The sequence below is a fragment of the Streptomyces kanamyceticus genome (genome assembly GCF_008704495.1).
Classification (GTDB): Bacteria; Actinomycetota; Actinomycetes; order Streptomycetales; family Streptomycetaceae; genus Streptomyces; species Streptomyces kanamyceticus.
The window spans coordinates 2,120,907-2,178,577 of the sequence record NZ_CP023699.1 but is presented as its reverse complement, the minus strand read 5'-3'; the positions used below and the strand labels follow the sequence as shown (position 1 = coordinate 2,178,577).

At 69.5% G+C, this 57,671-nt stretch carries 48 protein-coding genes and 1 pseudogene (2 of these 49 cut by a window edge); 31 read left to right on the top strand and 18 right to left on the bottom strand.

The genetic code is table 11. From position 1 onward, the window contains the following. Both CP970_RS08700 and CP970_RS08695 read left to right on the top strand, forming a co-directional pair. On the top strand, positions 1–1,385 hold the 3' portion of the coding sequence (locus CP970_RS08700) for a bifunctional polysaccharide deacetylase/glycosyltransferase family 2 protein (protein WP_055545351.1). Its footprint begins 712 nt before the window's first position; only the last 1,385 of its 2,097 coding nucleotides appear in the window; its start codon lies off the left edge, out of view; the stop codon is at positions 1,383–1,385. Continuing rightward, entirely contained in the window at positions 1,382–2,491 is a 1,110-nt protein-coding gene (locus CP970_RS08695; RefSeq protein ID WP_079043336.1) for an LCP family protein, read from the top strand. Before CP970_RS08700 ends, CP970_RS08695 begins: the two co-directional genes overlap by 4 nt. A gap of 13 nt (positions 2,492–2,504) precedes the next feature. On the opposite strand, the gene CP970_RS08690 is transcribed toward CP970_RS08695, so the two are convergent. Next, the gene (locus CP970_RS08690) at positions 2,505–3,842 is read right to left on the bottom strand and encodes a phosphatase PAP2 family protein (RefSeq protein WP_055545360.1); all 1,338 of its coding nucleotides are present in this window, start codon (positions 3,840–3,842) and stop codon (positions 2,505–2,507) included. 224 nt (positions 3,843–4,066) lie between these two features. Here CP970_RS08690 and CP970_RS08685 point away from each other — a divergent pair, with 224 nt between their 5' ends. Further along, on the top strand, positions 4,067–5,719 hold the full coding sequence (locus CP970_RS08685) for a class I adenylate-forming enzyme family protein (protein ID WP_224058327.1): 1,653 nt from the start codon (positions 4,067–4,069) through the stop codon (positions 5,717–5,719). 26 nt (positions 5,720–5,745) lie between these two features. Here CP970_RS08685 and CP970_RS08680 read toward each other — a convergent pair whose 3' ends face one another. Beyond that, positions 5,746–7,434 (bottom strand): amidohydrolase, encoded by a 1,689-nt coding sequence (locus CP970_RS08680; RefSeq protein WP_055545349.1) that lies wholly within the window; start codon positions 7,432–7,434, stop codon positions 5,746–5,748. A 25-nt stretch (positions 7,435–7,459) separates the two neighbouring features. Beyond that, a complete protein-coding gene (locus CP970_RS08675) occupies positions 7,460–8,308 on the bottom strand; it encodes a mycofactocin-coupled SDR family oxidoreductase (RefSeq protein ID WP_055545348.1) in 849 nt (282 codons plus the stop codon). Positions 8,309–8,622: 314 nt separating this feature from the next. On the opposite strand from CP970_RS08675, the gene CP970_RS08670 reads away from it, so the two are divergent. The 6 genes from CP970_RS08670 to CP970_RS08645 all read left to right on the top strand — a co-directional run bounded on the left by CP970_RS08670 (position 8,623) and on the right by CP970_RS08645 (position 17,173). After that, complete coding sequence (locus tag CP970_RS08670; protein WP_055545347.1) at positions 8,623–9,495, top strand: aldo/keto reductase; 873 nt, start codon at positions 8,623–8,625, stop codon at positions 9,493–9,495. 122 nt (positions 9,496–9,617) lie between these two features. Then, a complete protein-coding gene (locus tag CP970_RS08665; RefSeq protein ID WP_055545346.1) occupies positions 9,618–12,389 on the top strand; it encodes a helix-turn-helix transcriptional regulator in 2,772 nt (923 codons plus the stop codon). 211 nt (positions 12,390–12,600) lie between these two features. Further along, positions 12,601–13,569, top strand: coding sequence for a cucumopine synthase-related protein (locus CP970_RS08660; RefSeq protein WP_055545345.1), 969 nt, complete (start codon positions 12,601–12,603; stop codon positions 13,567–13,569). Beyond that, positions 13,566–14,678, top strand: a complete 1,113-nt coding sequence (locus tag CP970_RS08655) for an NAD(P)/FAD-dependent oxidoreductase (protein WP_055545344.1) — start codon at positions 13,566–13,568, stop codon at positions 14,676–14,678. Before CP970_RS08660 ends, CP970_RS08655 begins: the two co-directional genes overlap by 4 nt. Before the next feature lie 75 nt (positions 14,679–14,753). Then, positions 14,754–15,812: an AMP-binding protein gene (locus CP970_RS08650; RefSeq protein ID WP_055545343.1), complete on the top strand. Its 1,059-nt coding sequence runs from the start codon at positions 14,754–14,756 to the stop codon at positions 15,810–15,812. Continuing rightward, the gene (locus CP970_RS08645; RefSeq protein ID WP_055545342.1) at positions 15,812–17,173 is read left to right on the top strand and encodes an aldehyde dehydrogenase family protein; all 1,362 of its coding nucleotides are present in this window, start codon (positions 15,812–15,814) and stop codon (positions 17,171–17,173) included. The genes CP970_RS08650 and CP970_RS08645 overlap by 1 nt, the downstream gene beginning before the upstream one ends. Positions 17,174–17,202: 29 nt before the next feature. On the opposite strand, the pseudogene CP970_RS08640 reads toward CP970_RS08645, so the two are convergent. Together CP970_RS08640 and CP970_RS08635 are read right to left on the bottom strand one after the other, a co-directional pair. Beyond that, positions 17,203–17,937 (bottom strand): annotated as a pseudogene (locus CP970_RS08640) (histidine phosphatase family protein); the annotation flags it as partial. Continuing rightward, positions 17,925–18,809: an LLM class F420-dependent oxidoreductase gene (locus tag CP970_RS08635; RefSeq protein WP_055545341.1), complete on the bottom strand. Its 885-nt coding sequence runs from the start codon at positions 18,807–18,809 to the stop codon at positions 17,925–17,927. The pseudogene CP970_RS08640 and the gene CP970_RS08635, both read right to left, overlap by 13 nt. 158 nt (positions 18,810–18,967) lie before the next feature. On the opposite strand from CP970_RS08635, the gene CP970_RS08630 reads away from it, so the two are divergent. The 4 genes from CP970_RS08630 (at position 18,968) to CP970_RS08615 (ending at position 23,436) form a co-directional block, all read left to right on the top strand. Next, positions 18,968–19,366, top strand: coding sequence for a polysaccharide deacetylase family protein (locus tag CP970_RS08630; RefSeq protein WP_150493127.1), 399 nt, complete (start codon positions 18,968–18,970; stop codon positions 19,364–19,366). A gap of 608 nt (positions 19,367–19,974) precedes the next feature. Then, the gene (locus CP970_RS08625) at positions 19,975–21,009 is read left to right on the top strand and encodes a hypothetical protein (RefSeq protein ID WP_055545339.1); all 1,035 of its coding nucleotides are present in this window, start codon (positions 19,975–19,977) and stop codon (positions 21,007–21,009) included. Positions 21,010–21,052: 43 nt separating this feature from the next. Continuing rightward, positions 21,053–22,579, top strand: coding sequence for an amino acid permease (locus tag CP970_RS08620; RefSeq protein ID WP_055545338.1), 1,527 nt, complete (start codon positions 21,053–21,055; stop codon positions 22,577–22,579). A 56-nt stretch (positions 22,580–22,635) separates the two neighbouring features. Then, the gene (locus CP970_RS08615; protein WP_055545337.1) at positions 22,636–23,436 is read left to right on the top strand and encodes a GNAT family N-acetyltransferase; all 801 of its coding nucleotides are present in this window, start codon (positions 22,636–22,638) and stop codon (positions 23,434–23,436) included. A gap of 18 nt (positions 23,437–23,454) precedes the next feature. Here CP970_RS08615 and CP970_RS08610 read toward each other — a convergent pair whose 3' ends face one another. Further along, positions 23,455–24,927, bottom strand: a complete 1,473-nt coding sequence (locus tag CP970_RS08610) for a DUF6056 family protein (RefSeq protein ID WP_224058326.1) — start codon at positions 24,925–24,927, stop codon at positions 23,455–23,457. A 186-nt stretch (positions 24,928–25,113) separates the two neighbouring features. Here CP970_RS08610 and CP970_RS08605 point away from each other — a divergent pair, with 186 nt between their 5' ends. The 6 genes from CP970_RS08605 (at position 25,114) to CP970_RS08580 (ending at position 32,105) form a co-directional block, all read left to right on the top strand. Then, entirely contained in the window at positions 25,114–26,592 is a 1,479-nt protein-coding gene (locus tag CP970_RS08605) for a glycosyltransferase (RefSeq protein ID WP_055545359.1), read from the top strand. Next, a complete protein-coding gene (locus tag CP970_RS08600; protein WP_055545335.1) occupies positions 26,589–28,697 on the top strand; it encodes a PIG-L family deacetylase in 2,109 nt (702 codons plus the stop codon). The genes CP970_RS08605 and CP970_RS08600 overlap by 4 nt, the downstream gene beginning before the upstream one ends. Before the next feature lie 100 nt (positions 28,698–28,797). Then, entirely contained in the window at positions 28,798–29,310 is a 513-nt protein-coding gene (locus CP970_RS44120; protein ID WP_055545334.1) for a hypothetical protein, read from the top strand. A 222-nt stretch (positions 29,311–29,532) separates the two neighbouring features. Then, positions 29,533–31,035 (top strand): MFS transporter, encoded by a 1,503-nt coding sequence (locus CP970_RS08590; protein WP_055545333.1) that lies wholly within the window; start codon positions 29,533–29,535, stop codon positions 31,033–31,035. Positions 31,036–31,141: 106 nt separating this feature from the next. Beyond that, the gene (locus tag CP970_RS08585; RefSeq protein ID WP_055545332.1) at positions 31,142–31,612 is read left to right on the top strand and encodes a MarR family winged helix-turn-helix transcriptional regulator; all 471 of its coding nucleotides are present in this window, start codon (positions 31,142–31,144) and stop codon (positions 31,610–31,612) included. 52 nt (positions 31,613–31,664) lie between these two features. Next, positions 31,665–32,105: a hypothetical protein gene (locus tag CP970_RS08580; RefSeq protein ID WP_055545331.1), complete on the top strand. Its 441-nt coding sequence runs from the start codon at positions 31,665–31,667 to the stop codon at positions 32,103–32,105. Positions 32,106–32,232: 127 nt separating this feature from the next. Here CP970_RS08580 and CP970_RS08575 read toward each other — a convergent pair whose 3' ends face one another. Next, positions 32,233–32,760, bottom strand: coding sequence for a 2'-5' RNA ligase family protein (locus CP970_RS08575; protein ID WP_055545330.1), 528 nt, complete (start codon positions 32,758–32,760; stop codon positions 32,233–32,235). Positions 32,761–33,308: 548 nt separating this feature from the next. Between CP970_RS08575 and CP970_RS08570 the strand changes: the two genes are divergently transcribed. Genes CP970_RS08570 through CP970_RS08545 form a run of 7 tightly spaced genes read left to right on the top strand, consistent with a single transcriptional unit; the run spans position 33,309 to position 38,489 of the window. Then, positions 33,309–33,488 (top strand): hypothetical protein, encoded by a 180-nt coding sequence (locus tag CP970_RS08570; RefSeq protein ID WP_055545329.1) that lies wholly within the window; start codon positions 33,309–33,311, stop codon positions 33,486–33,488. Between the two features lie 39 nt (positions 33,489–33,527). After that, complete coding sequence (locus tag CP970_RS08565; protein ID WP_055545328.1) at positions 33,528–34,325, top strand: SAM-dependent methyltransferase; 798 nt, start codon at positions 33,528–33,530, stop codon at positions 34,323–34,325. Between the two features lie 20 nt (positions 34,326–34,345). Next, entirely contained in the window at positions 34,346–35,107 is a 762-nt protein-coding gene (locus tag CP970_RS08560; protein WP_055545327.1) for a phosphoenolpyruvate carboxykinase (ATP), read from the top strand. Next, positions 35,104–35,970 carry a phosphoenolpyruvate carboxykinase (ATP) gene (locus CP970_RS44115; protein ID WP_055545326.1) on the top strand — a complete coding sequence of 289 codons (867 nt, stop codon included), beginning with the start codon at positions 35,104–35,106 and terminating at the stop codon, positions 35,968–35,970. Before CP970_RS08560 ends, CP970_RS44115 begins: the two co-directional genes overlap by 4 nt. Continuing rightward, complete coding sequence (locus CP970_RS44110) at positions 35,967–36,719, top strand: ABC transporter ATP-binding protein (protein ID WP_157877679.1); 753 nt, start codon at positions 35,967–35,969, stop codon at positions 36,717–36,719. The genes CP970_RS44115 and CP970_RS44110 overlap by 4 nt, the downstream gene beginning before the upstream one ends. Next, positions 36,716–37,510: an ABC transporter permease gene (locus CP970_RS08550; RefSeq protein ID WP_055545324.1), complete on the top strand. Its 795-nt coding sequence runs from the start codon at positions 36,716–36,718 to the stop codon at positions 37,508–37,510. Before CP970_RS44110 ends, CP970_RS08550 begins: the two co-directional genes overlap by 4 nt. A 10-nt stretch (positions 37,511–37,520) precedes the next feature. After that, the gene (locus CP970_RS08545; RefSeq protein ID WP_055545323.1) at positions 37,521–38,489 is read left to right on the top strand and encodes an MsnO8 family LLM class oxidoreductase; all 969 of its coding nucleotides are present in this window, start codon (positions 37,521–37,523) and stop codon (positions 38,487–38,489) included. Between the two features lie 68 nt (positions 38,490–38,557). On the opposite strand, the gene CP970_RS08540 is transcribed toward CP970_RS08545, so the two are convergent. The 8 genes from CP970_RS08540 to CP970_RS08505 all read right to left on the bottom strand — a co-directional run bounded on the left by CP970_RS08540 (position 38,558) and on the right by CP970_RS08505 (position 48,111). After that, positions 38,558–39,508, bottom strand: a complete 951-nt coding sequence (locus tag CP970_RS08540) for a hypothetical protein (protein ID WP_224058325.1) — start codon at positions 39,506–39,508, stop codon at positions 38,558–38,560. Between the two features lie 348 nt (positions 39,509–39,856). Then, positions 39,857–40,492, bottom strand: a complete 636-nt coding sequence (locus CP970_RS08535) for a hypothetical protein (RefSeq protein WP_055545321.1) — start codon at positions 40,490–40,492, stop codon at positions 39,857–39,859. A 663-nt stretch (positions 40,493–41,155) separates the two neighbouring features. Then, complete coding sequence (locus CP970_RS08530) at positions 41,156–41,530, bottom strand: hypothetical protein (RefSeq protein ID WP_055545319.1); 375 nt, start codon at positions 41,528–41,530, stop codon at positions 41,156–41,158. A 1,206-nt stretch (positions 41,531–42,736) separates the two neighbouring features. Further along, a complete protein-coding gene (locus CP970_RS08525; protein WP_055545317.1) occupies positions 42,737–43,150 on the bottom strand; it encodes a hypothetical protein in 414 nt (137 codons plus the stop codon). Between the two features lie 95 nt (positions 43,151–43,245). Continuing rightward, positions 43,246–44,850 (bottom strand): thiamine pyrophosphate-binding protein, encoded by a 1,605-nt coding sequence (locus tag CP970_RS08520; protein WP_055545316.1) that lies wholly within the window; start codon positions 44,848–44,850, stop codon positions 43,246–43,248. A gap of 93 nt (positions 44,851–44,943) precedes the next feature. Continuing rightward, positions 44,944–46,065, bottom strand: coding sequence for a chorismate mutase (locus CP970_RS08515; RefSeq protein ID WP_079043332.1), 1,122 nt, complete (start codon positions 46,063–46,065; stop codon positions 44,944–44,946). A 580-nt stretch (positions 46,066–46,645) separates the two neighbouring features. Next, positions 46,646–47,848 carry a beta-ketoacyl-[acyl-carrier-protein] synthase family protein gene (locus tag CP970_RS08510; protein WP_150493125.1) on the bottom strand — a complete coding sequence of 401 codons (1,203 nt, stop codon included), beginning with the start codon at positions 47,846–47,848 and terminating at the stop codon, positions 46,646–46,648. After that, positions 47,845–48,111 (bottom strand): acyl carrier protein, encoded by a 267-nt coding sequence (locus CP970_RS08505; RefSeq protein WP_191094888.1) that lies wholly within the window; start codon positions 48,109–48,111, stop codon positions 47,845–47,847. The genes CP970_RS08510 and CP970_RS08505 overlap by 4 nt, the downstream gene beginning before the upstream one ends. Before the next feature lie 166 nt (positions 48,112–48,277). Between CP970_RS08505 and CP970_RS08500 the strand changes: the two genes are divergently transcribed. Continuing rightward, positions 48,278–48,961 (top strand): lysophospholipid acyltransferase family protein, encoded by a 684-nt coding sequence (locus CP970_RS08500; RefSeq protein ID WP_191094887.1) that lies wholly within the window; start codon positions 48,278–48,280, stop codon positions 48,959–48,961. A 28-nt stretch (positions 48,962–48,989) separates the two neighbouring features. Here the strand turns inward: CP970_RS08500 and CP970_RS08495 are convergent, their stop codons facing one another. Both CP970_RS08495 and CP970_RS08490 read right to left on the bottom strand, forming a co-directional pair. After that, on the bottom strand, positions 48,990–50,411 hold the full coding sequence (locus CP970_RS08495; protein WP_150493119.1) for a cytochrome P450 family protein: 1,422 nt from the start codon (positions 50,409–50,411) through the stop codon (positions 48,990–48,992). 38 nt (positions 50,412–50,449) lie between these two features. Continuing rightward, positions 50,450–51,850: an alpha/beta hydrolase family protein gene (locus tag CP970_RS08490; protein ID WP_150493117.1), complete on the bottom strand. Its 1,401-nt coding sequence runs from the start codon at positions 51,848–51,850 to the stop codon at positions 50,450–50,452. A 180-nt stretch (positions 51,851–52,030) separates the two neighbouring features. Here CP970_RS08490 and CP970_RS08485 point away from each other — a divergent pair, with 180 nt between their 5' ends. The 4 genes from CP970_RS08485 (at position 52,031) to CP970_RS08470 (ending at position 56,467) form a co-directional block, all read left to right on the top strand. Beyond that, positions 52,031–53,245, top strand: coding sequence for a hypothetical protein (locus tag CP970_RS08485; RefSeq protein ID WP_150493115.1), 1,215 nt, complete (start codon positions 52,031–52,033; stop codon positions 53,243–53,245). A 30-nt stretch (positions 53,246–53,275) separates the two neighbouring features. Further along, complete coding sequence (locus tag CP970_RS08480) at positions 53,276–54,016, top strand: bestrophin-like domain (RefSeq protein WP_055546909.1); 741 nt, start codon at positions 53,276–53,278, stop codon at positions 54,014–54,016. Between the two features lie 188 nt (positions 54,017–54,204). Further along, positions 54,205–54,411, top strand: a complete 207-nt coding sequence (locus tag CP970_RS08475; protein ID WP_055546907.1) for a cold shock domain-containing protein — start codon at positions 54,205–54,207, stop codon at positions 54,409–54,411. Between the two features lie 151 nt (positions 54,412–54,562). Beyond that, positions 54,563–56,467, top strand: a complete 1,905-nt coding sequence (locus tag CP970_RS08470; protein WP_055546905.1) for a CASTOR/POLLUX-related putative ion channel — start codon at positions 54,563–54,565, stop codon at positions 56,465–56,467. A 40-nt stretch (positions 56,468–56,507) separates the two neighbouring features. On the opposite strand, the gene CP970_RS08465 is transcribed toward CP970_RS08470, so the two are convergent. Then, positions 56,508–57,671 carry the 3' portion of a flavin monoamine oxidase family protein gene (locus CP970_RS08465; protein ID WP_079043464.1) on the bottom strand. 783 nt of this gene lie beyond the right edge of the window, so 1,164 of the gene's 1,947 nt are visible here — the last part of the coding sequence; its start codon lies off the right edge, out of view — the gene reads right to left on this strand; it ends in the stop codon at positions 56,508–56,510.

Below are 57,671 nucleotides of genomic sequence, written 5' to 3'. Positions count from 1 at the left end.
GCGTACGCCGGTTCACGACCATCAGCGGCGGGCTCGGCACGCCCTCCTTCGTCGACAAGGTCCCGGTCGCCCAGGAGATCAAGGGGCAGGGCCTCATCTGGTCGCAGCGGCTCGGGCGTGCCTTCCTCACCGTGATGGTGTGGACGCTGACCCTCGCGGGCGTGCTCGGCGTCCTGCGCATGCTCCTGTTCGCGCTGTTCGCCCGGCTCCACGTGCGCAGACTGCGCAGGTTCAGGCCCGGCGCGCCGCGCCTGCGCGAGGTGCGGGACCCGGTGACGGTCCTGGTGCCCGCGTACAACGAGGAGGCGGGCATCGCCGCCACCGTGTACTCGCTGCTCGCCTCCACCTACCCGCACTTCCAGATCATCGTGATCGACGACGGCTCGACCGACGCCACCGCCGACATCGCCGAGGAGATCGACGACCCGCGGGTGACGGTGATCCGGCAGCCCAACGGCGGCAAGCCCAGCGCCCTCAACACCGGCCTGGCGCACGCCAGGCACGACATCGTCGTGATGGTCGACGCGGACACCATCTTCGAACCCGAGGCGCTCGCCCGGCTCGTCCAGCCGCTCGCCCACCCGGCGGTCGGCGCGGTCAGCGGCAACACCAAGGTCGGCAACCGGCGGCACCTGCTGGGCAAGTGGCAGCACCTGGAGTACGTACTCGGCTTCAATCTCGACCGGCGGATGTTCGAGGTCCTGGAGTGCATGCCGACGGTGCCGGGGGCGATCGGTGCCTTCCGCAGGGACGCGCTGATGGGCGTCGGCGGCGTCAGCGACGAGACCCTCGCCGAGGACACCGATCTCACGATGGCGCTCTGGCGGGCGGGCTGGCGCGTCGTCTACGAGGAGTCGGCGGTCGCCTGGACAGAGGTGCCCGTCAGCGTCCGGCAGCTGTGGCGCCAGCGCTACCGCTGGTGCTACGGCACGCTCCAGGCGATGTGGAAGCACCGGCACGCGGCGGTGGAGGTCGGCCCGGCGGGACGCTTCGGCCGCCGCGTCATGCTCTACGTCACGTTGTTCCAGATCGTGCTGCCGCTGTGCGCGCCGGTCGTGGACATGTTCGCCCTGTTCGGGGCGGTGTTCAGGGACCCCGTGGAGGCCGCCCTCGTCTGGTTCGGCTTCCTTTCCGTCCAGTTGATCACCGCCGCGTACGCGCTGCGGCTCGACCGCGAACGGCTGCGCGTGCTGTGGGTCCTTCCGCTCCAGCAGTTCGTCTACCGGCAGTTGATGTACCTGGTGGTCATCCACTCCGTGGCCACGGCGCTGCTCGGCACCCGCCTGAAGTGGCACAGCATGAAGCGCACGGGGACCGCGGACCCGTATCTGCTCGAAACGCCGCCCGACGAGGCGCGGCGGAGCCTGCAAGGGAGTCGACCATGACAGATCCGGTCCCGGAAGGCCCAGTTCCGGAAAGTCCGGTCCCGGAAGGTCCCGGCGCGCGTGAACGGTTCGCCGACTTCGCCGAACGCCCCAGCTCCCGCTATGGGCCCCGGCGCGCCCATGCCCGCCGGTCGAAGACGCGCAGGCGGCTGCGGCGGACGGTGCTCGCCGTCGCGGGCCTCGTGGTCCTCGCGGTGGGTGGCACGTACGGCTGGGCTGAGACCCGGCTCCAGCGTGATGTCGACCTCAGCGCGTACGAGGACCGTCCGCCCGCCGGAGCGGGCACCAACTACCTCATCGTGGGCTCCGACAGCCGCGACGGGCTCTCCGACGACGACGTGCAGGACCTGCACGCGGGCGGGGGCGGCGGGCGGCGCACCGACTCGATGATGCTGCTGCACACCGGCGCCCACGGCACCAGCCTGGTCAGCCTGCCGCGCGACTCCTGGGTCAAGGTGCCGGGACGCCTCGACACCTTGACGGGCAAGTTCAAGCGGACCGAGCGGGACAAGCTCAACGCCGCGTTCTCCTACGGCGGCCCCGAACTCCTCGTGCACACCGTGGAGAAGAACACCGGGCTGCGCATCGACCACTACGCGGAGATCGGCTTCGCCGGGTTCGTGAACATCGTCGATGCCGTCGGCGGCGTACGGATGTGTCTGGACCGGGACATCAAGGACAAGAAGTCGGGTGCCGACCTGCGCAAGGGCTGCCACCGCCTCAACGGCAAGCAGGCGCTCGCCTTCGTGCGCCAGCGCCACCAGGAGAAGGAGGGCGACCTGGGCAGGTCGAGGAACCAGCAGAAGTTCCTCTCGGCCCTCGCGCAGCAGGCCGCCGAGCCCGGCACGCTCCTGGACCCGACGGCGATCGGCCCGGCCGCGCAGGCCGGGCTCGACACGCTCATCGTCGACAAGGACATGAGCCTGCGCGACCTCAGCTCAATGTTCCGCGCGGTGCAGGGCGTCGCGGGCGGGAAGGGCAAACAGATCGGCGTGCCCGTGTCCGGCTTCGGCGTCCCGACCTCCAAGGGCAACGTCCTGAAGTGGGACGCCGAGAAATCGGCCCGGCTCTTCGACGACCTGCGGCACGACCGGCCGATGCGCTGATGCAGGTCCAGGCTCAGACCGGTTCGGGCTGCGGTTGCGGCCGGAGCGTCGGCGGCGCGGCGTTCGGCTCCCAGGCTCTGGTCGTGCGTACGTAGCCGTAGATCACCGAGGCCGTCGCGAGCAGGACGAGGGGGCCGAACACCCACGGGTGCGCGGCCATCGTCATCGGCAGGTAGCGGTACGAGAGAAGGAGCGCGGCGAAGACGACCGTGCCGTGGGCCACCAGACGGAGCCCCGAGCGCTCCCAGCCGCGGTCGTAGGTGCGCAGGGCCGCCTCGACGGTGAGCGCGAAGACCACGCCCGCGAGGAGGTCCACGCCGTAGTGGTAGCCGAAGCCGAGCGTCGCGCTGAGCGTGGCGACCAGCCAGAAGGTCCCCGCGTAGCGCACCAGCCTGGGGCCCTTGCGGGAGTGGATGAAGATCGCGACGGACCACGCCGTGTGCAGGCTCGGCATGCAGTTGCGCGGCGTGAGTCCGTCGTACGGCACCGGGTGCGGAACCCCGATCGACGGCAGCGTGTGCGGCCACACGTTGGCCACCGCCCACTCGACGCCGCCGGTGCCCGAGGTGCCGGGGCCGTACGCGAAGATCGGCCCGACCACCGGGAAGATCATGTAGAAGGCCGGTCCGACGAGGCCGATCACCAGGAAGGTGCGCACCAGGTGGTGGCGCGGGAAGCGCCGCTCGGTCGCCACGTTGCGCAGCTGGTAGAGGGCGGCGGCGACCGCGGCCACCGCGAGCTGGGCGTAGACCAGGTCGATGACGTGGGGGATGAACGGGCCGCTGGCGTCGAGGATCCGGCCCGCCAGCCACGAGGGATTGCCCAGCGCGTGATCGGCGGTCGCCACATACGGGTCGAGGACGGTCGGCCGGGTCTTCGCGGTGATGAGCAGCCAGGTATCACCGGTCTTGCGCCCGGCCACGAGCAGCAGCCCGAGCCCGACGCCCTTCAGGAGCAGGACGCGTTCCTCGCCGGTGCGGCGCGTGATCGCGAAGGCCGCGCAGCCCAGCATCGCCCACAGCGCGCCGTTGCCGAAGAACTGTCCCTCGGGCACGTCGGCGTCGGCCGCCCACCGCACCAGCACGAAGACGGCGTCGATGCCGACCGCGGCACCGGCCGCGATGAACCGCTGCCGCCAGGTGAGCACCACCATCATCAGCGCGAGACCGCCGTACAGCGGCCCCGGTTTGGGCGGGAATATCACCTCGCGCGCCTGATTGGTGATCGGTCCCGGTACGCCGCCGTAGTGCCGCGCGGCGACTTCCAGGCCGATGAGGAACGCGAGAGCCACCACGCCCGCCGCGGCCCAGAGGAGGACGCGCGGCTGACGCCACGGGGCGGTCTTGACTATGCGGTCTATCCGCGGACATTTCCGCGTAGGTACAGGTATCAAGTGTTCGGCCGATTGCTGGATGAGAGTTCTTCGAGAGCTCGATCATGCCATTGGGGGTCCGGGCGGCCGCGGGCGGTGGCGGCACTCACCGGTCCAGACCGGGGCATAGTACTCCGCCTGCCGATGGCCGAAGTTGCCCCCTGTGAGATCGCGCATTCCCTGCGGCATGTTTGCATGTGTTCATGATCATTAACGAAGCGGAGACATCCGTTCCACGGACGTACGTGGACCACGTCCTGGAGCACTGGAACAAGGACGAGGACGCCGAGGCGCTCGTCCAGGGGACGCGCCGCCTGACCCGGGGAGAGGCCAGGCGGCGGCTGTTCGGCCTGGGCCACGCGCTGCGCGAGCAGGGGCTCGGGCCCGGTGACGGAGTGGGACTGTTCCTGGCCAACCGCGTGGACTCCGTCCTGGTGCAGCTCGCGGTCCACCTCATCGGCTGCCGCGTCGTCTTCCTGCCGCCCGAGCCGGGCCCCGGCGAGCTCGCCGCGCTGGTCGAGCAGTCCGGCGCGCGCGCCGTGGTCACCGACCCGCTCTTCGCGGCGCGGGCCGCCGACGCGGCGGGCCGCAGCGTCCACGCGCCCGCGCTCCTCGGCCTCGGGCCCTGCGAGCAGCCGTGCGTGGACCTCCTCGCCGTGGCCGCCGAGTGCCCCGAGACGCGCCCCGAAGGCGTGCCCGCCCCGGCGGCCGACGAGGCCGTCACCGTCCTCTACACGGGCGGCACCCTGGGCCGCCCCAAGCTCGCCGCGCACAGCCACCGGCTCTACGACGTGCTGGTGGACCTCGTGGAGGACGAACCGCTGGACGACGGGGAGAGCGAGCCGAAGGAATCCAGCTCCACGGGATTCTTCCCGGCCATGACCCCGGGCACCGACCGCGTGCTCGTCTCCACGCTGCTCACGCACGGCAGCGGCCACCTCACCTCGATCCAGGCACTGGTGACGGGCTCCGCCCTCGTCGTGCTGCCCGAGTTCGAGGCGGGCGCGGCCCTCGCGGCGCTGCGCGACGAGCGGATCACCGCCACCATGTTCGTACCGCCCATGCTGTACGCCCTGCTCGACCACCCGGAGTGCGAGCCGGGCGCGCTCCCCGCGCTGCGGCGGATCGTCGTGGGCGGCGCGGCCACGTCGCCGAGCAGGCTCCAGCAGGCGGTCGAGGTCTTCGGGCCCGTGCTCGGCCAGGGCTACGGACAGTCGGAGGCGCTCGGCATCGCCGCGTTCGGCGCGGACGACCTCGCCTCGGAGGGCGCCAGGCGGCCCGAGCTCTGGCGCAGCTGCGGTCGCGCGATAGCCGACACCGAGATCGAGATCCGCGCCGAGGACAGCACGGCGGCGCTGCCCGCCGGGCAGGTCGGCGAGGTGTGCGTCCGGGGCGAGACGGTGATGCTCGGCTACTACGAGGACCCCGAGCGCACGGCGGCGGCGCTGCACGACGGCTGGCTGCGGACCGGGGACCTGGGCTACCTCGACGCCGAGGGGTACCTCTACCTCGTCGACCGCGCCAAGGACATCATCGTCACGGGCAGCACCAGCGACAACGTCTACTCCCGGGTCCTTGAGGACTTCCTGCTCACCCTCCCCGGCGTGCGCAACGCGGCGGCGCTGGGCGTGCCGGACGAGAACTACGGGGAGGCCGTCCACATCTTCCTGGCCACGGCCGAGGGCGTGGCCGTCGACCCGGCCGCGGTCGGCGTCGCGGTCACCGCCGAGCTGGGCGACCTGTATACGCCGCGCAGGACGGTCCTCCTCGACCGGCTGCCGACGACCAAGGTCGGCAAGGTCGACAAGAAGGCGCTGCGCGCGGCGTGGACGAGCACGGACCCGGACGTGCGGTAGGCCCATCGAGGGACGGGCGAAGGCGGTTACGCGGGACCTCCGGCCGCATCGGCGCGGGCATGGGCATGGGCATCGGCATCGGCGTCGTGGACCAGTTCACCTTCGACGAACGTCATCTTCACCTGGGTGGCGTGGACTTGGGTGATCGGCACCTCGAAGGGGTTCCGGTCGACGACGACGATGTCGGCGAGCATGCCGGGTTCGATGCTCCCGACGCGGTGCGCCATGCCTTCCTGGCGTGCGGAGTTGACCGTGAACAGGTCGAAGGCCTGGTCCAGCGTGATCGCTTGGGAGGGGCCGAAGGACTCCGCGCCGCCTCCAGGCCGCTGCCGGGTGACGAGCGTCTCGATGGCGGCCCACGGGCTCACCGAGGGCACGACGCACCAGTCGGAGCCCGGCACGACCAGCGTCCGGCCTTCGAGCATCTCCCGCACCGGCCACACGCGTTCGATCGCGGCGGGCCCGACGGCGGCCGCGATGTCGGAGCAGATGGGGGAGGGCTGCCACAGATAGGGCGAGACCTCGAAGGTCGCGCCGAGCCGCGCCGCCCGCTCGATGTCGGCCTTCGCCACGAACGTGCAGTGCCCTACGTTGTGCATGCACGGTCCTGGCCCGTTGGCCTCGCGCGCGGCCTCGACGGCGTCGAGGGCCGCCCTGACCGCCGCGTCACCGGCCGCGTGGAACTTGACGGTGATGCCCATCCGGTCGAAGCGCGTCACCGCCCGGTCGAGGACCGCGGGCGCGATCGCGAGCAGCCCGTGCCGCCGGGCCTCGTCGTCCCGGCCCGCCACGGTGTCCTCGTAGGGCTCGATCATCGCCGCCGTGTGACTGTCGGTCGGTACCCCGTCGAGGAAGATCTTCACGCAGTCGGGCGCGATGTGGTCGCTCGCGTACCGGTTCCGGTTCGCGATCACCTCTTCGCACAGAGGATCAACGGGGGACCACACGAGACAGAGCCGTACGCGTTGCCTGACCGCTCCGCGCGCGGCGAGCCGGGTGTAGGCGAGGAGTTCGGCGCGCGGACCCGCGGTGAACCCGACCGCGGCCTCGGTGAACGACGTGATCCCGTAGGAGAGCATTTCTCCGAGCGACCACTCCAGAGCCGCCTCCACCTCGGCATCGGCCGGTTTGGGCGCCGAGAGCGCGAGGAGATCGGCGGCGGTCTCGCGCTGCAGGCCGCTCGGATTCCCCGCGGCGTCCCGCTCGAAGATGCCACCCGGCGGATCGGGTGTGCCGGGGCCGATGCCCGCGACCCTGAGCGCCGCGCTGTTCGCCCACGAACTGTGCCCGCTGGTGTCCTCCAGGAGGACAGGACGGTCGGGGGCGACCGCGTCGAGCATGGTCCGGTCAGGGACGGCGCCGAGAGCGAAGGTGTCCCACTGCCCGCCGAGCACCCACGCGCCGGGAGCGGCCCGGGACGCGTGCGCGGCCACGATGCGGAGGGTGTCGGCCAGCGTCGATCCCTGCGGGATCTTGCAGCGGCGTTCGCGGACTCCGGCGTAGATCGGGTGCACGTGCACGTCGTGCAGGCCCGGCAGGACGGTGGCACCGGCCAGTTCGACCACGCGCGTGCCGGGGCCGCGCCGCCGCAGCGCCTCCTCGCGGCCGCCGGTCACTTCGATGACACCGCCGCGTACGGTGAGCGCGTCGGCCCAGCCGGACGACGTCTTGACGCGCCCGCCTGTCAGGATCGTGTCCGCGTACTGATCGGTCATGGAGCTCGACCTCCGGCTCGGTGGCTCAACGGCGGTTGATGAACCCCGCGTCCACGGGCAGCGTGACCCCCGTGACGTAACGCGCTTCGTCCGAGGCGAGCCACAGGACGGCGTTGGACACGTCGACCGCCTCGATGGTGTCCACCGGCAGGGCGTTCGGCGCCCCCTCGGACAGCATCGGGTCCTGGGCGACGAAGTCGACGACGGAGGGGTCGGTGACCATGCGGGTGGCCACTCCGGTGGGGTGCACGGAGTTCACTCTGATGCTGTGCGGGGCGAGGTTGTTGGCGTACGTGCGCATCAGCCCGACCACGCCGTGCTTGGAGGCGGCGTAGCCGAGCCCGCCGTTGCTCGCCCCGCCGATGCCGACAAGGCCCGCGGTGGAGCTGACGATCACGATCGAGCCGCCGCGCTCGGCGGCGACCATGGACGGGATGGCCACCTCGATGGTGTGGAACGTGCCGGTGAGGTTGATGTCGATGGCGTCGTGCCAGGCCTGCACCCTGTCCTCCACGAGGAGCGGTGCGATCCCGGCGTTGGCGACGACGACATCGATCTGCCCGAACTCGTCGAGCCCGGCGTCGTACGCCTCTTGGAGGGCGTCCCGGTCGCGCACGTCCGTCTGGCGCGCCACGACGCGACGGCCGAGGGCCCGCACCTCCTCGACCGCTTCGCTCAACTCCTCGGGCGTCGACTGCGGGTAGGGCACGGTGTCGACGGGGCGGCAGATGTCCACGACGACCAGGTCGGCGCCTTCCTCCGCCAACCGCCGTACGTGGCCGCGCCCGAGGCCGCCGGCGGCGCCGGTCACGAAGGCCACCTTGCCTTCGAGGCGCCCGCGCACTTCCTGGCTCCGGGTTTCCTCATCCGGCATGGCGTGGCTCCTCGCTCTGACTGGTGGCGAAGCGCGCGGGGGACTTCTCTGACGCTGACTTCTCCCTGAATAGCGTACGGAGAGAGTTTCTCCAATAGGGAGCGGAACCGCGACGACTCAACGTGACGGTAGGCACTCTGTGTTACTGGCAGCTATGTGAGGGCATCTTGTGGATCACGTGCCACCGTGTATAAAGGTCTTTCGTATGTGACGCGTGGTGTAGGTGACGTAATTATCCTCGATTGCCTATTCGTCAGAGCTGACCAGCAGTGTCGATATCGCTACACACTTCCCAAGTGAAAGAGATAGGGCATATGAACCACCGGAATACTTCCCGCATCGCAGACGCATCGGGCACCTTCGCGCTGGGCGGAGACCTGACAGTGAACCGTCTCGGCTACGGCGCCATGCAGCTCACGGGCCCCGGCGTCTGGGGCGAGCCCAAGGACCCGGCCGAGGCGATACGGGTGCTGCGCCGCGCCGTGGAGCTGGGCATCAACTTCATCGACACGGCCGACGCCTACGGCCCGTTCGTCAGCGAGCGGCTCATCCGCGAGGCCCTCCACCCTTACGTCGACGACCTGGTCATCGCCACCAAGGGCGGGGCGACCCGGCCCGGTCCCGACGACTGGCGCCCGGTGGGCCGCCCCGAGTACCTGCGTCAGCAGACCGAGTTGAGCCTGCGCCACCTCGGCGTCGAGCGCATCGACCTCTACCAGCTGCACCGCATCGATGAGCAGGTGCCGCTCGCCGACCAGTTGGGCGAGCTCGTCCTGCTCCAGCAGGAAGGCAAGATCCGTCACATCGGCGTCTCCCAAGTGACCGTCGAGCAGCTCAAGGAGGCCCGTACGATCGCGGAGATCGCCTCCGTGCAGAACCTCTACAACCTCGCCACCCGCGATGCCGAAGACGTCCTCGCGTACGCCGAGAGCGAGAACATCGCCTTCATCCCGTGGTTCCCCATGGCCACGGGCGAGCTCGCCCGCCCGGGCAGCCCGCTCGACGCCGCCGCCAAGGAGCACGGGGCCAGCCCCTCCCAACTCGCCCTCGCCTGGCTGCTGCACCGCTCCCCGGTCATGCTGCCCATCCCCGGCACCTCTCAGGTCGCGCACCTGGAGGAGAACACCGAGGCCGCCCGCATCACCCTCACCGACGGTGAGTACGACGCCCTGGCTGCCGCGGTCTGACCCACCGGCAAGGCGTCAGCGGTTCGTGACGGGGGCACCTTGGTGGTGCCCCCGTCGGCTGAGTCGAATTCATCAAGTCCAGGCGAGGTTGGCCAGGTGGCTCTGTAGCAGAGGGGGATTCAGTGATATTGGTCGAACGACACATTGAGCTGCACATTCTGAAGCGGATGCTGGACGACTGCACGCTGACCGGCCGAAAGGTTGCCCTGATCGCGGGCCCCGGCGGCGTCGGGAAAACGACGCTCCTGACGGGCTTCTCCGAATACGCCAAAGACATGGGCGCATTGGTGCTGAGTGCGTCCGGAGCCCGTTCCGAGCAAACACACGGTCTGGGCGTGCTCAGGCAGATATTCCGTTCCTTTGAGTTGAGCGCCGATTACCGGGAACGTCTTGAGTTCACCCTGGCGATGCAGGAGGTCGAATCCCAGGATCCCCTGCTGAGCACTTATGCCGTGGACGAGTTGACGGACGTCCTCCTCGCGGCCGCCGAAGGGCGTCCTCTGGTGCTGGCCCTCGATGACATGCAGTACGCGGATTCGGCCAGCCTCCAGACGCTCCTCCTGATGCTGCGTCGGTTTGCGTCACGTCCTGTCATCGCCGTATTCGCCGAGTGGCGGATATCCAACTCCACGCGCCCGGGCGCGCTTTCCGAGTGCATCAAGCAGCCGTACTGCCGTTACTTGAATTTGAGCCCGTTCTCCCTCGACGGCGTGATCGACCGGCTGCGTCAGCAAGGTCTCGGTGAGGCGCGTGCGCGGCGCATCGCCCCTTCTTTCCTGGCGGCGACGGGAGGCAGCCCGCTGCTCCTTCAGGCGCTGTGCCAGGACCGGTTATCCGGGCCCGCCGCGCCCGATTCCGAAGACGCCGATGGTGTTCTCGCGGACGACGCGGAGATCGGGGTCTCCGTAGGGGCCCACTTCCAGGTCGCCATCGAGGCCTGCCTGCACCGCTGGGACCCTCAACTACTGGAAGTGGCCCGCGGCCTGGCCGCTCTCGGTGGCCCGGCGTCCGCCGCCGTACTGGTGCGGCTGCTGGGCGGCGAACGCCGCACCGTGGCGGAGACGCTGAGCGCTCTCACCGACACCGGACTGCTTCGCTCCGGGTGGTTCTGCCATGCCGCCGTCCCGGCCGCCGCGTTGAGCGGGCTCGACGGGGACACGCTCGCCGCGCTGTACGGGCGCACCGCCCTGCTGCTCCACCAGGACGGCGCGGTGCCGTCGAAGGTCGCCGAGCGCCTCGTCGCCGCCGGAGGCACCCCGCAGCAGTGGTCCGTGGGCGTCCTGCGCGAGGCGGCCCGGCAGGCGATGCGGGAGGGGGAGCCGGGCCGTGCGGCCGAGTTCCTCGAAGCGGCTCATGGAGCCTGTGGCGACGCCCGGGAGCGGGCCGAGATCCTGGAGGCCCTGGCGCGGGTCCTGTGGCTGGTCAAACCGTCAGCGGTGACCTCACTGCTGGTGCCGCTGCGCTCGGCGCTCGACGACGGTAGCCTGAGCGGCCGCGGCATCCTGCTGCTCAGCAGCTCCCTCGCCTGGCAGGGCGGGGCGGAAGACGCGGCAGCGGTGCTCGGGCACGTGGACGCGCGACAGTACGAGTGCGACCTGATCGGCACCGCCGAGCTGATGCTCGTACGCCAGTGGCTTCGCTGGGTGTCGCCTCTCAAGCCGCCTCTCACCGGGAAGGGCCGCGCCGATGGAGCGGCGTGGGTGGGCGGTTCCGGTGGGGACGAGGCGGACGACTGCGAGTCGTGGAGCGATCTGGTCAAGAGCGCCGAACAGGTCCTGCAGTCCTGCCGACTCGCCGACGCGCTCCCGGTCGTCGTGCTGTCCGCCCTGCTCACGCTGGCGTACGACAACAGACTGGACGACGCCCAGCGTTGGTGCGCCATGCTCAAGCCGGAGGCGGAGGCGCATCGGGCCGAGGCCTGGGTGGCCCTGCTCGCGGTGGTCGAGTCACTGGTGGCCTTGCGCAGGGGCCACCTGGTCGACGCCGAGCGGCACGCGCGCCGGGCCCTGACCGTGCTGCCGCCGCACAACTGGGGTGCGGCGGTCGGACTGCCGCTCTCCTGTCTCGTCCACGCCACCACGGCGATGGGGAGGACGGGCGAAGCGGAGGTGCTCATCAAAGAGGCACTCCCCGAGGCTCACCAGAATGCGTTCTGGCTGCATTTCCTGCACGCGCGCGGTCGCTTCTACGTAGCGATCAACCGGCCGTACGCGGCGCTGGGGGATCTCCAGGAGTGCGGCAGTCTGCTCGCGAACTCTCATCTGGACTGCCCCAGTTTCCTCCCCTGGCGGAGCGACCTCGCCGAGGCCTGGCTGCTGCTCCAGGACCCGGTCAGCGCCAGGGCCGCCCTGGAGGAGCAGTTGATGCTGGCGTGCGTCGAGGACGCGCGCGTGCACGGTCGCTCCCTGCGCATCATGGCCGCCACCTTGGACCTGCCGGACCGGGCCGCCACGCTGCGGGACGCGGTGGCGGCGCTCTTCAAGTCAGGGGATCAGCTGGAGCTGGCCATCGCACTTGCCGATGCGAGTGATGTCGAACTGGAGTGCGGTCGGTTCTCCGAATTCAGGATCAGCGCGCTGCAAGCCAAAAGAATGGCCCAGTTCTGTGGTGCCGAACCGCTGTACTGGCGACTGCGGAAAGCCGATGCTCCGGAGAAGCGGGACGACGCTCCGGGGAATCGGCGGAATCCCCCTGGATTCACCGCGCTCAGCGAGGCCGAGCGAAAGGTCGCGGCCCTCGCGGCGCAGGGGCGGAGCAATCGAGACATCAGCCGAACGCTCTTCATCACGGTGAGCACCGTGGAGCAGCACCTCACCAAGGTCTACCGGAAACTCCGGGTGAGCAGCCGCTCCAGCCTGCCCGCGGAGCTGTATCTGGTGGGCTCGCCGGAGTAGCCGCCGACCCGCCGACGAGGCTCCCGCACCCGCGCGGGAGCCTCGTGCGTTGTCGTCATGCCTGGTCAGAGCCGGTCGCGGGCGCCGCGCTGGGGTAGGACGACGGTCACGATAGGGGGCAGATTAGGGGTGGGGCGGCGCTTGATCGCCGGTACGTTGAGGCTTGATCGCAGGGAGTTCCATTCAGGTCAACTGAACCGAGGGGGAAACCTTGTCCGAAAAGCCTTCCGGCCGGAATCTCGAAATAGCCTGGCCCGACCTGGGTATCACCGTGACCGCGGAGCTCGACGGCCGCAATACCGAACTCGCCGACGCGCTCTGGGATTCGCTGCCTTATCAGAGCCTCCAGGGACACGCGCTGGTCGCGGGAGAGCACCTCTATCACGCGGCACCGATCCCCTCGCTGCTGCATCTGACCCCGGACATGCGGATCCCGGACCGCCGCGACGCGCCCAACGGGACCGTATTCTGCTCCGGTCTGCAGCATTTGGGCATCAAATACGGCACGTTGACCGAACCGATGCCCGCTGCCCCGGTGGGCCGGATCCGGCAGGAGGACATGCCCGGACTCCTCGAAGCCGGGCAGGCGATCTGGGATTCGGTCTATTCGACGAAGAAGCCGATCCTGGCCGAGGTCCGCAAGGCGGGCACCGAAGGCGGCCACCGCATCCCGGAGTTGGCCGCCGCGAACGCCGACGCGAAGAGCCTCATCCACGACGTCCACACCGCGACCGAGCGGGTCTGGCTGGCAGGGCCGCAGGAGCTCATCGACCTCCACGAGGGAGTGATCCCCTCCGGAGCGGGCAGTTTCGAGACGGTGCTGCCCACGCTGCTGTTCGTCAACGGCGAGACCCGCCCGCTGGGTTACGCCTCCTACGGCGGTCTGGTCCGGGCCGCGGTCCAGGACATGCCGATGGACTCGCTGCGTCACATGACGCGCCTGCTCGTCGGCGTTCCCGCCGAGTTCCTCGGCTACTGCGGTCTGGAGCAGCTCTGGAGCTTCACCCAGCGCTTCCTGGCCTGCCTCGACCAGCTCGACCGCGAGGACTTCCTGAGCGTGGTGGGCCAACTGGCCCTCTACATCAACTGTCTCGGCGGCTGGAACCTGCACCTGTACCCCTGGGAGACCGGCGCCGACCTGCGCCAACTGCGCCCCGACGCACCGGTCCTCCAGTCGTGAGCCGCCTTCCCGAGCGCACGGACGCCCTCGTCATCGGTGGCGGCGTCATCGGCACCTCGATCGCGTGCCAGCTCGCCGAGGCCGGGGTCGGCACCGTCCTGCTGGAGCGCGGCGAGCTCGGCTCGGGGGCCTCCGGGACCACCGCGGGCGTGGTGCGCACCTACTTCCCCGGCAACGCCCTCATCAGCAACCTCGCCGTACGAAGCCTGGCGGCCTACCACGCCCTCGCCGAACGGACCGGAACCGACCTGGGCTTGGCGCGCATCGGCCTGCTGGTCCTCTTCACCGAGGAGCAGCAGGTACGGGACTTCCAGGACACCCGCGCCGCCCAGCAGGCGGCCGGCGTGGACGTCGAACTCGTGACCCCGGCCGAAGCGGCGCGGCTCAACCCGCTGGTCGACGAGCGGACCGTCCTGGCGGCGGCCTGGGCGCCCGAGGCCTATGCCTGCGACCCCGCGGCGATCGTGCGCGGCTACGCCACGGCCGCTGAGCGGGCCGGTGCCCTCCTGCGCACGGGAACACCCGTCACCGGCATCGACCCGGACGGTCTCGTCGACACGCCTGCGGGCAGCATCCGCGCCGACACCGTCGTCTGCGCGGCAGGCCCCTGGGCGGGCGAGGTCGCCGCCCTGGCCGACGTACGCATCCCGGTGACCACGTACCCCGTGGAAATGCTGCTGACCGACACTCCTGACACCTCTGACAGCAGTGCCCTGCCGATGACCATCCACCCGTCCAGCCTGCGGATTCGCAGCTGGGGGGACCGCATCCTCGTCGGGATGGGCCGTCCCGCTCCTGACGAGACCCGGGAGGCCTGGCTGGCACGGGTGTCGCACCACCTCGGCACGGCCTGCCCGGCCCTCGCGGGCAACGGCATCGACAGCGGCTGGACCGGAGACCTCGATGTCAGTCCGGACGGGATGGCCTTCATCGGCCGCGAAGGATCCCGTCCGTTCGTCTACGCGGCGGGCTTCTCCGGCCAGGGACTGTGCCAAGCGCCTGCCGCCGGAGAGATCGTCCGGGACCTCGTGCTCGGCAAGAGCTCCTGGATCGACACGTCAGGGCTCTCCACCGCCCGCTGCCTCAGCGGCGCGGCCGAGGCCGGGTAAGCACGTTCCGGCCGAGGCCGGGTAAGCACTTCAGCGGTTGCCGGGCATTGTCCAATTCTTTCGAGAGGGAAATCCATGGTCGAGCGCACTGGCGGAGAGTTCGTTCGGGAGATGATGCGGTGGCACTTCAGTCCGGAGACCGGCTCGCCGTTCTGGCTGAAACGGGCCGGGTCACTCGGCTTCGATCCGCTCACCGACGTACGGGACTTCGATGATCTCGGTCTGTTCCCCAACGTGGTGGACGAGCTGCGCGACGTCGGCGTCCGTGAGCTGATTCCCCGTGGCTACGGCGACGAGCACCGGGCGTCCGTCTACGAGAGCGGCGGCACCACGGGGCAGCCCAAGCGCGTGATGTACTCCGCGGAGTGGCATCGGGGCAGCGTCGAGTGGTTCAGCGAGCGACTGGACGCGCACGGCGTGCCGCGCGACGTCGACTGGCTCAGCGCCGTGCCCACCGGGCCGCACAACGTCGGCGCGATGGCGGTCGACACCGCGATGCTCCGCGGAGGCCTGAACTTCAGCATCGACCTGGACCCGAGATGGGTGAAGAAGGTGATCGCCGAGGGCCGGATGGACATGGCCGAGGCCTACACCGATCACCTCATCGAACAGGTCGGCTACATCCTGGCCAGCCAGGACGTGGGCGTCCTGTTCGCCACACCGCCGATGCTGGAGCGCCTCGCGCAGCGCGACGACCTGGTCGAGCTGGTGGACCGGAAGGTCCGCGCGATCGTCTGGGGCGGTACGCACCTGGACGCCGACACCCGCGATCTGCTGCGCGACGAGGTGTTCAAGAACGCCACGTTCGTCGGCGGGTACGGCGGCACGATGATGCTGGGGACCTCGGTGGAGCGGCCCGGCCTCGGCGCGGACGAGCCGTGCGTCTTCGACTCCTTCGCTCCGTACACCACGTTCCGGGTGATCGACCCCGACACCGGCCAGGTCGTTCCGTACGGCGAGCGCGGGCAGATCGTCGTGCATCACATGAGCCGAAGTGCCCTCCTGGTGAACAACATCGAGCGGGACTTCGCGACCCGGATCGCCCCGGTGGACGGCGGCTTCGGTGACGCGGTCGCGGACGTCACACCCGTGGCGTCCTTCGGCGACACGGCCGTGGTCGAGGGTGTGTACTGATGCTGCCCCTGGACGTTCTCGGCCCCGGCGGCCCCTATCGGTCCCGGCGCCAGGAGACCATTCACGACCTGCCGGGAAACCCGGTCGCGAACCTGAGCCTGGCCCCTTCGCTGTACGTCACCCGCGCGCTCAAGGCGATGCGCCGAGCGTCGGCGCTGCCCTTCGACGCGCGGATCGCGGCGCTCGCCCGGGCGGGCCGGGCCTTCGCCACGGAGACGATCGCGGGACTGACGCCGCGGGAGTACCAGCACACGGTCAGCGCGGTCACCGGAATACCGATCTCCGTGGTGCGCGATGCCACCGCCGACATCGCACTGGCCGCGGAGCGCATCCATCGCACCGTGGAGAACGCGCGACCGGCCGGTGCGGTCGACTCGTGGCGCGATCCCCGGGCCAAGGACGGTACGGCGGTGTGGACCCCGCGCGGTGCGGTGTTCGCCGTGCACGCGGCGGGCAACCACCCGGCTGTGCACCAGGGTTGGTTCGACGCCCTCGCGCTCGGCTACCGCGTCGCCGTGCGCCCTTCCCGCCGCGAGCCGTTCACTCCGCACCGGCTGATCACCGCCCTGCGCGAGGCCGGATTCGGCGACGAGGGAATCGCGTTGCTGCCCACCGACCACAACGTGGCCGACGACATCCTCCGGCACGCCGACCTCGGCATGGTGTACGGCGGCGCGGACGTCGTGGCCAAATACGCGGGCGATCCACGGATCCTGCCGCAGGGCCCCGGACGCTCCAAGGTGCTCATCACCGCCGAGACCGACTGGGAGCCGATCGTCGACACCCTCGTGGAGTCGATCAGCGGCGGCGGGGGAGTCGGCTGCGTCAACGCCACCGGCGTACTGGTCGAGGGCGACCCCTCACCCGTGGCCGCGGCGCTCGCCGAACGCCTCGCCGCGCTGCCCAGCCTGCCCGCGACGGACGAGCGCGCGGTCCTGCCCGTGATGCCCATCGATCCCGCCCGCCGGTGGGACACGCATCTGCGGCAGCGGGCCGCGGGCACCAAGGCGTGGCTCGGCGGTGACGGGATCGTCGGCGACCTCGGCGACGGTTCGGCGGCGCTCCGGCCCGCGGTGCACCAGCTCGACAGCCCGTTCGCCGAGCAGCTCGGGATGGAACTGGGCTTCCCCTGCGCGTGGGTGGCGCCGTGGGACCGCGACGCCGGGATCCGGCCGCTGCGCGACACGCTCGTCCTCACCGCCGTCACCACCGACGCGGACCTGATCGACGAGTTGGTGGCCGAACCGACCATCTCCAACGTCTATATCGGTGACCATCCGACGCCGTGGATGCGGCACGGGCTGCCGCACGACGGGTACCTCGCCGAATTCCTCATGCGCACCAAGACGATTCGGCGCTGACCGACGGGGTGCTCGGCAGCGCGTGGTGGTCAGTGATGGTCCGCCAGATGCGACGTGTCGTTCAGCGATCGCAGCGACGCGCTCCCGCCCCCGTCCCGGTCATAGGTCACGGTCGACAGCGAGGCCGCCGAGAGCTCCATCCGGAACAGGGTCTCGGGCGGTGCGCCGAGCGCCAGCCGGATCAGCGTGCGCAACACCCCGACGTGCGAGACGACCAGCACCGTCCGTCCCTCGTACCGCGTCAGGATCCGGTCACGCGCGAGCGCGGCCCGGCGCGCGACCGAGGCGAAGGTCTCACCGGTGCCGCCCGGCACCGCCTCCGGGGAGGCGAGCCACGCCGCCATCTCGTCCGGGTGGCGCTCGCGCACCTCGGCGAACGTCAGTCCCTCCCAGGTACCGAAGTCCGCTTCGATGAGCCCTTCGTCGACTTCGACGTCCAGACCGAGGCGTCGTGCCGCTGCCTCGGCCGTCTGCCGGGCCCGGCGCATGGGGGAGGACACCACGGCCCGCACCGAACCGCGTGCCACGAGTGTCCTTCCCGCGGCCTCGGCCTGCCGCTGCCCCGTCTCCGACAATGCCGGGTCGGAGCCGCCGCTTCCGGATATTCGCTTTTCCGGTGTCAACGCCGTCTCGCCGTGGCGCAGCAGCATAAGGGTCGTACGGGTGTCCTGGTCGGCGAGCACGGAAATCGGGTCACCTCTTCTGGTTCTTTCGGCTCTTTCGGCTCTTTCGGTTCTATCGGTCAAAGGGCTCAGCGCAGTGCGGCGATGACCGGCGCGAAGTTCTCCATGTTGTATTCCATGACCGTGAAGTAGGTGAAGCCATAGCGCTCGCGACGTTCCTTGATTTGCTGCGCCATCTCCGTCGGAGTTCCGATCAGTACGGAGGGCAGTTCCTCGGGGATTTCCGCGGTGTCGTCCGGCAGCAGCGGATCGAACCTGTCGGGAACCGAGGCGCGTTCGGCGGGCGGAATCACCTGCTGCACCATGATATTCAGCTCCACGGCGTCGGCGCGGTCACCGAGCAGGCCGCGCACATAAGCGATCCGTTCTTCCGTCTGTGCGACTCCGGCCAGGTGGAGTTCATCACCGGTGGCATTGGCCCAGCCCCCGGTGAGGGCGATGATGTCGGCGTGCGTGGCGGCGAGCCGCAGCAGCCGGTCGCCCCAGCCCCCGATCAGCAGCGGGGGCCCGGACGGCTGGGCGGGCCGCGGCTTGTACTCCGTGTCCGCGAACAGGGAACGCAACGTGGTGACGGTCCGCTCCACCTGCTCGACCCGCTTCCCACCGCTGAGGAACGGTATCCCAGCGGTGTCGAACTCGGCCTTCACATAGCCCGCGCCGAGCCCGAGCTCCATGCGTCCGTCGATGAATTGATCGGTGCTCGCGACATCACGGGCGAGGAGGACGGGGTTGTAGAACGGCGTATTCAGTACAAACGTAGTCAGCCGCACTCGTTCGGTCGCTTCAGCCGCTAACACCATTGCTGGAAACGGTGCGGGAAACTCCAGATGGTCGGCGACTCCGACCACATCGAAACCGAGTTCCTCGGCCCTGCGACACTTCGTGCTCCACTCGCGTCGCGAACCGGGAACGAACATGTTGACACCGAAACGGAAAGGGCGTTGCGAAGACATTGTGCTTGTATATCACGCGACGATTTTCTCGTCATCCCTTCGATTAGGGAGAAATCGCCCAGGAATAGGCGCGCTACGAGGCGGTGTTGGGCGGGAGCGCGACGACCTGGTGCACGCCCGGGCACACGCTGATCACGTTCCCCGACAGCATCCGGTCGGTGCTCGACCACGGGCACGAGATCGTCGGTCGGCGCCCCCGTGGCTACCGTTCGCCGTCCTGGGACTTCTCCGACGCCACGCTCGGCATCCTCGAGGAGTTCGAGTTCGCCTGGGACAGCTCGTTGATGGGCCGCGACTTCACCCCCTACCGGCCGCGCCCCGTCGTGGTCCACCGCGAGGAGCCGAACGAGTTCGGGCCGCCGAGCCCGGTGCTCGAACTCCCCGTGTCCTGGTACATGGACGACGTCCCCGCGCTCGACCACGTCCCCGGACTGCTCGCCGGGCTCATGTCGACCGAGGGGGTCTTCGCGCGGTGGCGTGACACCTTCGACTACGCGTACGAGAACGAGCCCAGCGGCAACATCCGCTCACAGTCAGTGACCACCGCACCGAACTAGCCGAATGATTTCGTGTCCGGAAGACCGATTTCGGGCCACCTGTGCACGCCTGAACGCAGTGTTCCGCACGGCGCCCCCCATCATCAATGCGCCTCAACTCACGCGTCCCGCAATCGAGTTGACGATGCGTCTCCCTGGGGGAAGATCGAGTCAAGGCGGCTCGCCGAGGCGACGGCACCGATGACGAGATCTCGCCCTCGACCGGGGGTTCCCGCCGGTGGCGAGGCAGTGCTGCCCGGTCGGTCCCGGTGGGTCCGCGACGATCTGGGAGCGGGAGTTCCCCGCACCCCAGAAGGCCCGCCCGCTTCCCCTCGGGGCGGCGGGCGACAGGTCCGGTCACGGATGGCGACGTCCGCCCGAAGCGTGGCCGAAACCCGCGTCCGAGCAACCTAACAATCTTGGATTCTCTGGTCACGCGCCCCTCCAGGCACTTAAGTACCTGTCAGGCACTGATCGGCCACACCGCTGCCCGCTGCCCATCGACCGCCGCCCGTCGCACGACCGTGCCACCCCGTCCCAACTGCCCCGAGGGTCCTTCTGCTTATGGCCGCCAGTGCGCACCGCTTGGTGTCATGCCCACACCACCAGGCTGGCCGAGTGGGGCGTTGATGGAGAGTTCGAACCCGCCGGGCCGGGCGAACCCGGTCGGCCGAGACGCCGACCTCTACGCGGCGGTGCAGGACATCCAGGCCGGTTACTGGATGCAGATGCGGCAGGTCCTCGCCCAGACGGGCAACTGGCCGCAGTGGACATCGCGTACGCAGGTCCTCGGCGTCGTCGCAGCTCAGGCCAACGTCGTGGAGTTATGGCTGAAAGAGGAACCGGAGAGCCTCGCCGCCCGGGTGATGTACGCCCGAGTCGCCACCGAACGGGTGCTGCAGGCCTACCGGAAGAACTGGGCGCGCGACTATCAACGCGTGGGGGACCTGGAGAAGCTGGTGGCCCGGGCCCGGGAGGCGTGCCGCAAGGCGGGCGAGGGGAATCCCGACGACTCGGTGCCCTGGATCTGCCGCCTGGCCCTGGCCGAAACGGACACGACAGGCCGCTACCCGGAGCACCACGTGGCTCCGCCGCCCCATGAGTATCTGCTGCCCGGTGGGCCGTGGGGCCTCCTTGGGGAAGTGCACCGACGCGATCCGTTCAACCGCGAGGCATGGCACCGCATGTCCCAGGCGCTCCAGGCCCGCCCGGGTCCCGCGGGCCGCCAGGCGGTCGCGACGGACTTCGCCCGCTGGACGGTCTCCTTCGCGCCGCCCGACTCGCCACTGCTCCTGCTGCCCCTCTACGCCCGTGTGCAGGAGCACCGCGAGCGAAGGGACAGCGGCGCCGAGGTCATGCTGAACCTCCTGTGGACCAGGGAGGACACCACCCGGGCCGTCACGCGGGCATTCGAGGGCTGGTTCCGCAAGTGCGATCCGGCCACCAGCTCCCAGCTGGATCTGAACCACCTCGCCTACGCCTCGGCGAGGGGCGGCTTCGCCCAGTGGGCCACCGAAGTGTTCGCCGCCATCGGCGACTTCGCCACTCCCGCCCCGTGGCAGTACGACGCCCGGTACCCCGAGGACCAGTGGCGCAAGGCATTCGAGGAGGACCGCGTCGCCTGCCTGAGATCCCACCCGCGGCAGCCGGGAAACCACCCATGACCGCTGACCTGCCCCTACTTCAGCTTTCCTGTGCGGAGAACCCATGACTTCGGTAAGAGCACCGCGCCAGCAGCAGAACCCGGTCGACGACGACGGCGAGGACGCGCGCATCCTCCAGTCGCTGGGCTACACCCAGCAACTGCACCGCCGGATGGGCGCGTTCGGCAACTTCTCGGCCTCCCTGTCGGTCATCTCGATCATGTCGGGGACCTTGCTGCTGTTCGGCTACGGCCTGAACTCGGGCGGCCCCGCGGTGATCACGTGGGGCTGGCTCGCCGTCGGGCCGCTGGTGCTGTGCCTGGCCGCGGCCCTGGCGGAGATCACCTCGCGCTACCCGACCAGCGGCGGCCTCTACTACATGGCCCGCCAGCTCGGCGGCGAGCGGTGGAGCTGGTACACCGGCTGGCTCAACCTCCTGGGCCTGCTCGGCGGGATAGCCGCCCAGGACTTCGGCATCGCGACGTTCACCGCCGCGTGGCTGAACCTGCAGTTCGACTACACGGCGAGCTCGGGCTCCTTGCTGGCCATCTACGCGGTCATCCTCGCGCTGCACGCGCTCCTGAACCTCTTCGGCACCCGGCTGATGAACATCCTGACGTCCGTGAGCGCGTGGTGGCACCTGGCAGGGGCCGTCGTCATCATCGGCTCCCTGGCGCTCGTGCCCTCCCACCACCAGTCGGCCGGTTTCGTGTTCTCCGAGTTCACCAACAACACGGGCTGGAGCGCCCCGGTCTACGTGATCCTCCTCGGCATGCTGCTGCCGGTCTTCGCCCTGGCGGGTTACGACACCTCGGCGCACCTGAGCGAGGAGACCAACCACGCCTCCGTCGCCGCGGCGCGCGGCGTCTTCCGCTCGGTGGCGGTGTCCTGGATCGCCGGTGGCATCCTGCTGACCACGCTGCTGTTCGCCATCCAGGACTACGCCACGACCCTGTCGGGCCCGACCGGCGTACCCGTGGCGCAGATCCTGCTCGACGCGCTGGGCATGGCGGCGGCCAAGGCCCTGCTGCTCGTGATCATCGTGGCCCAGTTCCTGTGCGGCTACACCGTGACCGCCAGCGCCAGCCGGATGATCTACGCCTTCGCCCGGGACGGCGCCCTGCCCGGATCGTCGCGCTGGAAGAAGCTCAGCCGCCGCACCGCCATCCCCGCCAACGCGGTCTGGCTCGCGGTCGTCGTGGCCTTCGTGCTCGCGCTGCCGTCCTTGTACTCCAGCACGGCGTTCTCTGCGGTGACCGCCATCTCGGTCGTGGGATTCACCTCCGCCTACGCCATCCCGGTGCTGCTGCGACTGATCCACCGCGACCGATTCACCCCGGGGCCCTGGAACTTGGGCCGCTGGAGCCGGCCGATCGGCTGGGTCGCGGTGGTGTGGGCGGCCGCGGTCACGGTGCTGTTCCTGCTGCCGCAGAGCAGCCCGGTCACCGCCACCACCTTCAACTACACGCCCGTCGCCGTCGTGGTGGCCTTCCTCATCGCCGCCCTGTGGCGGCGCTTCGGACGCGACTCCTACCACGTGCCCCGCTCCAGTTCTCCCACCGAGGACAAGCAGTACGAGGGCATCATCTGATGGGGGCGACACCACATGCCGCCCTCTCGACGACCTCAACGCCCCATGGGAGTACGGTGACCGACCTCACGGAGTCCATCGAATCGGCGCAGCAACTCACCGTGGCCTGGCGCGCCTTGGTACTCGACCGCGCCGCGGACGCGGACGTGCGCGACCTCCCCGGCATCTCCGTCCGCTGGGCCGACTGCCGATTCTCGTTCTACAACTGCATCACCCTGACCGAGCCGGGAGCGGGAGCCGATCTCGTCGCACGGCGCCTGGGCCAGGCGGCGGACATCATGCGCGCGAAGAAGCACCCGGGCCTCCTGTGGCTCTTCGAGGACCTCCTCGACGAGGAGGCGCGCACCGCGCTGGCCCCGGCAGCCGAACAGGCGGGCCTGCGGCACGCCTTCCCCGGCACGGGCATGGCCGGAGACCTGCTGCCCGTCCCCGACCCGGTCCACCCCGACCTGACGTTCGTGCGCGTGAGCACCGACGAGCACCTGCGGGCCTACGCGGACCTCCAGTCACATGCCTACGGGCTCCCCTTGGAGGAAGGCCGCGACGGCCTGGTCGGATCCGCGTACTGGAAGAACGAGATGCACGCCTACCTGGCCATGCGGGGCGACGTCCCGGTGGCGTGCGCCGCCACGGTCGAAGCGGCGGGCCGCCTCTTCGTCGCCTTCGTCGCCACGGACCCGCGGTGGCAGCGCAAGGGCTACGGCGAGGCGGTCACGCGCAAGGCCCTGCACGAGGGCGCCCGAGCCACCGGGCTGACCCGCGCCACGTTGCACGCGACCGTCGCCGGGGCCCCCGTCTACCCGCGCATCGGCTTCACGCCGAACTCACCCATGCACTTCTACGGCTTGGCGGAGTGAGCGGACTCGTCCCGCGGGTCAGGGCAGCTCGGAAGCCTGAGTGATGCGCCGCACCTGGTAGTAGTCGGCGATGCAGGAGGCGGGCCACGTGGCGCGGCCGCCGTGGCGGAACGGCTCGGTCATCTTGCTGAGCGGCAGCCGTTCGTACGGCAGGACCTGCCTGCCGGTCGCGGCCTGGCTCCGCATCCAGCGATTCTGAAGGTCCCAGCCGTGGGCGCGGGTGATCATGCCGGATTCGAGGCCCCCGAGCGACACGGTGAGGGCGACGCAGACGGCGGCGCACACCACCGAACCGGCGGCCAGGACCGGCCCGTTGCGCCGGACCCGGCCCCGCAGGGCGCGACCGGTGAGGGTACCGGCGTACACGAGGAGCAGGATGTAGAGCAGCAGGTAGTCGTTCCACAGCCGTGTCGACGTCACCACCTGTTCCCCGAAGACGGGGTAGGTGATCACCGTGCAGAGATAGCCGGAGACGAGCAGCGCGCCGATGCCCGCCCCGGCCACCAGTGCGTCCGTGCGGCCGCGAGCGGGACGGCCCGGGGGGACGCGGTTCACCAGGCCGAGGACGACCCCCACCGCGATGGCTCCCAAGTACGGCCAGGACGTCAGGAGTTGGGAGATGATCTCGCCGAATCCGCGCAGTGAGGCGAGGAGTGAGTCGGCGGTGAGCATCGTCGACGCGTGCTTGCGCTCCCGCCGGTGCAGCGCGCCCGGGGACGTATAGAGGATCAGACTGCCGATGACGATGCCCGCGATCCCGGCGGCGCAGCACGCGCGGAGGAAGCGACGGCGTGCGCGCGGGAAGGCGCGGCCGCTCACCAGCAGCGCGCACGTCAGGGTGACCGAGGCGACGACGGAGGTCTCCTCCGAGAGGAGACCCAGGCACGCGCCTGTGACGGCGACGATCAGCAGGGCCAGGGCCTTCGCCCGCCGGGACGCCGCGCGCAGGACGGGGACGGCCGCCGCGCAGGCGAACACCGGGGGCAGGGTGTGCGAGACGGAGGCGGCAGGCCAGTAGAACGTCTTGTACGTGTTGGGCGAGCCGAACAGGAACAAGGCCGTCACCATGGACGCCACCAGGAGCGGGACGCCCCGCGGGGGCGTGCCGTGCGCCGCGCGCAGCGCGGCGGCGACGAGGGCCCACAGGAGCGCGAGGACGAGCACGCCGCTGACGGGGGCGAACCACTGCTGGCCCGCTTCGCCGAACCGCGCGTAGGGCCACACCAGCACGGCGTTGACGATGCGTCCGTTGTCCTGGAGGTAGAACTTCCGCACCATCGCGGAGAGTCCGCCGTCGCGCACCACCGGCAGGAAGCACCAGTCGTCCCCGCCGGGGCGCACCCACCGGGCGTTCCACACCGCGAAGGCGAACACGGCGAGCGGCAGGAGCGAGAGGAGCCCCGGCCACGCGGGGGCCCGCCGCCACATCGCACGGGTATCCGGAACGCCTCCGGTGCGCTGGCTCTGGACAGCCTTTTCCGGCGCTTGCACCACAGGCTGCTCCTCCTTCTCCATCGGTCCGATGAAAGAAGAGCCTCTCTCCTCGCGTCCTCGAGCGTACAGATCTCACGTCGACGCACGGCATTTTCTTACCTTCTCCTTGAAGACACCTTAAGGAAATGGGGAATCGTGGTGGCCGCGGTCGGCAAGGTCGCACTCACACCCGCTGGGGGGCGAATGGAAGAGTGCCAGATCTCGGTCGTTGTGCCGTGTTTCAACGAGGAAGAGGTGATCAATACCTTTCACTGTGCGCTGATGTGGGTGCTCGGCGAGACGCGGCGATCTTTCGAGATCTGTTACGTCGACGACGGAAGCCGCGATTCGACCCGTGCCCAGCTGCGCGCCCTCGCCGCCGCGGACCAGCGCGTGCGCTACCTGTCCTTCAGCCGGAACTTCGGCAAGGAGGCGGCCATGCTCGCGGGACTGCGCATGTCACGCGGCGCCGCCGTGGCCCTCATGGACGCCGACCTGCAGCATCCGCCCGGGCTTCTGCACCGCATGCTGGAACTGCGGCACCACGGGTACGACCAGGTGGTCGCCCGCCGGGACCGCTCGGGCGAGGGGGTGCTGCGCAGGGCCGCCAGTTCGGCGTACTACCGCGCCATGGGCCGGTGCATGGATGTCGATGTCGTCGACGGGGAGGGCGACTTCAGGCTCCTGTCGCGCCGGGCCGTCGACGCGGTGCTCGCACTGCCGGAGGCCAACCGGTTCTCCAAGGGGATCTTCTCCTGGATCGGCTTCGACACGGTCAGTTTCAGCTATCACAACGTCAGCCGCGCCGCCGGGCGTTCGAAATGGGGCGGCCGACGCCTCCTCAACTACGGTATCGACGGCCTCATCTCGTTCAACAGCCGCCCGCTGCGGCTGGTCATCTACGTCGGACTCGCCCTCGCCTTCGCGGCGTTCGCGTACGCGCTGTGGATCGCCGCGGTGGTCGTCGCGCACGGGGCGGAAGTGCCGGGATTCGCCACCCTGTTGATCGCCATCGTGGCCCTGGGGGGCATCCAGCTCGCGACGCTCGGCGTCATCGGCGAATACGTCGGCCGCATCTACGGAGAGACGAAACGCCGCCCGCTCTACGTGGTGCGCGAGACCGACGAGAGCGCGCACCGGGCGGGCGCCGTCCCCGCCGCGGGAAGCAGCCCGCCGCCCCTGATGGGCCCGGCCGCCGTGCGGCCGAAGGTCCCCGTTCCCGGACGCGCCGGACTGCGCACGCTGCGGCAGTTCCTCGTCTTCGGGGCGATCGGAATCGTCAACACGGCCGTATACATGGGCGTGTACGTCTCGCTCAACCGCTGGATCCCCTATCTTTTCGCGCATGTCATCGGATTCGCGGTAAGTGTCGTCGGTTCCTTCCTCCTGAACACCTATCTCACCTGCCGTATGCGGCCGACCTGGCAGGCTTTCTTCCGTTTCCCGCTTTCGAGCCTCGTCAATATGGTGTTCAGCGGTGCGCTCCTCTTCCTCGGCGTGCACTCGTTGGGGACGGGGAAGAACATCACGGCGCTGGTCGCAGGCGTACTCGCCACACCGTTCTCGTTCCTGATCGCACGCTGGGCCATCCATTCGGGAAATGCGCGCGCCCGGCAGCGGAATGCCGACAGGATTCCTGTATCCATGCCCGAGAGGCCCGAAGACTTCTTGAGCAAAGGGTGAGTCCGCCGTACGCGGCGACACGTCGCCAGGTGCTCGCGGGCGCCCTCGGCGTCCTCGCCGGTGTCACGGTCGCGGGGTGCGACCTCGGCGGGCGTCCCGGTGGCCCGAAGGCGCCGGTCCACGCCGTCGATCCGTACGCGACCGGTCCCTTCGCCGCGGCGGGGAAGGGCCTGCTGCTGCAAGTCATCGCCCACCCCGACGACGACCTGTTCTTCATGAACCCCCAGTGCCACCAACTCCTTTCCGCGGGCGTGCCGGTGGTCACCGTCGTGGTCACGGCGGGGGAGGCCGGGGGCCGCAACCGCGTGCCCCACCAGCTCGCCCCGGTGGTCACCGACAAGCCGGGCTACTCCGGCGCCCGGCAACAAGGCATGCGGCAGGCGTACGCGGAGATGCTCGGCCTGGACCGCTTCACCCCCTGGCAGCGCACGGTCCTGGCCCTGTCGCACGGCGCGAGGGCGGAGACGGACGAGCTCGCGGCGGGCGACCGCAGGGCGCGGCTGGTCTTCCTCAACATCGCCATGCGCGGTGCCGGGGGTGTGCGCCTGCCCGCCCTGTGGGACACCCCGGGCACGGTCATGCGCACCGTGGAGGCGACCGACTCCCCGGACTCCCTGGCGTACACCTACGACCACCGGACCCTGGTCGACGTGCTCGCCGGGCTGATGGCCGCCTTCCGGCCCACCGTCGTCCACACCATGGACCCCGATCCCGACTACCAGGCGCACGACGCGCGCCACCCGAGGGGCAACGACCAGCCGCGGTTCTCCGATCACCGCGACCACACCCCGACGGCCCTGTTCACCTGGAAGGCGCTGTCCCAGTGGGTGGCCGAGTGCGACCGGCGCGACGGGCACGCCCCGCGCTTCACCACGATGGCCTTCCGCGGCTACTACAACCAGCGTTGGCCGTACAACCTGCCACCCGCCGTCCTCGCGCGGAAAGCTCGCTACATCGCGGCGTACGGGGGCGCCCCGGGGTGGGAGTGCCACGACTACGCGGGCTGCGGCGACTACAGCCAGGGCGGCACCCACGCCCTCACCAGCCGCAAGGGCTGGGCGCGCAGCACGCATCCGCGCTACCCGGGACCGCTGCCCGTGTCGGCCACCGACCGCGCGGGCCGGACCGTCGCCTACGGAGTGCTCGGCACCCAGGCCGTCCGCTGGCGGGAAACTGTCCCCGGTAGCGCACGCTTCGGGACCCCGCGCAACCTCGGGGGCGGACCGCTGGCGCCGGTCCTGTCCGCCGTGGTCGACGCGGCCGCGCGCCACCTGCTCTTCGGGCTCCGCTTCGCCGCCCTCGACGGCCAAGGCCGCGCCGACACGCGGGAGATCGTCGTCCTGGAGCAACGCGAACCCGACGGGCCCTTCGGACCCTGGCGGCGGCTCGGCACGCCGGACGCCGGTGCCGAGCGGGGACGGCGGGTCGGCTGCCCGGTGGCCGTGGCCACCCCGGACCACCGCGTCCACCTCTTCGCCCGCACGGCCGCCCAGGACCTGGCCACACGCGTCCGAGAGGCCTCGGGCCGATGGGGCCCCTGGCACCACCTGGGCGGCGGACAGGTCCAGGACGGACTGACCGTCGTGCTCGATACGACGGGACGGATACATGTCTACGCCGCGGGACACGACGCCGTGCACCACTGGTCCCAGGCCCGGCCGGGCGGACCGGTCACCGTCCGCCCACCGGTGGGCGGACGGGCCCCGGCCGGGGCGCCCGCCGCGGTGCTCGAACCGGACGGACACATCGCCCTGATCTACCGCACCCAGGCCGCGGCGACGCCGTACGCGTACGGCCCCTCGGCCGATCTGGCCGGTACTCCGCTGCCGCACTTCACCGGCTACGCGCCCGTCACCGCGCAGCTGGCCACGGAACCCGGCGGCGGAAAGGCCGTGCCGGTACTGCTCGGCCTGGACGACGACGGCCAGGCACAGCTCCAGTTCGGAACGGCCGCCGCGGCCCGCCCCCTGACCGCCCCGGGCCCCGAGGCCACCGTGGGCACACCCTCGCTCCTGACCCCGCGCGGACGCCCCTTGTCGGTGGTGGGAATGTCGCCCGACACCACGCCATGGATCTGGCGACCGCAGACGGCTCCGCAGGCGTGAGGAGCCTCCGCGACGGGGATGCGGGACCAGGTCCGGTCCGGTACGGCCCGACTGTCGTCAACCCGCCGACTGAACAGGCTGGTTGTGCAGATCGACCAGCGTGCGTACGAGAGGCGGCAGCCAGACGTCGCCCGACGGCGGCGTGGCAGAGCACCATGCCGAAGGCGTAGAGGTCGGTGGCGAAGGTGACCGGCGCTCCGGTGAGCTGCTCGGGCGCGAGGAAGCCCCGGGTGCCCACGACGTGATCGGTACGGGTGATGGCGGTGCCGTCGAGGGCTTCGGCGATGCCGATGGCCAGGGTCTGGACGGTCTTGGCGGGCAGGGCGCCGTGCAGCGACGGGCCGGGAATGTACTCGGTGACCAGCCAGGGCGGGTCACCTTGAGCGTCGGCGGCGACCACGGCGGCGGTGGAGAACCCGCTGACCTCGCTCGCGGCGACGATCTCGCGGGCGAATCGTCGACGGAACTCGGGATCGGCGGCCAACTCCCGCTGGATGACCTTGACGGCGACCGAGCGCCCGCCGGGAGTCCTGCCGAGATGGACCGTGCCCTCCCGCAACGGCTTGTGCACGGGCGGGACATCACTGGTCGACTGCGCTTGCTCTTCCGGTAGCGGCCGAAGCGCTCGACGACGACGGCGCTGCCCTGTCGGACTCCCCAGGCACGCGACCTGGACCGCGCCTGGCGACGCCCGACCGAACGCGCCGGAGTCGCACAGTGAGGCGCTGCGATGCCGCAGGTGCGCCGCTCGGTTTCGGAGTGCGGTTGACATCCACGGGGTGCTGGTTACTCTCAATATCGCTAAGAATATTGGTAACCAACAATCTGAGGTAAAATGAGTAGCGACGACCCGACCAGGACCACCGAGCCGTACCGGTGGCGATGGCTGATCCTGGTGGTGATGATCGTCGCGGAGGTCATGGATCTCCTGGACGCGTCGATCGTCAACGTCGCGGGTCCCGCGCTGGAGAAGTCCCTCGGTGCCAGTTCCGTAGGTCTGCAGTGGGTGATCGGCGGCTATGCCCTCACCCTGGGCGCGGGCCTGGTTCTGGGCGGTCGGCTCGGTGACCGCTACGGGCGGCGCCGGATGTTCCTGACCGGCCTCGCGGCCTTCACGCTGAGCTCACTGCTGTGCGCGCTGTCGCCGAACATCGAGTCGTTGATCGCCTTCCGGCTGCTCCAGGGCACCGCGGGGGCGATGCTGCTCCCGCAGGGCCTGGGCCTGCTGCGCGAGAACTTCTCCGGACCCGAGCTCACCAAGGTCTTCGCGATCTTCGGCCCCGTGCTCGGCCTGGGCGGCATCATCGGCCCTGTCCTGGGCGGCTTCCTCATCGAGGGCGACTTCTTCGGCCTCGGGTGGCGCTCGGTGTTCCTGATCAACCTGCCCATCGGCCTCGCGGCCCTGGCCATCGCGGCGAGGTTCGTCCCGAAGAGGCGGGGCGACCGCACCGTGCGGGTCGACATGGTCGGCGCGGGCCTGATCGTGGCGTCCTGCGCCCTGCTGGTGCTGCCGCTGAACCAGGGCCAGGAGGACGGCTGGCCGCTGTGGACCTGGCTGTGCATGGCCGCCTCGGTCGTCGGGTTCGGCCTGTTCACCCTCCAGCAGCGCCGCACCGCCGCGGCGGGCCGCGAGCCCCTGGTGACCCCGGGCCTGCTGCGCAAGCCCGCCTTCACCATCGGGCTCGGCGGCATCGCCCTGTTCTTCGGCGGGCTGATCGGCACCCAGCTCGTACTCACGCTGTTCCTGCAGATCGGCCAGCACTTCAGCGCCGGGGACGCGGGCCTCGGCAACCTGCCGCTCGCGGTGGGCACGGCGATCGGCGGCGCGGTCAGCGGCGCCTTCCTCGCCGACAAGATCGGCCGCAGGGTCCTCCAGGCCGGGCCGCTGATCCAGCTCGCCGGTGCGGTGCTGCTCTGGTTCGAGCTCGACGGTCTGAGCGCCGGTTCGTTCTCGATCTGGGACATCGCCCCTGGTGTGGCGGTGGCCGGTATCGGTGCGGGCATGGTGATCGCCGCCCTGTTCAGCTTCATCCTCGCCGCGGTCGACGACGACGAGATCGGCTCCGCCTCCGGCGTACTGTCCGCCGTACAGGCCATCGGCGGCTCCATCGGCGTGGCGGTCTTCGGCTCGGTGTTCTTCGCACAGGCCAAGACGGGCGACTTCACCACGGGCTTCCACCACGCGCTGATCGTCCAGGCGTGTCTGCTGGTGGTGTTCTTGGCCATCACCTTCTTGCTGCCGAAGCAGGGGCGGCCCGAGGAGGAGCAGCACGGGGTCAACGCCGCTGCCGCTGACGGTGGTTCCGCCCCTGGTGCGGAGCAAGGCGTCGCGGTGTGACACCCGTTCTCGCCGAGCGGGCCGAGAACCTGCCCCCCTACGGCCTGAAGATCTCACGCATCATGGTTGCCAACGCCTTTAGCGATCCAGGAGCAGCTTCCACGCCATGACTGTCGACCAGCCCACCGATCCCCGGTCCGCGACCGCGCCGGAGAGCCCCATCCGGGAGCAACTGAGGAACCTGATCCGCTGCCAGCAGCGGTTCGAGCGGTACCAGGGCAGGCAGATGCACGTCGATCCCGCCGGGCTCGCGGTGATGGACCACCTCGTCAGCGCCGGACCGGTGACGCCGAGCGAACTGGCACGCGAACTCAGTACGTCGACGGCGGCGATGACGCTGGTGATCGACCGCCTGGTCGACGGCGGGCACGTGAGCCGTCGGCCCCACCCCAGCGACCGGCGCAAGGTGCTGGTGACACCGACGGAGCACTGGGAGGAGTCCGCCTTCGAACACGTCGAGCCCCTTGTCGCGGGCATCGGCGAGATCACCGAGTCCATGACGGCTCAGGAGCAGGCCACGGTGGCGACGTTCCTCGAACGGGCGGTAGCCGCGTACGACCGGGCGACCAAGGTGTAGGAGTCCTGACCCTGGGTGCGCGGGTGGCGGCAGGGCAGGCTAATTTGCCCGGATGAGTCTTCTTGATGATGTGGCCGAGCGCGACGGCTGGCGGTGCTGGGTGTGTGACGAACCGGTCGACCCCGACGAGTCGGTGAACGACCCGCGGGGGCCCAGCGTCGACAGCCGGACCACCGACCGTAAGGCCAAGGTCGCCGAGCGGCTCGCGCACCGCGGGTGCAATAGCCGCAAGGGCGCGGTCAAGGTGGTCATCGCCTGGCCGGACCGCCTGTACGTGGTCGAACCCGCGCCGCTGATCGCCGTTGCCGACAGGCTGGCGCGCAAGGGGGGCCGCGAGATGGTGGGCCGTTGTCCGACCAGGAAGGACGCCCAAGAGGCGGCGGATTGGCTGGTGGACCGGTTCTCCCGGCTGCTGCCGGGAGTGCCGGTGACCGCCGGAATCGAGGCGGGCGGCGGCCAGTTCCTCGTCGTCCTGGCCACCGGCCGCCGCTGAGCGGGGAGCACTCCTCACCCGACCTCACCCTCACCCGAAGTCGGCCGACGTTTTCCGGGTCCAGTCCTGCCCGTGCCCGCCCTCGGGTTGCGTTCGTGGTCAGGGGCGAGGGGCTGGCGGGCGGTGTCTACGGCCCGTCCGGGACGCCGAGCGGCACGGTGAGCCGGGGCTGCCAGCCTTCCTCCGTCAGCACCACCAGCTGGACCGCCGTCGCACGGGTGCGCAGCGGCAGCAGGCTGCCGATCGCGGCGCGGACATGGGCGGCAGCTGTCGGGTTGTCCGCACCCATGGCGACCGTGACATGGGCGGCGGGCTGCGCCCCGAAACGGCCCTTGTACGGGCGCGACCCGGGCCACCGGGTGCGGAACGCGTCGACGATCGTCTGGAGTCCCGGAACGGCGACGGCGACGAAGCCGGGCGCCGTCACGACCTCCTCCAAGAGCAGATCAGCTGCCGGAAAACTCGCAGCCAGGGCGCGCACGCCCCTCTCGTCCTGATCCGTCAGCGCCGATTCCGGCACGAACGGGTAGAGGAGCGAGACGTGCGCCGGCACCCCACGACGCACCAGAGCCGGGTCGATACGCCACGCCGCATCGAGGAGCGGGGCGGCATCGGGCAGGACAATGACGACGGCAGTGGTCCCTGGTTCTGGCACGCTGCCATCATCGCAGGCCGGTCCGCTACCGCGCGTGTCGCACCGGGAGGTGGGCGAGGGCGACGAGTTGGGCGTGACCGAGGCGGTCGCGGCCTCTGCCGCTAGATGGTCCAGACGGCAACGCTGGAGCGGTCGGTGGACATCCGCAGTCACACCTCCTCGCCGCCGGGCACCAGCGCCACCTCCAGCTCAGGCACCGCTGCCGCGTGATACGGGCCGGAATCCCGGGACAGCAGAATCCTCTCCGGTGTGAGATGTGCGTCACGTGAGGAAAACGTGGAGGGGAGAGAGGGTCCGGTGGACGGCTCCGATCGCGAAGGCGTCTCAAGTCGGTTGCGCATTAAGGCGATTGGCCGGGGAAGTAGGCAGAGGCACCCCCTGCGATCCCGCGGAATTATGTAGTGAGCCTTTCTCTGTTATGTATGGAATGTTTCACTCCCATTTCTGGGCGGCTGGGCCCTGTTTTACGGCATTGATCAAGGTGGGGGCAGCGTCTACGGTCGTACCGTCTCGACCTGCGGGACACTTTGATTGGAAAGCAGGAGCGAATGTCCGTTCTCTCGGATCTCATCGTCAACACGAATCCCGTGCCCGATGTCGACGCCCTTGAGAAGGAGAAGGGGAAGGAGAAGGAGCTTTTGATCCCGACGTACATTCCCACGATCGAGGAGACCGTCACTGCCAGCGGTGCTCACCGCCAGGGCTGCACGGGCTTCGTCAGTTGCTGAGTCTCTGAAAATCGATAGCAAGGGATTCATCGGGTGCGTGTGAGACGCGAAGATCTTCGCGTCCCCGATGCTCAGGCCGACCTCTATCTGGTCGGTCTGGGCATCGGTGGACTTGAGCGCAGGACCGTGGAAGCGGACGAGGTCCTGCAGAGCGCGGGTGTGATTCTCCATCACACTGCCTTCGATGCCGATTTGCGGCATATGTACCGTGCGGCAGTGGTGGATCTGGAATCAGTCTACGGAGCCGACTCCAACCCGACGCAGGCCTACCACGAGATGGCGGCTCAGGCGCTTCAGGCGGTCAGGGAGCGGGACGGGGGCCCTGTCTGCTTCCTGACGTACGGGCACCCCATGTATCTCGTCGACTCGGCCTGGATCCTCATGGAGGCGGCCAAGGCCGAAGGCATCTCGGTCAAGGCGCTCCCCTCGACGTCGTTCCTGGATACGGTCCTGGTGGATCTCGGGGCACGATTCGACAGGGCCGTCCAGGCCTATGACGCGGACCTGTTTTATCTGCATGACGTCAGGCCCGACATCCGGTTCCCCGTTCTCCTGGCGCAATTCGGCAGCTTTGACAGTCATCAGCTTCGGCGGTCGGGAGATCTTTACGGGCGGCTTTCCCCGCTCACTCGCAGGCTCCAGGAGATCTATCCGTCCGACCGTGCCGTTGCGGCGGTTCTTTCTTCATGGCGGCCGGACATGGCCCCCCAGATCAGTCATACGACGATCCGGGACATCGACTCCCTGATTTCCAGCAGCCACAGCGGGACGACGCTGTTCATCGGGGGGAGCGAACCGTGGGCGAACGCCCAACCGGATTGGATGAAGCTCAGGTAATTCCGTTCGATTTTTGGGGTGTGGCGGTCGATGTCCATCTCCGGCATCCCGAGGACCGTGACCATGTCCGCTACTACTTTCAGGACTACCTGCGGCCTCCGGGTGGCGCGCGTGCTGACATTTCGCTCGCCCTCCTGCCCACCGAGGGGCGATTCATCGGTGGGGCCACCGATGTCCGCAAGGACATCCATGTCCGGACGGCCGGTAACTCCTGGCAGCTCTACGAGAGTTACGCGGGGCAGCCGGACCGGGCGACACCGCTGCCGCCGTTCCTGCTGCCCCCCTTGAACTCCCTGGTCCGCCCCGTGCACGCAAGCGCGGTGGCCTCGCCGCGGGACCCCTCCCGGGCCGTCCTGCTGCACGGCCCCTCGAAGGCCGGCAAGTCGTCCGTCCTACTCGAACTGACCCGACTGGGCTGGCACTTCGTCTGTGACGACACCGCCCTGCTGCACAACGAGCGCACGATCTTCTCCTACACCCGGCCCATCGGCGTCAGGGAGTCGACGCTACGGACCCACCCCTGGCTGCAGGCGCACATCGCGCACGCCCCCAGCTTCACCACGCCGACCGGAACCACCTGGGCCGTCCACGCGAACCTCCTGCCGGCCAAGCGCTCCCCGGCCGCGACCGCCTGGGCCTGGACGGTCACTCTGCGCCCGTCCCGCACCTACCGTGTCACCCGCCTCACCGAGAACCACTGGGAGATCGCACTGGATTCAGGACGGGACATCCGACGAGCCGCTGCGGACATCGTCACGGAACTCACCGGAGACCCTTCATGATCCAGAACCTGTACTTCGACTTCTACGGGGTGACCACCCGGCTGCGGGTCGTCCCGGCCGACGTCGACGAGGCCCTGTTCTACTTTCAGGGTCAGCAGCTCTCGCAGCCTCCCGCGGGTGAACCCGATGTGGTGGTGACCCTGAGCTGCACCGAATGGCCCGAGCGCGGCTTCTTCACCAGCCTGCTCCGCAAGGACAACTTGGCCAAGCGCATCGAGATCGACCGACGCACCGACGGCTCCTGGGCCCGGGTGGTCGATCACGCCTTCACGGGCTGGTCCGAGATACCCTCCCCGCTCCCGCCCTTCCGCTACTCCGACCTGTGGATGACCACCGCGGTCGGCCCGGGAACCTGCCTGAGGATGCCCGACGGTCAGGGACTGCTCATCACCGGGGCCAACTACGTCGGCAAGACCTCGACCTCGCTGGTGCTGTGTCAACGCGGAGCACGTCTGGTGAGCGACAGCCTCGCCGTGCTCGACCTGACCACCGGTCTGTTCCGCCGGCACGACAGCCCCCTCGGCTTTCGCAGGGGAAGCCGCCGACACCACCTGGACAAGATCACAAGCGGTGTGCACCGCGAAACCGTGTCCCCGGACACCGGCCTCGTGCTCCTGGTGCCTCCCGCGGAATTCCTGGGCGTCCCCAACCTCCCCGAGGCCAAGGTCGACCGGATCGTGCACCTCGAACGCCACGCTTCGCCCGCGGAGCCCTTCACCACCGACTCAGACCTGTCTTCTTGGTTCTCCGGCGCCGACCGGCACGAGATCGCTCAGCACCTTCCCGAGGTGACCACTGTCGTGCCCGTGCCGGAGGAAGTTTCGCCCCGTCAGATCGCAGACCTTCTCGAAAGCGCCCTATGAGTGACCTACTGATGGCCGAGGCCGTCTCCAAGACCTACGCCGACGCCCCCACCCCGGCCCTGTCCGACGTCTCCTTCCGCATCGGGGAAGGAGAAGTCGTCGCTCTGCTCGGACACAACGGGGCAGGGAAATCGACCCTGTTCGAGATCGTGTGCGGTCTCCAGCGGGCCGACTCGGGCACAGTGCAGCGTTCGGTGGGCCCGGCCGAGTTCGGCTGGTGCCCACAGCGAGAGATCATCGACTGGTCATTGACCGTCCGTCAGAACGTCGAGATGGGACTGGCGTTCCGCCGCGGAACCCTGCGCGGCGTACGTGCCCTGGCGGAAGAGGTCTGCGAGGTCGTCGGCCTCGAACGGTTCCTCGACCGGCAGGCCGAAACGCTCTCCGGCGGGGAACTGCGCCGCTGCCAGATCGCCCGCGCCATCGCGGGCCGACCTCGGCTGATGGTCCTCGACGAGCCGACCACCGGCCTGGACCCCGACGCCGTCGCGCAGGTCTTCGACTTCCTCCGCGACAGCGCCAGGCAGGGATCCACCGTCCTGGTCAGCACCCACGACACGTCACGCTTCGCCGAACACTGCACCCGCGTTCTGGCCCTCAGCACCGGCCGCCTCCTCGCCGACCAGCCAGTGCGGACCTTCCTGGCCCCGGTCGGCGAGTCCAACGACCTGTGGGACGGCTACCGGCACCTCACCCGGCAGCCCTCCACCACGTCCGAACTCCCATCGACCGAGGTCGCACACCCATGAGCACCCTGCAGACGCCCCCGCAGGCGCGCCGTCTCGCCCGCCCCCTGATCGCGGTCCGCTTCCACTGGCTCTCGCTGTGGAACTGGCGACAGGTCTACTACGGCCGGATCATCGAGCCGATCGCCTACCTGCTCTTCCTCGCCGCCGGAATCGGCGGAGCGGTTGCCTCCGGGCAGAACCAGAGCCTGGGCACGTATCTCGCGTTCGTCGTCCCGGGCATGCTCGCGATGCTCGCGTTCCGCTCAGGCACCGCTGCCATCTCGGATGTCGCCAACGACCGCAAATGGGGTGTGTTCGCCCTCTACACCCTGCACGGAGGCGGCCCCGCCGGATACCTGTCGAGCATCGTCACGATCCTCGGCGCGGTCTTCCTCGCCCAACTCGCCCTGGTCCTCGTCCTCGCCGCCGCACTGGGCGGCCTCGCCGACGTATCGGCGCCGCACCTGACGACCACGGTGCTCACCGCGCTCCTCGTCGACGCCGGTTGGATCGCCACCGGAGCAGCCGTCGCCGCCCGCGTCCAGTCGTACGCCACACGCGACTTCCTCCTGACGATCACCGCCCTGCCCGTCGTGCTGGCGGCACCGCTCTTCTACCCCCTGGACTCCGCACCGGGTTACCTGCGTGCCCTGGCCCACGCCGACCCGCTCACCTACCAGGTCGCTTGGCTGCGCGGCACCTGGTCAGGCGATCCCTCCGGCCTGCTCTGGGCAGCCCTGTGGGCGATGATCGCGGCGGCTACGGCCGTGCCGATGCTGACCCGAGCCGACCGCGTCACCCGGGAAAGGTGACCGACCGACCATGAAGCTCTCCGTCCTCGACACCGCTCCCGTCTTCGCCGGAACCACCGGCACTGCGGCACTGCGCACCAGCGTGGAACTGGCGCAACACGCAGAAGCACTGGGCTACACCCGCTACTGGATCGCGGAGCACCACGACAACCCCGCGGCGGCGGCCACTACTCCGGAGGTCGTCACAGCGGCCATCGCATCCGCCACGACCACCATTCGCGTGGGATCCGGCGGCGTCATGCTCCCCAACCACTCAACACTCCGCGTCGCTGAAGCCTTCACCACCCTGACCGCCCTGTACGGCTCCCGCATCGACCTGGGCGTGGGCCGCGCCCTGGCCGGCAGCCCGACGCTGAGCACCACCCTTCGAGGGACCCTCCCCGCCGCCTCGCCGACCGCGTTCGCCACCCAGATCGAAGAACTGCAGCGATACCTCTCCCACAGCACCCCGACCGCAATGCCCCACCACACATCGGTACCCGTGTGGATCCTCGGGGGCAGCGTCCCCGTCGCCCTGACAGCGGCCCGCCTCGGCCTCCCCTTCGCCTTCGCCGGCCACCTCGGCACCACAAGAGCCCAGGACACGCTCACGGCGTACCGCCAGTCGTACCGGCCTTCGCCCGCACACCCCCACCCGTACGCCATGGCCAGCGCAGGCGTATACCTGGCGAAGACCCACAAACGCGCCGCCCAACTCGCCCGCACCTACGCGGAGCACCTCCTGGGCGAGAGCCGGGGGAACCGCACACCCATCGATCCCATCGATCCGAAGCGCACGGCACAGACGTCCAACCACCAGCACAGCATGGCCGACACCCGGGCCAAGGAATGGATCTGCGGCGACCGGTCCACGGCCGAAGCGGCCCTCCACCAATACGCCAACGACCTCGCCCTCGACGAACTCATCACCCTGACCGTCATGGAGGACTTCGCCGACCGGGCACTGTCGTACGAGATCCTCATGCAAGCAGCCAAGTGACCCGCGAATTGGTTCGTTCGAACGTGACTGTTCATTGGCCACCTCAATGAGGATCCAATGCTGCCGGGTCAATACCCGCGGTCGTAGATCTCCCGCAGCCATGGTTCCCGGACGGCGGGCAGCCGCGCCAGTGTGCGCCGGAACGCGTCGCCGGACGGCCGGAACCGCGTCCGCGGGTGGGGCGGCAGCGGATCATCGCGTTCTACGCCCGTCGGCAGTCCACCGACCGTCGGCAGCCGTACGCGATGCGTCGGGGAGGCCAACTCGGCCCAGAGCGTGGCTTCGACGGGCACGGCCACGGCGCCGCCGCTCGGCTGCCACATCTCGCCGGTCTGCGGATGGACCGGCACCAGCACCAGCTCGGCGGCCGACCCACCGAGCCCCGGTCCCGCCAGGCCCAGCCGCTTAGCGCCTTCTCTTGCGGGCAGTAGCGCGGCGAGGGTTGGGCCGAGGAGGTCGGCGGCCGGGCCAGGCGCCACCTCTACCGGACAGCCTTTGGCGGCCACCACGACGTGGGCGAGGGCCACGCCCGCCGGGATGTCCCGGTACTCGCCGAGCCGTTGCCACAACGCGCTGCTGCCCAGCAGCTCTGGCCAGTCCATGACGGGCCGCTCCGGCGGGCCGGGCAGCCGCACGATCGCCTGCGGGAGGAGTCGGACGACCTGCCAGCACCCGCAATCGTCGATCCTTGTCCCAACGGGAAGATCGCAGCTCAGGCAGGCGAGGTTCGGCCCGTCCCGTCCGTCGATGCCCATGCAGTAGCCCGCGGCCCGTTCGAGGATCAGTGTGGTGCCGCGCATGTCGCCGGGCGCCAGGAGGACGGTGTCCGACGGTCCGTCGGACAGGTTGCCGGACGGGGCGAAGATTCCTCGCGCTGCCGCCTCCTGGGCACCGCACTCCTCCCACGTCCGCCAGGGCGGACCGTACGGCTCGGGGTCGACGGCATACGTCCCCACCTCCAGGAGGGGCGGGTGCAACCTCTCCCAGTGGGTGTCGCGCAGGTGGATCCGCAATGCCACCTCCGACACCGCCGCCGTCAGCACCGCACCGCAACCCGCACACCCGAACACGGCCAAGCCGTCCCCTCCCGCCGTCGAAACACCTGCATCGCACCAGGAGGGCGACCGGCAGGCAACGGGTTTTCGTCCGATGCCGAACGCCTCGTCAGCCACTCTCGGCAACGGACAACAGCAAGCGCTCGACTGGAGCCGAGGCTCTCGACAGGTGTGCAACCGCAGGTGGGGGAGGCGATTGCGCACTCCCCAGCGCAGCGCATTCTCCCCAGATTCTCCCCAGCGAAGGTCGGCCGGGGAGTGGTAGAGCGCTGATTCGAAGGGCTCCGCGGACATGAGTGGAGGGGGCAAAGCTCACAGCGGGGGCTGATCCCCATAGTCCGGCGGCTGTCGCGTGCCTTCGGCACACGCAGCGGTGGCCTTCGGCAGGCCGGTGAAGTCGGTCTTCAGCGGGCGGAGGCGCTCCAGGCTGGACAGTCTGATCGTTTTCTGGTTCGGGCACCGATCGTTCAGGACTGCGGTGGGCAGGACGTAGAAGGTCCATTGGTCGAGAACCAGGGGATCGAGGGTCTGCTTGTCCTGGTGGTGCAGCAGGCAGAAGACGTACATGTCGGAGCGTCGCAGTATTTCGGGCGAGGTGGAGCCGGTCTGGGCGTCCCATCCGGAGGCCGGAGCGATGGAGAACGAGATCTCCGACAACTGGCTTTGTGCCCACGACTGCAGGTACGCCGACGACTTCACCTCCACACGCCACTTCTCGGGCGTACGGATGTCGACGGTGTCCCATTCTGTTCGGGTGCCGCTGGCGGCGCCGAGCGCTGTGGCAACGAGGTACTCGGCCAAGATGCCGCGCATGGTGTTGTTGGCCAGGTCGGAGCACGCCCAGCTCCAGAAGTCGCCGAGTCTGCCCACCGTTTCCCCGCTGGCCCGGATCGGTTCATTGCCGCTGTGACGCGTTATGGCCAGCGGGCCGAGGCCGGCGGTGTTCATGCTGTTCTCCTGAGGATGGTTCGCGGCGGGTAGTGATCAGCCTGCCATCCGGTACTGACAACGTAGTTGAGACTGCCCCGGAGCGTTGGTCGGGGGCGGTCAGAGGTGGCCGACAATCACGCCTCATGCTTCCTGCGGCACGAGAAGTGCTCGGGCAGCCCCTCGGGTCCTGGAAGGCTTGCCGACTGACCACGGCTGAAACGGCAGAGCGGGATCGCTTGACCCGACGCGTCGACCGCGACACTGGCGATCTCGGTTTCCCGGTGGCGGGACTCGAGGACACTTGCTCGGCTGCCACGCCTCGGCTTCGGTTCAGCCCGCACCGCTGAAGCCGGACGGTCCTCGGCGCACCTGTCGCGCCGGTCCCCCTGTAGTACGGATGGCTGGCGCTTCTTGTCGTCCAGGGCGGGCCCGTTCGCCTCGAGGTACTGCTGCCACTGCTGTGCGGGGAGCCAACGGTGGTGGCCGCCCCGCTGGAACGGGATCCGCTCACCGGCCGCAGCTTCCACGATGAACCGGGTGAGGGTCAGGCCGCCTTCCCCTGTGAAGGTGCTCGACTGATGGGCGGGCATGAGGACGCGATGCCAGCCCTCGCAGTACCCGGCGTCGGTGGGGTTCTCAGGGGTCGTAGGGCTTCTCCGGGCACCGGGTGAGCGCGCCGTTTTAGCTGCACTGGCCCTCCTCTAGGACGAAATTTCCGTCTTGGACCGCGACGGGGTTCTTCTGCACACGGATGACGGAGGCCGGCAGGTTGGGCGTGCGAACGTAAGGGACGGCGCCGATGCACGCGTGGTCGGGGTCGGCGAAGTCCCAAACCGACTGAATTCCGCTGCGGCGCCGGAACCCCTCCCGTGCAGGCATTCCGCGGGCTGTCTGGGCGCCCAGCTGAGGCTCGTAGCCCAAGACGGTGTCGGCGTGGAAGCCGTGATCTTCGGAGTCCTTCGCGACGCGTTCCTTGCGGGCGAGGTGCTCATCGGATTCGTGGCTGATGGGCTTCTCCCCGAGTTCCGGTAGTGGGAGCAAGCCATACGTCGTCACGCTGAACGAGGTACATGGGGACGCACCGGCCGCGGAGGTCCCGGCAGTCGGGGCAGATGAGCCCGCGCTTGTCGACGGGGGCACGCCCTCGCCTGCGCAGGAGCACGTTCAGGAGGTCTTTGCCTTGCGGGGCGCCGAGGTCGGGACGGCGCAGGTCGACGTTGTGGCCGGCCGGTTCGTAGTAGACGGGGTTGCGGAAGAGGTCTTCGTCGCTGTCGATATGAAGGTCGTCGTCCATTGGTGTTCCCCGCAGCCGTCACGAGTGGGACTCACAACGCTACGGGGAGGGTCTGACGATCGGGGCTGTCCTGCGGGAACAGGGTGCACCGAGAGACAGAGGGCCGGGGTCTAGAGCGGGGGATGGCCTCGGTGGGCGAGTGCTTCCACCACCCTGTCGACGGCGGTGTCGACGGCCTCGTGTTCCCAGACGCGCAGGGGCAGCCAGCCCAGGCGGACGAGGTGGGCGTCGGTCTCTTCGCCCGCAGGGCGTTGCCCTGCAGTTTCTGCTGGCGCAATTCAGGGACGGGCAGGTTCACGCGGTTCCACATGTTGGACAACCGTTTTGCGACGGTGCCGGTCACCTGCTGCCCGGACTCGCTCGTGGCGCTTCTTCGACCGCCGTCCGCTGAGTCCGTGAGAGTGCCTTTCATCTCAGCTACTCAGCGCGTAGAAGAACTGGCTCAGCCGGTGGATCAGGGCACCGACCTGGGTCCGGAGTGCCGGGCGGGCGGGTTTGAACCCACGACCTCTTCGTCCCGAATGAGGTTCGGTCGTGATCCACATCTGCGGCGCCCGTAAACGTGCAGTTCAGAGCGTTGTTGTGAGGTGGCGTGGCGAAGCCTCGATGAGTCTCTGGGGGAAGATCATCTCCCAGGATTCTCCCAGTGGCCGGTGCCTCATGCGGGGTTCGGCTCGTGGGCGTGTATCCGAGCTGCGTTGCATGCGCACCTTTGCGTGAAGCCGCCGGTGTTCAGATCGCTGCGGCGTCGGCCCCTGCTTCGCCATCCCGCGCAGCATCTCGCCGATACCGGCGCCCGACACGTACCGGCGGTCCGTGCCAACGTCCAAGAATGCGAACCAGTTGGTGCTCTCGCAGCTGTTCACTGCTCTCGTGTTCGGCGTATGCACTCTGCGCAGCCGCGTTCGTGGCGGACCGGCTCGAAGGGCCTGCTGCACAGCATGCACAGCGGCTTCGCGACGGTGTTCTCACCGCAGGTGAAGCAGAGAGCCGACGGTTGGCCGTCCGGACGTCGCGATGCAGTAGAGCCGCATTGCCTCGTCGATGGGGCGCCGGCTCCAGCAGAAGTAGCAGCGCGCCCCCTCGGGAACGCTCACGACGAGGGCGAGCTGATAGCAGTCGCTGCACTCCACGGTGCAAGTACGGAACGGTTCGACGTCGACAATCAGGCGCTGCATCCGTTTCGTCGTGAAACGACAGATCCAGATCAAGCTGGCACGGATCTCGCTTAGCTCACCCTGTACAGCGCTGCGTTCGGCCTCTGTGAGCGCCGGCAACAGCTCCTCGTCAGGGAAGCGGATGAGGAAACCGAGCACGGCGGCGGCCCGCGCCTCGATGGCTTGCGCCTCGGTGGATGTTCCGGTCAGGCCGTAGTGCTGCATGGCGTTCCGGTTTTCTGCCAGCCGCGTCAGGGCCTTGATGTCTTCTTCGCCTACACGGGGTTGGTGACATCGGAAAGCCCGTGCTGTCGCGCGTTCTAGCTCTCGTCGAGGACGGCCTCGACGAGGAAGGGACCTCCGGTGCCGTACCCGTCCCGCATGGCTGCCATGAGCTCGCCGCTCGTGCTGACACTTCGGCTGGGCACCCCCATGGACCGGCCCAGGGCGCCGAAGTCGACCGTGGGTTGGGTCAGGTCCATGCCGAGGAGGCGTTTCGCTCCCGGTTGCCGGTGGTGCCAGTTGTCCTTCAGGACGCGGTACTCACGGTTGTTGGCGACCACGAAGCCGATCGGCAGGCCCAAGTGGGCTGCGGTCCACAGGGATTGGGGGCAGTACATGGTGGCGCCGTCGCCGACCGTGCACAGCACCCGTCCGCCCGGGTGGGCCAGGCTGACGCCGATGGCCGCGGGCATGGCCCACCCGAGGCCGCCCGACACCCACTGGTACCGGTTCGCCTCCTCCAGGCGCAGTGCGGCGCGGATGCTCCGTGCTGCGTGCGGCGCCTCGTCGACGACCAGGGCGTCGTCGGGAAGCGCGTCGGCCAGAGCCATGGAGAGACTCTCCAGATCAAGTGGCTTGTCTGCGGGACTGGTTGGCGGTGCTGTCGCCTTTCGTGCGGGAGTCTCCGAGGCGGGCAGTGACGCGAGCAGGTCGCGCAGCGTGGGCCTCAGGTGCCCGTTCAGTGCGCGGTCGACCGGGGTGTCGCGGCCGGGGCCCGTCGGATCGGCGGAGATCTGGACGACGTGGGTGTCCTCGTCCAACAGCGGGCCGGGAGCGTAGGGGTAGTAGAGCGGGAAGGTCCGGGTTCCCACGACGAGTACCAGTCGGAACGGAGCGAGCATGGAGCGGATGCCCGGCAGATGCGTGGGCAGATAGCCACGCCACAGCGCGTGTGTTGTGGGGAAGGGGTTGGTGGCCGGCCAGCCCGCTCCCCACACCGGGGCGCCGAGGGCCTCGGCAAGGGCCAGACCCTCGGCCGGGGCGTGGCGCGCCAGTTCATCCCCGTAGACCAGCGCGATGTCGTCGGCCGGGGTTTCGTTCAGCCGCTTGGCGAGTTCGTCCGTGGGCGCGGCGGCGGCGAAACGCACGGCCGTACGTCGCGGCGGGGGCGGGCCGAGCTCGTCCAGCAGGTTCATCGGCAGTGAGACGAACACCGGACCTGTCGGTGGTGCCTGCGCGACCCGGAAGGCGTGGCTCAGCACCTCGCCGAGTTCCTCACGGGTGCCGACCTCGTGGGCCCACTTGACGGTGGGCGTGGCCAGACCTGTCAGGTCGCCCGCCAGTACCGGGTCGCGGATGAGGTGGCGCAGGTCCTGCTGCCCTGCGGTGACCACCATGGGTACGCGGGCGGCGGCGGCGTTGGTCAGCGCGCCGATGCCGTTGCCGAGGCCCGCGGCCGCGTGCAGGTTGACGAAGGACGGGCGGCCGGTGATGCGGGCGTGGCCGTCCGCCATGGCGACCGCGGAGGCCTCCTGGAGTGCTAGCACGTAGGTGATGTCGTGTTGGTCTGCCAACTGCTGGATCAAGGGGAGCTCGGTGGTCCCGGGGTTGCCGAAGACGTGGTCGACGCCTTCTTCCCGGAGAACGCGCAGCACGAGTTCGGCACCGCTCAGGCGCGGTGAAGCGACAGCGGGTGTCGTCATGGAGGGCTCCAGAGAGTGAGTGGGTGGGGGCTGGTAGATGCTGGGGGGGAGCGAGAAGAGCCTGGGGACCGGGGCCGTTCAGGATTCGGCCGGTCAGCCCGAGAGACCGGCGACCGGGTAGGTGCCGATCATGCGCAGCTGGTCGCAGGGTGCGCTCAGCTCGACCCAGGTGCGCACGAGGCGGGGGTCGGCGGCATGTCCGCGGCAGTCCAGCCACAGCAGGTGACGTGCCTTCCCTGCGGGCAAGGTGTGCAGGCCCAGAACTTCGGCCCGGTTCCGGGCCAGGCACTCCACGACGTCGGTCAGGGACCGGGTGGGCACGGTGACGGCCAGGCTGGTGACATCGTCGCCGGAAGGCGCCGGCAGCTCGGCAGCAGGTCGTACCAGGGCGAAGCGTGTGACAGGGACCTGCGACGTGTCAGGTGTCGCGAGGACGCTCAGGCGGTAGTGCTCCGCCGCCCGGCGGGTACACACGGCTGCTTCGTACGCGGCATCGGGCGCGAGCAGCCCTGCCGCGGACGCGGAGGAGGACGAGGAGGCGCTGGTGGTGGCCGTCCGCGGCAGCAGCGCGCCGAGCCACTTCCGGGTCTGGGCCAGCGCGTGGGGATGGCTCGCCACGGTGTCGACGTCGGCCAGGTGCGTGCCCGGGGCAGCCGCTAGGACCCAGTCGACAGGGAGCCGCAACTGCGCGGTGACGCAGACCTCGTCGCAGGCGACGAGGGCACGGATGCTGTCGTGGACGGGCCCGGACAGGCTGTTCTCCAGCGGCAGCACCGCCTCATCGGCACGGCCGTCCACCACCTCGCTCACCACGTCGTCCAGCGTGTCCAGGGGTACCAGTTCCTGTCCCGCGCGGGGCGCGAGGAGCTCGGCGGCCCGCTGGGAGACGGATGCCGCAGGTCCGAGGAAGGCGCGTCGGGCCGGGGAAGCGCCACACCCGAATGCGGGCACGGGGTCCCTGCCGCGGCACAGGCGCAGCAGGCTCAGCGCGATGTCACGGCCCGCCGGCCCCAGACGCTGGTGGTACCTCCGGACGACGACGTTCTCCCGCTGGTTGTCGGTGCGGCATCCTCCGTCTGAGATACGGGCGGACTGCACGAGTGCGGAGAACGACACCCGCTCTTTCAGCATTCTCACGATCTGTCGGTCCAGTTCGTCCAGGCGCTTCCTCGCCTGGGCAATATCCACTTCAGGATTTCCTTCGACGTGCGACATGGGTTGCTTTCCGCTTGAGGCAGCGAGTCACTTACAGGGCTCACGCACTGTGTCGGTGGGCGCCTTCTCCGGGCCCTTCCGCGCCACTACCGGTACGCGGCGGACCGCTCCACCCGGCAGTCGCGTTCAGCCTTCCACTCCTGCGAGGAGGGCGGCATTCGCCAACATGAGGCCGAGGATATGTTCCGAGTAAACGCGCATTCGCCCCGTGCGACCAGTCCGAAAAGGGGGCGCGTTGGTCGCTGACGAGGCACTTCGCGGCACGTGGTGCGTGGCCCGCTGCACTATCGCGGAATCACGCCTCCCGGACTCCCATGATCAACCCAAATGCACCCGTGCGCCCGCATGAAGGCCCGTGTCAGGGGTACATCCGCTGCCTGCCCCCGCGTATCAGAGCCCGAGAATAGTTGTCTGAAATTGCGTATTTCAGCTCATACGCGACGGAAGATGCGGTGCATGCCGCCGCGCCCGGCACCGGGCCGGGGCCTCCGCGCTTGCCGTCTCCGCGGGAAGGAACGTCACGCCGTCATCAGCGGTGTCCATGTGTCTGTCCACGAAGTGATGATGCAGCGCCGCCGCCTCACGCCTTCGCGAGGACTACGACCGCGTTGTGTCCGCCGAAGCCGAAGGAGCTACTGACCGCGAAGGTGATCTCTTGCTGGCGGGGCGCCCCGGTGACAAGGTCGATGGCGAAGGCCGGGTCGGGCTCACGCAACCCGGCGACCGGCGGGACCATGTCCGTACGCAACGCGAGCACGGTCAGGGCCGCCTCGATCGCGCCCGCGGCGCCCAAGGTATGGCCCAGGGCGCCCTTGGCGGAGGTCACGGAGGGGGCGTGGGAAAAGAAGCGTGCAAGGAGGGCTGCTTCCACCGCGTCGCCGCGAGGGGTGGACGTGCCGTGGGCATTGACGTGGTCGACCTCGCCGGGGCTGATGCCCGCGTCCACGAGCGCGTCCCGTAGAGCCCGTTCGGCTCCCTGCCCTTCGGGATGCGGCGCGACGAGGTGGTGGGCGTCGGTGGTGGCTGCGAAACCGATGAAGCGTGCCAGGTGCGGAGCGGAGCGGGCGGCAGCATGCTCGGCCCGCTCGAGGACGAGCGCTCCCGCGCCCTCGGCGATGACGAATCCGTCGCGGTCGGTGTCGAACGGGCGTGAGCCCCGGTCGGACAGCGCGCCCAACTGGGCGAAGCCCGTCACGACAGACCGGGTGACAGCGGCGTCGGCGCCGCACACGACGGCGATGTCGCACTGGCCCGAGGCGAGCAGATCACGGGCCGTACCGAGGGCGGTGGCACCGGACGCACACGCGGTCGCGACGTTCAGCGCGGGGCCCCGCACGCCCAGGTGCAGGGCGATGGTGGCGGACACCATGTTGATGAGATAGCCGGTCAGGAAGTACGGCGACACACTCGTCGGGCCGTCGGTGGCCAACCTCTCGGCGGCGACACGCGCGGAGTGCATGCCGCCCAGGGAGCAGCCCGTGACGACGGCCACGCGGGTCGGGTCCCAGTCGGCGGAATCGAGTTTGGCCCGTTCCAGCGCTTGGGTGACAGCGGTCAGGCCCATGCGCGCACAAGGGTCGGGCCGCAGGATGGGGCTGAGCTTCGGCGCCGAGTCCGCGAGGTCCGCGCGGCAGCTCAAGGAGACGGGAAGATCGCGCAGTTCCGGATCCCGGCCGGCCGTGGCACGGCCCTCGCGTACGGCGTCCCAGGTGGATTCCACGTCGTTGCCCGCCGCCGTGACCAGGCCGATCCCGGTCACGACGACGTTGGTCTCCGGGCTCACCGTGCGCGTCTCTGGTCGACGCGTGCGGCGAACTGGGCGAAGGTGAGTGTGCGCAGCTCATCCTCGGTGGCGATGATGCCCAGTTCGTCCTTGAGCGCGATGGCCATCTCCACGACCATCAGCGAATCGACGAGCAGGTCGGTCATCGGGGTCTCCGCTCTGATGGCGGCCCGGTCGACCTGGAATTTGTCGACGATCAGGTCCGCGATGAGATCCGCGGACCTGGCTGTCTTGATCGGAGGTGGTGTGGCGGACGAATTCATGGCGCCTTCCCTGAGAGATGGACCCACAATCGGGCTGCCACTCAAGGGGACCACCTGGTTGGCTTCCGCGATATTGCGGTAACCCATATTCGGTAGAAAGTGAAATCTTATGGAGGAACCGAATCCCACACCGTTCGACAGGATCACCTCCGAGGTCTTGAGTAGCGTGCTCGACTGGTTGGCCGACGACTATCTACGGGTCGAGGTGTCCGGACTGGACAACATCCCGGAGTGCGGTCCCGCCCTACTGATCGCCAACCATTCAGGGGCCTGGGGGCTCGACGGGTTCGTCCTGCACAACCTGCTGCACCGGGAACTGCGGCGCCCGGTGTACTTCCACGCATCCTCGATCGTTTTCCGGCTGCCTCCGATGGCCGCCTACGCACGGCAGCACGGGGCTTTCGCCGATGACCCGACGCTGGGCAGCGAACGGCTGGCCGACGGTCACCTCGTCGGGGTCTTCCCCGAGGGACTCAACGGGGTCGGCAAGCCGTTCTCCCAGCGCTACCGGCTGCGTCCCTTCAGCCCCGGATTCGCGGTAACCGCCATGCAGACGCAGGTACCTGTCATTCCGGTGTCGATCGTGGGAGCCGAGGAGACCTACCCCAAGCTGGGCAGCATCACGTCGCTGGCCCGCCGCTTCGACCTCCCCTACTTCCCCGTCACCACGCTCCTGCCGCTCCCGGCGAAGTGGCGGATCACCGTCGGTGAACCGGTGTCCGCACCCGCTCCCGACGGTTTCTTCGCCGAACGCTCCGCCGCCACGCGCCAGTTGTGCGACGAGGTCTGGTTCACCGTGCAAGGGATGGTCGACCGCGACGTGCGCCGACGGACGACCGCCTTCTGGTGAAGGCCTCTCCACCGACCCGGCCGAACGGTTACCTCTCCAGCCACTGTGCGGCACGGCGCACGTCTTCGGCGGCGCGGGTGCAGCGTTCCGCATGGGCCAGCAACGTCATCCGGCACTCCTCGCCGAAGGCGTCGTGATTCCAGTGGGACTGCCGAGCGCAGTCCGCCAGTTGACGGGCCTGCTCGTCGAGGCTGCGCGCGCTGTCGTGGGCAAGTGCGGCGTGCCGGGCGGAACTCCCGCCCGCACCGGGCGCGAACGAGGGCACTCCGCCACGCGGGTCGGTGTCCGTGAGGGCGAGGTCGAGCGAGTCGGCGTGGAGATCGGCGGGCGGGGCATCGGGGTCGATCCGCGGGGTGTGCACCACGGGTTCGGCGGACCGGAGTACGGCGCGGGTGACCTCCGTCGCGGCCAGGACAGCGAGTTCGGCGGCGGCGCAGGGCACCGGTGCGGCACACAGCGATGCTGACGGTCCGTCGTCACCGTGCCCGTGCTCCTGGTCCAAGTCGCGCAGCCAGGCGGTCGCGTACAGGATGTCGCTCCCGGAATCGATGCCCATGCCGCGCCACCGGAAGGGAGCGCAGACCTCGTGCGCGGTGGCGGAGAGCGGCGGATAGCGGCGCAGCGCCGAAGAAACCGCCTGCTCGACGCGGTCGGTGGCGGGAGCGACCGGGAGCACCGAGGCGAGCGCCAGAGCCTGGAACACCGTGTCGGTCAGTGCTCGGGTGACGGTCTCCAGGGCGTGCTCGGCCACGCCCTGCCTGGTGTCGTCGTCCGGCACCGCGGCCACGAGTGACCCCGGAGCCGGATCATGGACGTAAGGGGCGAGGCGACGACGCAGTGCGGCCAGACGAGCGGAGTGCTCGGTGGCGTCCTCGGCACGCGCCGTCAGGTCCAGGATGTCGCTGACGAGCGTGTCGTCGACGGCCTCGTCGCCGAGCACGATCCGCCGCGCGACGCGTCGGGCGACGGCACACCAGGCGGCATGATCCAGCCGGGCGCCGGGACCGAGCGTCCGGAGGAGTTCCAAGGCCGCGTCGGCCGCGGTCGACCGCGCCCGCGAGTGCAGGGCGGACAGCGCGACAGGCAACGGGACATGCTCCGTGAGGCGCAGGCGATGGCCGCGGGCGGTCACTCCGGTCACGGTTCCGCGGACACCGGCCTCCTCCGCCTCGCTGATCAGGCTCCGGGCGTCCTCGGCGTTCAGCGGGGTCACGAACGTGCCGAATGCCGTGCGCAGCAACAGCGGTCGGCTGCGCGCGGTGCGCCGCAGCTGGGCGAGGACCTGGCGCGTCAGATACCGCCGGGTGAACATCCGCAGGCCCAGTGCTCGTGCCGGGGCATCGATCCAGGGGATGCGCTCGGCGGCGATGGCCGCACTGAACAAGGCGTTCTCCAAAGGCCACGCCGTGGCGAGCCGAAGCGGTGCGGTGGTGGTGTCGCCGGCCTTCATCGCCTGTCTCCTCGGTCGCGCGTTCGGGGTATGGCGGGTCACTTGTCCAGGAGCAGATAGGGCTGATTGCCGACGATCTCGCCGTCGTACGCGGTGATCAGCTCGTTCACCCGTGCGCGGTGCTGGGCTTGGCTGGTGCGCAGCGTGGCGGCGTACGTCTGTGGGGCGTGCGACAGGGGGTAGTCGTACGTCTCGTCCAGCCAAGCAAGCTCCACCCATCCGCCGGGGAGGCGGGTGGGTGAGGCCGGTCCACGACCGTCGAGACCGGGGATCACGTCGTGTTTGTTGACGAGACTGACCACTTGGACGGCGGGATCGACCGGGCGCTTGGTGTCGACGGGCGACCCGACGCCGATCACATGAGTGAGCCGGTAGCGGGACACGAAGGACACGTCGGACGCCAGGTTCATGGCGGCGATGCCACCGAGGCTGTGCCCGACGATCATGAGTTCGGCGCCTTCGGGTACCCCCGCGCGTACGAGGAGAGAGGTGATGGCCCGCGTGTACGTGGTGTCGACGCGCAGCAAGTTGTCGAAGGCCCCGACAAGGTCCTGGGGGGTGCTGTTCCTGAGCCGTCCGAAGCTGGTGCCCGGCAGCAGCAGGACATACCGTTCCGCTCCGTCGGCGCACTCGATCCGCCGCAGGAGTGCGAGGCCGTGGTTGCCCAGGGCGGAGATGTCGTCGATGTAGCTGACGATCTCGTTGCCGGAGCGGGCCAGCACCCGGGCGAGGAGAGCGTCACCCTCGGCGCGTTCGGCCCGTCCCGCGCCTTGGCTGAAGCGCTCGATCAGTGCACGGGGCAGGCCCAGCACCGGTTCGGTGGTGGGGATCCCTCCGGCGAGCGTCACCCAGGCGAAGCTGTCGTTGGTCGGGTTTTCGTCCAGGAGCGCGAGGAGCGCGAGCAGTTCCATGATCACGGGGCTGATGGTGGTGAGCGTGCGCGTGACGCCGTGCAGCTGCACCAGCTCCCTCGTGGCACGCAGCACTGCCGTTCTGCGCCCGGCCACGGCCGCGTCGGTGAGTCGTTTGGCGGCAGGCGCGGCCAGGTTGGGATGCTCGGCGGCGGCCGCCTCTATTCGTAGGGCGAACGCGTCCACCGCCATCGTCACGGCGGTGGCTCTGCGGCGCGTGACAGTGCCCATGGAACGGGCGATCTCGCCGACCGGGCCGCCGTTGACGGCGAATCCGAGCCCCGCGGAATTCGTCACGGCCCGCCCCGCGGCCAGGGCCGTGCCCAGCCCCCACAGCGGTCGGCGCACGGCCTGTACCCCGAGCCGCCAGCTGGAGCAGGCCGCAGTCAGTTCCGCTCCGGCTCTCCGCGCAGCCAGCGCGGCATCCGCCAGGAGCACCGATGCCTCCACCAGCGCGTCGGTATCGAGGGGCCCACGTGAGCCGACGGGTATCCGGTCGGCAGCCTCGGCTGCCGTGTCGACTGTCATCGCGCCCGCCTTGCTCGAGTGTGTCCGGGTGCCGGGCCGGTCCGCCCGGTACCGCCGCCCCTTCTCAGTACAACTGGCGCATCGGCTGACAGCAGGGGGGCGAGGGCCGATCGGGTGTATCGCGCAGCGTGTGCGGTCGCGATGGCCCACCGCGCGTCCCCCGACCAGCATTCTGGTGTGATGATCGGACCGCGCAACGGGAAGGCGACGCGGTGGCTGCTGATGGGGCTTCTTCTGGGAGTGGCCAGTTGGTCGGCGACCGAACCCTCCGCCGCCGATGGCCCGTCATCGGACGGGCTCGTCCTGCAGGTGACGGTCAATACCCGCCCGGGCCTTGGCGCACAGCATCCCGGCATCCGCACCGGGGCATCGGTCCTCGCGTCGTACCGCCTGGTCAACCGCGGTAGCGCCGACCTGCACGACCTGCGTATCCAGGACCCCGTCATGCCCGGCGCCCGGGTTCGATGTCCCGGCGGCCGCGACAAGGTCCCCCTGCTGACCGGACTGCGTGTGGTGCGGTGCACGGCCACCGGGGTCGCGCAGCCCGGCGCTCGTGCCGGAGTGGCACGGGCCGTCGGATGGCAGCCGTACCTGCGGGCCAGGGTCGTGGCGACGGCGCGCTCCGGGTACGCCGGCGTCGGCGCCGCACTGGCCCTGCGGGAGGACGTGCGCGTGCTCGGACCCGACCGGGCACGGATCCGCTACACCGTCACCAACACCGGAAACCGATCCGTACGGGGTGCCCGCCTCATGGACCCCGTGGTGCGCCAGAACCGCCCCGACTGCGGGGGCGGCCGCTCCGAAGTGCCCCCGCTCGCCCCGCGCGGGACGGCGACGTGCACCGCCGAGGTGCGGCGCCCTCCCGGCTCCTATGTGAGCCAAGGCCGCGTCGAAGGTACCGATCGGCTGCGCACGATCGACGCCGGAGGCGGGTGGACGCCCCCTCTCCAGCTGACGGCGCGCGCCTCGGCGCGCTTCGAACTGCCGGGCCGGGTGGCGCGAACCCCACCGCGGCGAAGGCCGCCGGGCGATGCCCCCACCCCGCCGGAGCAGCCTCCCCGCAAGGTGGCCCCTCCCGATGCCGTGCCGCAGGCCGTGGCGCCGATCGTCCCGCCACCACCGCCACCTCCCCCACCTGGCATCGTCGCGCCCGGCGTTCCCGAACCCGGCGAAGCGGAGGCCCGGCCCAACGCCGTCGCACCGCCCCCACCGGTGGGGCTGCCCCCGGCCAGACCACAGCCGCCGACGCCGCCCGAACAGCCCACGCGGTCGCTGCTCAGCCGGTTCGTCCGCGCGGACCACACTCCGACCGGGCTCGGTGTGGGGACCGCTCTCTTCCTCATCCTGCTGCCCGCGGCGGTCGCGGCCGCCGTACTCGGCTCACGCAGACGTTGATCACGCCATCGACCCACGACGGGGCCCTCGATGATCGAAAGCATTGCCATCGTCCTCGGCGTCGCGCTGTTCGCCGCCGTGGTCGTCCTGATCAAGCACCGCTTCATTCCGATGGGGCCGGACGACGAGCCCCGTGAAGACGTCGCCGAGTACATCTCGATGATGGTCGGCGTTCTGTACGCCCTCGTCCTGGGCCTGGCCCTGGTCACGGTGTGGGACACGCATTCCGGGGCGGAGGACCATGTGGCGGCGGAGGCCAGTGCGGCGCACCAGATCCACCTCCTGGCCGCCGGGCTGCCCGCCGCGCAGGGTGATCGGATGCGCCAGGAGGTCGAGTCGTACGTCCGTCACGTCACGGACGTCGAATGGCCGGCCTTGGCCGAAGAGGCGTCACCGGATCCGAAGGGCTGGCAACTCCTGGAACAGGTGCGCGCGTCGGCGCAGCTGCCCGACCACGCCACGCCCGCCCAGCAGGTCACCGGACAGGAGACGCTGGCACAACTCAGTACCTTGGACGAGGCGAGACGTGGCCGCGAGACCGACGCGGGAGAGCGGCTTTCGCCGGTGATCTGGTTCGGCCTGATCGTCGGCGGCGTCCTCACCATCGCCTTCATGTTCCTGTTCGGTGTCCGACGCAGCTTCACCCATGTCGTGATGGCGATGGGGCTGTCCGGTCTCATCGCCTTCACGGCGCTGCTCATCTATCAGTTGGACAGCCCCTTCGGTGGCCTCTTCGCCGTCGACCCGTCCCCGTTCATCCGGCACTTCTGATTTGTGAACCCCTTGGCACGCGCCGTCCTGGAGCGAGCCAGGGTGGACACGACGAGGCAGGCAGCCTGGGTTCCGTCACGATGCGGACGTACTGACGCGCGTGCAAAGTAGGGACTGCCAGGCCAGGCCAGACGTCTGCGGACCGCGGCGGGGCAGTGCGTGTGCCCGCGAGGGAAGGAGGCTCTTCGATGACGGAGCAACGGCGCGAGGGAATCGTCGATTGGTGGGACCGGGAACGCGGATACGGCTTCATCGTCCCCTTCGGTGACATCGACCAGATCTACGTCGAGGCCGGCGCGTTGGAAGGCACCCACGTGCTCTCCTGCGAACAGCACGTCTCCTTCCTCCTCCAATTCACCGGAGGGCGCCTTCAGGCTCGGAGCGTCCAGCCCTGACAGGAGACGGCTCCGTCACCCGACCGGAGTACGCCATGGCGCCCACTTGTGAGGCATGGGCACGACCCCCGCGCGGCGAGGGACGGATCACCAGGGCGCGCGGCGCCCCGGTTTCGGCCCGCGACGTGCCCCGTATCCCAGGAGGTGGCCCATGCTGCGACGCTTTCGCTACCGGTTCGACAACGCGATGGCGCGCGGCACACCCGCGATGATCGGTGTCATCGCGGCCGCCATGCTGGCCCTCGCCCTCCTCAACGCCATCACGCTCCTCGTGCTCGCGCCCGACCTCGTACGGAAGGAGGGAGGCGCGTCCGTCCTGTGGCGCAGTGCCCTGCGAGTCCTCAACCCTCCCGGCATGCTGCAGCGTGACTACGTCCCTTCGGTCGGCGTCGCGTACCGGATCATCTCGACGGTCATCACCATCATCGGAATCCTGCTGCTCAGCACGCTGATCGGGGTCCTCGGAGCGGGAATCCAGCGCAAGCTGGCCAAGCTGCGCAAGGGACGGTCCGTGGTGGTCGAGAGCGATCACACCGTCATCCTCGGCTGGTCCGAGCAGATTCACATGATCATCTCGGAGCTCGTCGAGGCCAACCGGAACCAGAAGTACGCCTGCGTGACCGTACTCGCGCCCAAGGACAAGGCGCAGATGGACGACGCGATACGGGAACGGGTGGGCGCCACCGCACCGACGCGCGTGGTCTGCCGCACCGGCGACCCGACGCGCATCTCCGACATCAACCTGGTCAACCCCAAGGAGGCACGCTCCATCCTCGTCCTGCCGCCGGAACACGATGACGCGGACATCTCCGTCATCAAGTCCCTGCTCGCGGTGAACAGCGGAGCCCTCTCCGAGGCGAGTCACGAAGGGCGGGCGGTGCCGCACGTGGTGACCAGCATCGCGGACGACCACAACCTTCCGGCGGCTCTGATCGCCGGTGGTGCGCGCACCCACGTCGTCAGCGCCCAGTGCTTCATCGCCCGCCTGCTCGTCCAGACGAGCCTCCAGTCCGGGCTGTCCATCGTCTACACCGGACTCCTCGAATTCGACGGTGACGAGATCTACATGTCCGCCCAACCCCAGCTGGCCGGGCAGACGTTCGGCGAGGCCGTGTACACCTTCCGCACCTCCACCGTGATCGGGATCCGCCGTCTCGACGGCCAGATCCTGCTCAACCCTCCGGCAGCCACCGCGATCCTGGGCACGGACCAGATCGTCGCCATCTCGGAGGACGACGACACCGTCGTTCCCACCGACGAGGTGCCCACCATCACGTTCGAGGCGATCGTCACCGCCGAGGCATCGGATCCACAGCCTGAGCGGGTACTGCTTCTCGGCTGGAACGCCAGGACACCCGAAGCCGTCAAGCAGTTGGCGCAGCTGGCGCCCGAGGGTTCCCGACTCGACATCGTCGCCGACGTTCCCGACCTGGACGACCGCGTGGAGCGGCTCCGTACCGGACTTCCGCAGATCGAACTGGGTGTTCTCGCGGCCGACCCTGCCAACCGTGTGGTCCTTGAAGAAGTGGACCTGGCGGCCTACCAGCACGTGATGGTGGTCGGCGACGCCGGGGCGGTGGACAAGTCCGCGACGGACTCGCGCACGCTCATGACCCTGCTGCACCTGCGCGACCTGGCCGTTCAGCACGGCCACGGCTTCTCGGTGGTGACCGAGATGGCCGACGACCGCAACCGCACACTGGCGCAGGCCGCACACGCCGACGACTTCATCCTGAGCGACAACCTGCTCAGTCTGCGGATGGCGCAGACCTCGGAGAATCCCGAGCTGAACCGGCTCTTCCAGGAGCTCTTCGATCCCGAGGGATGCCAGATCAGGCTGCGCCCTGCCCAGGAGTACGTACAGCCGCACGCCACCGTCAGCTTCTACACGGTGGTCGAAGCCGCCCTTCGCCGTGACCAGATCGCCATCGGCTACCGACTCGCGCGCCACGCTCAACGCAGGCCGGACTACGGCATCGTCGTCAACCCGGACAAGGCAGCACTGCTGTCCCTGACAGGCGGCGACAAGGTGATCGTCCTCGACGGACGGAGCTGAGGCGAAGGCGCATTCTCAGCACCGGATGACCGGCCGTGGCTCAGGCGTGATGGACCTCCAGGGCAGCGCGCACCGCGGACTCGAGCGCGCCCTCGATCCAGGCGGGCTTGAGCGAGGTGTGGTCCCCGGCGAAGTGCAAGGGCCCCTCCGGGGAGGTCAGGTACGGCACGAGCGCGGTGTGCTGGCCGGGCAGGAGCACGGAGGCTTCGCCATACGCGTAGGGGTCCCGGACCCAGCTCTGAGTGCGTCCCGCACCTGTGTAGAACACCTCGATCCGCTGGCCGTACACGTCCTGCAAGCCACGCAGAGCATGCGGATAGCGGGCGTCGTCGTCCAGGCAGTCCCAGCGCAAGGCGTCGTCGGACCAGCTGTAAGAGGCAAGGATCACGCCGCCCTCGCTCCCCGGGACCGGGTGGGAGGGGTGGAACATGAAGCGGTTGGAGTTGTCGGAGAGGGAGCCGCCGCCCACGGTCGCCGTCGCCTCGGGCTGGTCGCGCAGGGCAGAGCGACGTGCGGCGTACTGCACGCGTTGCGCGTCCTTGAGCCATCCCTTGGGTACTGAGGGGTGGGCGCCCAGCAGCGACCCGTCGGTGGGTGCCTTGCCGTCCCGGTAAGCCGTGTACAGGCCGGGCCGGAACGCCTCCAGTTCGCGCTTCCACTCCGCTTCGGTCCACTCCCACCAGCGCCGGGAGAACTCCAGGAGGACCTTGGTCGCCGCGTCGTAGTGCATCTCGATGACGGCCCGTCGCTTGCCGTAGGAGAGCGGGGGAGAGACGGGGAGCTGACGCATCCCCGAGAAGGGCACCGTGATGATCGCGATGTCGGCGGTGAACTGCTCGCGCCGCACGGGTCCGCCGTCGGACTCGGTGACGGTGTCCACCCACACGCCCTTGCCGGTCGGTGCCCCCGCGCCGTGCGCGACGCGGGTGGCACGGCAGTTGAAGCGCACCAGGTGCCGCACCCGCGCCAGCAGGGCGTCGGCCAGGCGAGCGGTTCCGCCCTCGATCTCGAAGAAGCGCGTCTGAGGGTGAATGAGTGAGGCGTCGACGAAGCTGTGCAGGAAGGAGAGCGGCAGTCGGGAGGTGAGATTCTCCAAGGTGCCCACCAGCTCGATCGTGCGGTGGTCCAGGCCCGCGTGCTCGGACAGGAACCGGTACATGGACCACTCGCCGAACTGTTCCACCACCCGGGTCCAACCCGCCAG

Coding starts and splice junctions, on each gene's coding strand:
- CP970_RS08695 (WP_079043336.1), top strand. CDS start 1,382: ATGACAGATCCGGTCCCGGAAGGCCCAGTTCCGGAAAGTCCGGTCCCG.
- CP970_RS08685 (WP_224058327.1), top strand. CDS start 4,067: ATGATCATTAACGAAGCGGAGACATCCGTTCCACGGACGTACGTGGAC.
- CP970_RS08680 (WP_055545349.1), bottom strand. CDS start 7,434: ATGACCGATCAGTACGCGGACACGATCCTGACAGGCGGGCGCGTCAAG.
- CP970_RS08675 (WP_055545348.1), bottom strand. CDS start 8,308: ATGCCGGATGAGGAAACCCGGAGCCAGGAAGTGCGCGGGCGCCTCGAA.
- CP970_RS08670 (WP_055545347.1), top strand. CDS start 8,623: ATGAACCACCGGAATACTTCCCGCATCGCAGACGCATCGGGCACCTTC.
- CP970_RS08650 (WP_055545343.1), top strand. CDS start 14,754: ATGGTCGAGCGCACTGGCGGAGAGTTCGTTCGGGAGATGATGCGGTGG.
- CP970_RS08645 (WP_055545342.1), top strand. CDS start 15,812: ATGCTGCCCCTGGACGTTCTCGGCCCCGGCGGCCCCTATCGGTCCCGG.
- CP970_RS08635 (WP_055545341.1), bottom strand. CDS start 18,809: ATGTCTTCGCAACGCCCTTTCCGTTTCGGTGTCAACATGTTCGTTCCC.
- CP970_RS08625 (WP_055545339.1), top strand. CDS start 19,975: ATGGAGAGTTCGAACCCGCCGGGCCGGGCGAACCCGGTCGGCCGAGAC.
- CP970_RS08620 (WP_055545338.1), top strand. CDS start 21,053: ATGACTTCGGTAAGAGCACCGCGCCAGCAGCAGAACCCGGTCGACGAC.
- CP970_RS08605 (WP_055545359.1), top strand. CDS start 25,114: ATGGAAGAGTGCCAGATCTCGGTCGTTGTGCCGTGTTTCAACGAGGAA.
- CP970_RS08590 (WP_055545333.1), top strand. CDS start 29,533: ATGAGTAGCGACGACCCGACCAGGACCACCGAGCCGTACCGGTGGCGA.
- CP970_RS08585 (WP_055545332.1), top strand. CDS start 31,142: ATGACTGTCGACCAGCCCACCGATCCCCGGTCCGCGACCGCGCCGGAG.
- CP970_RS08580 (WP_055545331.1), top strand. CDS start 31,665: ATGAGTCTTCTTGATGATGTGGCCGAGCGCGACGGCTGGCGGTGCTGG.
- CP970_RS08570 (WP_055545329.1), top strand. CDS start 33,309: ATGTCCGTTCTCTCGGATCTCATCGTCAACACGAATCCCGTGCCCGAT.
- CP970_RS44115 (WP_055545326.1), top strand. CDS start 35,104: ATGATCCAGAACCTGTACTTCGACTTCTACGGGGTGACCACCCGGCTG.
- CP970_RS44110 (WP_157877679.1), top strand. CDS start 35,967: ATGAGTGACCTACTGATGGCCGAGGCCGTCTCCAAGACCTACGCCGAC.
- CP970_RS08550 (WP_055545324.1), top strand. CDS start 36,716: ATGAGCACCCTGCAGACGCCCCCGCAGGCGCGCCGTCTCGCCCGCCCC.
- CP970_RS08545 (WP_055545323.1), top strand. CDS start 37,521: ATGAAGCTCTCCGTCCTCGACACCGCTCCCGTCTTCGCCGGAACCACC.
- CP970_RS08535 (WP_055545321.1), bottom strand. CDS start 40,492: ATGAACACCGCCGGCCTCGGCCCGCTGGCCATAACGCGTCACAGCGGC.
- CP970_RS08525 (WP_055545317.1), bottom strand. CDS start 43,150: ATGCAGCACTACGGCCTGACCGGAACATCCACCGAGGCGCAAGCCATC.
- CP970_RS08520 (WP_055545316.1), bottom strand. CDS start 44,850: ATGACGACACCCGCTGTCGCTTCACCGCGCCTGAGCGGTGCCGAACTC.
- CP970_RS08515 (WP_079043332.1), bottom strand. CDS start 46,065: ATGTCGCACGTCGAAGGAAATCCTGAAGTGGATATTGCCCAGGCGAGG.
- CP970_RS08505 (WP_191094888.1), bottom strand. CDS start 48,111: ATGAATTCGTCCGCCACACCACCTCCGATCAAGACAGCCAGGTCCGCG.
- CP970_RS08495 (WP_150493119.1), bottom strand. CDS start 50,411: ATGAAGGCCGGCGACACCACCACCGCACCGCTTCGGCTCGCCACGGCG.
- CP970_RS08490 (WP_150493117.1), bottom strand. CDS start 51,850: ATGACAGTCGACACGGCAGCCGAGGCTGCCGACCGGATACCCGTCGGC.
- CP970_RS08485 (WP_150493115.1), top strand. CDS start 52,031: ATGATCGGACCGCGCAACGGGAAGGCGACGCGGTGGCTGCTGATGGGG.
- CP970_RS08480 (WP_055546909.1), top strand. CDS start 53,276: ATGATCGAAAGCATTGCCATCGTCCTCGGCGTCGCGCTGTTCGCCGCC.
- CP970_RS08475 (WP_055546907.1), top strand. CDS start 54,205: ATGACGGAGCAACGGCGCGAGGGAATCGTCGATTGGTGGGACCGGGAA.
- CP970_RS08470 (WP_055546905.1), top strand. CDS start 54,563: ATGCTGCGACGCTTTCGCTACCGGTTCGACAACGCGATGGCGCGCGGC.